The organism is Frigoribacterium sp. Leaf44 (assembly GCF_001421865.1).
Classification (GTDB): Bacteria; Actinomycetota; Actinomycetes; order Actinomycetales; family Microbacteriaceae; genus Frigoribacterium.
Window position 1 is genome coordinate 836,566 of sequence record NZ_LMLG01000001.1, and the last position, 57,015, is coordinate 893,580.

Annotated in this window: 56 protein-coding genes and 1 pseudogene (1 of these 57 only partly in view); 36 read left to right on the forward strand and 21 right to left on the reverse strand. The window is 71.1% G+C overall.

The features are described from left to right. The first annotated feature begins 9 nt into the window (after positions 1–9). The 20 genes from ASE87_RS03845 (at position 10) to rbfA (ending at position 21,194) form a co-directional block, all read left to right on the forward strand. Positions 10–501: an OsmC family protein gene (locus ASE87_RS03845; RefSeq protein ID WP_056226848.1), complete on the forward strand. Its 492-nt coding sequence runs from the start codon at positions 10–12 to the stop codon at positions 499–501. Between the two features lie 74 nt (positions 502–575). After that, a complete protein-coding gene (locus ASE87_RS03850; protein WP_052505196.1) occupies positions 576–1,136 on the forward strand; it encodes an FKBP-type peptidyl-prolyl cis-trans isomerase in 561 nt (186 codons plus the stop codon). Positions 1,137–1,172: 36 nt separating this feature from the next. After that, complete coding sequence (locus tag ASE87_RS03855) at positions 1,173–2,186, forward strand: FKBP-type peptidyl-prolyl cis-trans isomerase (RefSeq protein WP_056226052.1); 1,014 nt, start codon at positions 1,173–1,175, stop codon at positions 2,184–2,186. Between the two features lie 88 nt (positions 2,187–2,274). After that, the gene (dxr, locus tag ASE87_RS03860; RefSeq protein ID WP_056226055.1) at positions 2,275–3,351 is read left to right on the forward strand and encodes a 1-deoxy-D-xylulose-5-phosphate reductoisomerase; all 1,077 of its coding nucleotides are present in this window, start codon (positions 2,275–2,277) and stop codon (positions 3,349–3,351) included. An 84-nt stretch (positions 3,352–3,435) separates the two neighbouring features. Continuing rightward, positions 3,436–4,767, forward strand: coding sequence for an RIP metalloprotease (locus ASE87_RS03865; RefSeq protein WP_235472187.1), 1,332 nt, complete (start codon positions 3,436–3,438; stop codon positions 4,765–4,767). An 80-nt stretch (positions 4,768–4,847) separates the two neighbouring features. Continuing rightward, complete coding sequence (gene ispG, locus ASE87_RS03870; protein ID WP_171007237.1) at positions 4,848–5,996, forward strand: flavodoxin-dependent (E)-4-hydroxy-3-methylbut-2-enyl-diphosphate synthase; 1,149 nt, start codon at positions 4,848–4,850, stop codon at positions 5,994–5,996. A gap of 231 nt (positions 5,997–6,227) precedes the next feature. Next, complete coding sequence (locus ASE87_RS03875; RefSeq protein ID WP_056226058.1) at positions 6,228–7,151, forward strand: MetQ/NlpA family ABC transporter substrate-binding protein; 924 nt, start codon at positions 6,228–6,230, stop codon at positions 7,149–7,151. Positions 7,152–7,235: 84 nt separating this feature from the next. Next, on the forward strand, positions 7,236–8,297 hold the full coding sequence (locus tag ASE87_RS03880) for a methionine ABC transporter ATP-binding protein (protein WP_056226061.1): 1,062 nt from the start codon (positions 7,236–7,238) through the stop codon (positions 8,295–8,297). Position 8,298: 1 nt separating this feature from the next. Beyond that, positions 8,299–8,958, forward strand: a complete 660-nt coding sequence (locus tag ASE87_RS03885) for a methionine ABC transporter permease (RefSeq protein WP_056226064.1) — start codon at positions 8,299–8,301, stop codon at positions 8,956–8,958. Between the two features lie 55 nt (positions 8,959–9,013). Continuing rightward, entirely contained in the window at positions 9,014–10,045 is a 1,032-nt protein-coding gene (locus ASE87_RS03890) for a MoxR family ATPase (RefSeq protein ID WP_082452280.1), read from the forward strand. Positions 10,046–10,050: 5 nt separating this feature from the next. Next, positions 10,051–10,938 (forward strand): DUF58 domain-containing protein, encoded by an 888-nt coding sequence (locus tag ASE87_RS03895; RefSeq protein ID WP_056226068.1) that lies wholly within the window; start codon positions 10,051–10,053, stop codon positions 10,936–10,938. After that, positions 10,925–11,407, forward strand: coding sequence for a hypothetical protein (locus tag ASE87_RS03900; RefSeq protein ID WP_056226071.1), 483 nt, complete (start codon positions 10,925–10,927; stop codon positions 11,405–11,407). Before ASE87_RS03895 ends, ASE87_RS03900 begins: the two co-directional genes overlap by 14 nt. Further along, a complete protein-coding gene (locus ASE87_RS03905; protein WP_043596114.1) occupies positions 11,398–12,396 on the forward strand; it encodes a VWA domain-containing protein in 999 nt (332 codons plus the stop codon). Before ASE87_RS03900 ends, ASE87_RS03905 begins: the two co-directional genes overlap by 10 nt. After that, complete coding sequence (locus ASE87_RS03910; RefSeq protein ID WP_056226074.1) at positions 12,393–13,499, forward strand: VWA domain-containing protein; 1,107 nt, start codon at positions 12,393–12,395, stop codon at positions 13,497–13,499. Before ASE87_RS03905 ends, ASE87_RS03910 begins: the two co-directional genes overlap by 4 nt. Continuing rightward, positions 13,496–14,332 (forward strand): hypothetical protein, encoded by an 837-nt coding sequence (locus ASE87_RS03915; protein ID WP_056226077.1) that lies wholly within the window; start codon positions 13,496–13,498, stop codon positions 14,330–14,332. The genes ASE87_RS03910 and ASE87_RS03915 overlap by 4 nt, the downstream gene beginning before the upstream one ends. Positions 14,333–14,358: 26 nt before the next feature. Then, positions 14,359–16,119 carry a proline--tRNA ligase gene (locus ASE87_RS03920; protein ID WP_056226080.1) on the forward strand — a complete coding sequence of 587 codons (1,761 nt, stop codon included), beginning with the start codon at positions 14,359–14,361 and terminating at the stop codon, positions 16,117–16,119. A 164-nt stretch (positions 16,120–16,283) separates the two neighbouring features. Then, entirely contained in the window at positions 16,284–17,273 is a 990-nt protein-coding gene (nusA, locus tag ASE87_RS03925) for a transcription termination factor NusA (RefSeq protein WP_043596117.1), read from the forward strand. 92 nt (positions 17,274–17,365) lie between these two features. Next, positions 17,366–17,668: a YlxR family protein gene (locus ASE87_RS03930; protein WP_043596118.1), complete on the forward strand. Its 303-nt coding sequence runs from the start codon at positions 17,366–17,368 to the stop codon at positions 17,666–17,668. A gap of 89 nt (positions 17,669–17,757) precedes the next feature. Continuing rightward, the gene (infB, locus tag ASE87_RS03935; protein ID WP_056226083.1) at positions 17,758–20,550 is read left to right on the forward strand and encodes a translation initiation factor IF-2; all 2,793 of its coding nucleotides are present in this window, start codon (positions 17,758–17,760) and stop codon (positions 20,548–20,550) included. 101 nt (positions 20,551–20,651) lie between these two features. Next, positions 20,652–21,194 carry a 30S ribosome-binding factor RbfA gene (gene rbfA / locus ASE87_RS03940; RefSeq protein WP_056226086.1) on the forward strand — a complete coding sequence of 181 codons (543 nt, stop codon included), beginning with the start codon at positions 20,652–20,654 and terminating at the stop codon, positions 21,192–21,194. A 30-nt stretch (positions 21,195–21,224) separates the two neighbouring features. Here the strand turns inward: rbfA and ASE87_RS03945 are convergent, their stop codons facing one another. Next, entirely contained in the window at positions 21,225–22,094 is an 870-nt protein-coding gene (locus ASE87_RS03945) for an A/G-specific adenine glycosylase (protein WP_056226089.1), read from the reverse strand. A gap of 68 nt (positions 22,095–22,162) precedes the next feature. On the opposite strand from ASE87_RS03945, the gene ASE87_RS03950 reads away from it, so the two are divergent. From ASE87_RS03950 to ASE87_RS03970, 5 genes are read left to right on the forward strand one after another with little or no spacing between them, the layout of a single operon-like run. Next, positions 22,163–22,717 (forward strand): hypothetical protein, encoded by a 555-nt coding sequence (locus tag ASE87_RS03950; RefSeq protein WP_052505358.1) that lies wholly within the window; start codon positions 22,163–22,165, stop codon positions 22,715–22,717. 46 nt (positions 22,718–22,763) lie between these two features. Further along, the gene (gene truB, locus ASE87_RS03955) at positions 22,764–23,663 is read left to right on the forward strand and encodes a tRNA pseudouridine(55) synthase TruB (RefSeq protein ID WP_056226091.1); all 900 of its coding nucleotides are present in this window, start codon (positions 22,764–22,766) and stop codon (positions 23,661–23,663) included. Beyond that, a complete protein-coding gene (locus ASE87_RS03960; RefSeq protein ID WP_043596125.1) occupies positions 23,660–24,028 on the forward strand; it encodes a hypothetical protein in 369 nt (122 codons plus the stop codon). The genes truB and ASE87_RS03960 overlap by 4 nt, the downstream gene beginning before the upstream one ends. A 46-nt stretch (positions 24,029–24,074) precedes the next feature. Next, positions 24,075–24,551 carry a hypothetical protein gene (locus tag ASE87_RS03965; protein ID WP_235472188.1) on the forward strand — a complete coding sequence of 159 codons (477 nt, stop codon included), beginning with the start codon at positions 24,075–24,077 and terminating at the stop codon, positions 24,549–24,551. Positions 24,552–24,556: 5 nt separating this feature from the next. Further along, positions 24,557–25,498, forward strand: a complete 942-nt coding sequence (locus tag ASE87_RS03970) for a bifunctional riboflavin kinase/FAD synthetase (protein ID WP_056226094.1) — start codon at positions 24,557–24,559, stop codon at positions 25,496–25,498. Positions 25,499–25,574: 76 nt separating this feature from the next. Here ASE87_RS03970 and deoC read toward each other — a convergent pair whose 3' ends face one another. Then, the gene (gene deoC, locus ASE87_RS03975) at positions 25,575–26,303 is read right to left on the reverse strand and encodes a deoxyribose-phosphate aldolase (RefSeq protein ID WP_056226096.1); all 729 of its coding nucleotides are present in this window, start codon (positions 26,301–26,303) and stop codon (positions 25,575–25,577) included. Between the two features lie 26 nt (positions 26,304–26,329). On the opposite strand from deoC, the gene ASE87_RS03980 reads away from it, so the two are divergent. The 5 genes from ASE87_RS03980 to ASE87_RS04000 all read left to right on the forward strand — a co-directional run bounded on the left by ASE87_RS03980 (position 26,330) and on the right by ASE87_RS04000 (position 30,975). After that, positions 26,330–27,940 carry an SDR family oxidoreductase gene (locus ASE87_RS03980; protein WP_082452281.1) on the forward strand — a complete coding sequence of 537 codons (1,611 nt, stop codon included), beginning with the start codon at positions 26,330–26,332 and terminating at the stop codon, positions 27,938–27,940. Further along, entirely contained in the window at positions 27,937–28,143 is a 207-nt protein-coding gene (locus tag ASE87_RS03985; RefSeq protein ID WP_056226098.1) for a hypothetical protein, read from the forward strand. Before ASE87_RS03980 ends, ASE87_RS03985 begins: the two co-directional genes overlap by 4 nt. Positions 28,144–28,232: 89 nt before the next feature. Continuing rightward, positions 28,233–28,817, forward strand: a complete 585-nt coding sequence (locus tag ASE87_RS03990; RefSeq protein WP_056226101.1) for a GDSL-type esterase/lipase family protein — start codon at positions 28,233–28,235, stop codon at positions 28,815–28,817. Positions 28,818–28,820: 3 nt separating this feature from the next. Then, a complete protein-coding gene (locus tag ASE87_RS03995) occupies positions 28,821–29,192 on the forward strand; it encodes a DUF6804 family protein (protein ID WP_043596134.1) in 372 nt (123 codons plus the stop codon). Between the two features lie 127 nt (positions 29,193–29,319). Further along, positions 29,320–30,975 (forward strand): stealth family protein, encoded by a 1,656-nt coding sequence (locus ASE87_RS04000; protein ID WP_235472218.1) that lies wholly within the window; start codon positions 29,320–29,322, stop codon positions 30,973–30,975. A gap of 95 nt (positions 30,976–31,070) precedes the next feature. Here ASE87_RS04000 and ASE87_RS04005 read toward each other — a convergent pair whose 3' ends face one another. Then, entirely contained in the window at positions 31,071–31,547 is a 477-nt protein-coding gene (locus ASE87_RS04005) for an NUDIX domain-containing protein (RefSeq protein WP_056226104.1), read from the reverse strand. A 38-nt stretch (positions 31,548–31,585) separates the two neighbouring features. On the opposite strand from ASE87_RS04005, the gene ASE87_RS04010 reads away from it, so the two are divergent. Then, positions 31,586–32,419 (forward strand): oxygenase MpaB family protein, encoded by an 834-nt coding sequence (locus ASE87_RS04010; protein ID WP_056226106.1) that lies wholly within the window; start codon positions 31,586–31,588, stop codon positions 32,417–32,419. A gap of 448 nt (positions 32,420–32,867) precedes the next feature. Here the strand turns inward: ASE87_RS04010 and ASE87_RS04015 are convergent, their stop codons facing one another. The 4 genes from ASE87_RS04015 to rplU form a co-directional block, all read right to left on the reverse strand. Further along, positions 32,868–33,836, reverse strand: coding sequence for a phosphodiesterase (locus ASE87_RS04015; protein WP_043596140.1), 969 nt, complete (start codon positions 33,834–33,836; stop codon positions 32,868–32,870). A gap of 231 nt (positions 33,837–34,067) precedes the next feature. Beyond that, the gene (locus ASE87_RS04020) at positions 34,068–35,243 is read right to left on the reverse strand and encodes an alcohol dehydrogenase catalytic domain-containing protein (protein WP_056226109.1); all 1,176 of its coding nucleotides are present in this window, start codon (positions 35,241–35,243) and stop codon (positions 34,068–34,070) included. Between the two features lie 124 nt (positions 35,244–35,367). Further along, on the reverse strand, positions 35,368–35,634 hold the full coding sequence (rpmA, locus tag ASE87_RS04025) for a 50S ribosomal protein L27 (protein ID WP_043596143.1): 267 nt from the start codon (positions 35,632–35,634) through the stop codon (positions 35,368–35,370). Positions 35,635–35,648: 14 nt separating this feature from the next. Then, positions 35,649–35,960 carry a 50S ribosomal protein L21 gene (gene rplU, locus ASE87_RS04030; RefSeq protein WP_054144935.1) on the reverse strand — a complete coding sequence of 104 codons (312 nt, stop codon included), beginning with the start codon at positions 35,958–35,960 and terminating at the stop codon, positions 35,649–35,651. Between the two features lie 88 nt (positions 35,961–36,048). On the opposite strand from rplU, the gene ASE87_RS04035 reads away from it, so the two are divergent. Next, positions 36,049–36,690 carry a hypothetical protein gene (locus ASE87_RS04035; RefSeq protein WP_056226112.1) on the forward strand — a complete coding sequence of 214 codons (642 nt, stop codon included), beginning with the start codon at positions 36,049–36,051 and terminating at the stop codon, positions 36,688–36,690. Between the two features lie 20 nt (positions 36,691–36,710). Here the strand turns inward: ASE87_RS04035 and ASE87_RS04040 are convergent, their stop codons facing one another. From ASE87_RS04040 to ASE87_RS04055, 4 genes are all read right to left on the reverse strand, one after another. Continuing rightward, complete coding sequence (locus ASE87_RS04040) at positions 36,711–37,232, reverse strand: DUF779 domain-containing protein (protein ID WP_082452283.1); 522 nt, start codon at positions 37,230–37,232, stop codon at positions 36,711–36,713. Further along, the gene (locus ASE87_RS04045) at positions 37,232–38,773 is read right to left on the reverse strand and encodes an aldehyde dehydrogenase family protein (RefSeq protein ID WP_056226117.1); all 1,542 of its coding nucleotides are present in this window, start codon (positions 38,771–38,773) and stop codon (positions 37,232–37,234) included. The genes ASE87_RS04040 and ASE87_RS04045 overlap by 1 nt, the downstream gene beginning before the upstream one ends. 197 nt (positions 38,774–38,970) lie before the next feature. Then, positions 38,971–40,221: a GAF domain-containing protein gene (locus ASE87_RS04050; protein ID WP_056226120.1), complete on the reverse strand. Its 1,251-nt coding sequence runs from the start codon at positions 40,219–40,221 to the stop codon at positions 38,971–38,973. A 123-nt stretch (positions 40,222–40,344) separates the two neighbouring features. Then, positions 40,345–41,271 carry an NAD-dependent epimerase/dehydratase family protein gene (locus ASE87_RS04055; protein WP_043596150.1) on the reverse strand — a complete coding sequence of 309 codons (927 nt, stop codon included), beginning with the start codon at positions 41,269–41,271 and terminating at the stop codon, positions 40,345–40,347. A gap of 124 nt (positions 41,272–41,395) precedes the next feature. Between ASE87_RS04055 and ASE87_RS04060 the strand changes: the two genes are divergently transcribed. Beyond that, on the forward strand, positions 41,396–42,112 hold the full coding sequence (locus tag ASE87_RS04060) for a TetR/AcrR family transcriptional regulator (protein WP_056226123.1): 717 nt from the start codon (positions 41,396–41,398) through the stop codon (positions 42,110–42,112). A 64-nt stretch (positions 42,113–42,176) separates the two neighbouring features. Here ASE87_RS04060 and ASE87_RS04065 read toward each other — a convergent pair whose 3' ends face one another. From ASE87_RS04065 to ASE87_RS04075, 3 genes are all read right to left on the reverse strand, one after another. After that, complete coding sequence (locus tag ASE87_RS04065) at positions 42,177–42,512, reverse strand: TraR/DksA C4-type zinc finger protein (RefSeq protein WP_052505360.1); 336 nt, start codon at positions 42,510–42,512, stop codon at positions 42,177–42,179. 11 nt (positions 42,513–42,523) lie between these two features. After that, complete coding sequence (locus tag ASE87_RS04070; RefSeq protein WP_056226126.1) at positions 42,524–43,546, reverse strand: glutathione S-transferase family protein; 1,023 nt, start codon at positions 43,544–43,546, stop codon at positions 42,524–42,526. Positions 43,547–43,639: 93 nt separating this feature from the next. Beyond that, on the reverse strand, positions 43,640–47,098 hold the full coding sequence (locus ASE87_RS04075) for a DNA polymerase III subunit alpha (RefSeq protein WP_056226129.1): 3,459 nt from the start codon (positions 47,096–47,098) through the stop codon (positions 43,640–43,642). A gap of 128 nt (positions 47,099–47,226) precedes the next feature. Between ASE87_RS04075 and ASE87_RS04080 the strand changes: the two genes are divergently transcribed. Together ASE87_RS04080 and ASE87_RS04085 are read left to right on the forward strand one after the other, a co-directional pair. Next, positions 47,227–48,546, forward strand: a complete 1,320-nt coding sequence (locus ASE87_RS04080; protein WP_056226132.1) for an aromatic acid exporter family protein — start codon at positions 47,227–47,229, stop codon at positions 48,544–48,546. 200 nt (positions 48,547–48,746) lie between these two features. Then, positions 48,747–50,111 carry a glucose-6-phosphate dehydrogenase gene (locus ASE87_RS04085; RefSeq protein WP_043596156.1) on the forward strand — a complete coding sequence of 455 codons (1,365 nt, stop codon included), beginning with the start codon at positions 48,747–48,749 and terminating at the stop codon, positions 50,109–50,111. 102 nt (positions 50,112–50,213) lie between these two features. On the opposite strand, the pseudogene ASE87_RS04090 reads toward ASE87_RS04085, so the two are convergent. From ASE87_RS04090 to ASE87_RS04120, 7 genes and pseudogenes are all read right to left on the reverse strand, one after another. Then, positions 50,214–52,007, reverse strand: a pseudogene (locus tag ASE87_RS04090) (glycoside hydrolase family 15 protein); the annotation flags it as partial. Between the two features lie 36 nt (positions 52,008–52,043). Then, the gene (pnuC, locus tag ASE87_RS04095; protein WP_056226138.1) at positions 52,044–52,727 is read right to left on the reverse strand and encodes a nicotinamide riboside transporter PnuC; all 684 of its coding nucleotides are present in this window, start codon (positions 52,725–52,727) and stop codon (positions 52,044–52,046) included. A gap of 151 nt (positions 52,728–52,878) precedes the next feature. Beyond that, entirely contained in the window at positions 52,879–53,205 is a 327-nt protein-coding gene (locus tag ASE87_RS04100) for a DUF6504 family protein (protein WP_055972315.1), read from the reverse strand. A 109-nt stretch (positions 53,206–53,314) separates the two neighbouring features. Further along, on the reverse strand, positions 53,315–54,598 hold the full coding sequence (locus tag ASE87_RS04105; RefSeq protein ID WP_056226141.1) for a type II toxin-antitoxin system HipA family toxin: 1,284 nt from the start codon (positions 54,596–54,598) through the stop codon (positions 53,315–53,317). Next, positions 54,595–54,957: a helix-turn-helix domain-containing protein gene (locus ASE87_RS04110; RefSeq protein ID WP_043596164.1), complete on the reverse strand. Its 363-nt coding sequence runs from the start codon at positions 54,955–54,957 to the stop codon at positions 54,595–54,597. Before ASE87_RS04110 ends, ASE87_RS04105 begins: the two co-directional genes overlap by 4 nt. Positions 54,958–55,052: 95 nt before the next feature. Further along, positions 55,053–56,093 (reverse strand): App1 family protein, encoded by a 1,041-nt coding sequence (locus ASE87_RS04115; RefSeq protein ID WP_054144876.1) that lies wholly within the window; start codon positions 56,091–56,093, stop codon positions 55,053–55,055. Between the two features lie 38 nt (positions 56,094–56,131). After that, entirely contained in the window at positions 56,132–56,926 is a 795-nt protein-coding gene (locus ASE87_RS04120) for an SOS response-associated peptidase (RefSeq protein ID WP_082060105.1), read from the reverse strand. 75 nt (positions 56,927–57,001) lie between these two features. On the opposite strand from ASE87_RS04120, the gene ASE87_RS04125 reads away from it, so the two are divergent. After that, positions 57,002–57,015 carry the start of a TetR/AcrR family transcriptional regulator gene (locus ASE87_RS04125; protein WP_235472189.1) on the forward strand. The gene runs 607 nt beyond the window's last position, so 14 of the gene's 621 nt are visible here — the first part of the coding sequence; it begins with the start codon at positions 57,002–57,004; its stop codon lies beyond the right edge, outside the window.

Genomic DNA, 57,015 nt, shown 5'->3' on the forward strand with positions numbered 1-57,015 from the left:
GGAGGCAGCATGCTCGACCACGACTACGCCGTCGACGTCCAGTGGACGGGCGACCGGGGCGAGGGCACCACCTCGTACCGTTCGTACGGCCGGGACAACACGATCGTCGCCCCCGGCAAGCAGCACGACATCCTGGCCTCGGCCGACCGCACCTTCCACGGCGACGCCGACCGGTGGAACCCCGAGGAGCTGCTGCTGGCCGCACTGGCGCAGTGCCACCTGCTCAGCTACCTGCACGTGGCCGCCACCGCGGGCGTGGTCGTGGTCGCCTACGAGGACGCCGCCGTGGGGCGCATGACGCAGACGCAGGACGGCGGCGGACGGTTCACGTCGGTCACCCTGCGGCCCCGGGTGACCGTCGCCGACGACGGCATGGTCGAGCGCGCCCTCGAGCTGCACGCCGAGGCGAGCCGCAAGTGCTTCATCGCGGCGTCCGTCGCCTTCCCCGTCGGGCACGAGCCGACCGTGGTGGCGGCGTCCAGAGAAGCCGACCGGGCGTGAGGCAGAATGGCACGGCACCTTCGCCGCGCCGAGTCCCACGGCGCGAGCCCCGTCACTCCGACCGAGAGATCCCCATGCGCCGCTCCCTCGCCCTCCTGGCCGTCCCCGCTCTCCTCCTGTCGTTGGCGGCCTGTGCCGGCGACGCCGGTGGATCGTCCGACACCGCCACGTCGACCAGCTCGGCGTCGTCGACCTCGGACGTCCCGCTGCGGGCCTCGGGCGAGCCCCAGGCCCCGCAGGCCGGCTTCCCGACCGTCGAGCTCGACGCCGACGGCCGTCCGACGGTGACCGTCCCCGAGGCCGACGCGCCGACCGAGCTCGGCGTCGAGACCCTGATCAAGGGCGACGGTCCCACGGTCCAGGCCGGCGACACCGTCACGGTCCAGTACCAGGGCGTCATCTGGAACACCGGCGAGATCTTCGACGAGAGCTGGTCGCGCGGTGCGCCGGCCACCTTCTCGACCGACCAGGTCATCACCGGCTTCGCGGACGGCATGGTCGGGCAGACCGTCGGGTCGCAGACCGTCGTCGTCATCCCGCCGGCCGACGGCTACGGTGAGGCCGGCGCCCCGCAGGCGGGCATCTCGGGCACCGACACGCTCGTCTTCGTCATCGACATCCTCGCCGTCTCCTAGTCGGCCGTCGCCGTCGACCCCCGAGACGACTCTTCGATGACCCGCACCGCTCCTCCTCGTCCGTCCACCCGTGTCCGTCGAGGACGGCTCGTCGCCCTGGCGGCCGTTCCGCTCGTCGCCATCGTGCTGAGCGGTTGCACGGGTGGTTCCGACCAGCCGTCTCCCACGGCGAGCGGCGCGACCGGCGACTGCAAGGCGCCGACGTCGGGGGCGCTGTCCGACGGCGTCGACGTCACGGGCGAGGTCGAGAGCAAGCCCGAGGTCGTCTTCGACACCCCACTCGAGGTCCCGTCGACCCAGCGCACCACCTTGGTCGAGGGTAGTGGCGAGGTCGCCGGGCCGGGCGCGGTGGCGAACGTCCGCATCGCCGTCTACGACGCGACGACCGGGGCCGAGGTCACGTCGGCCGGTTTCGACGAGGGCCAGCAGCCCACGCAGCTCACGGTGAGCACCGACTACTACGTGCCGGGCATCGTCGACGCGATCGCCTGCGTGCCCTCGGGTAGCCGCACGGTGACCGTCGCCTCGGCGGCCGACATGACGACCGCGACCGCGGGGGAGCAGGCCGCCACGCCCACGCCCGTGGTGATCGTCGCCGACGTCGTGTCGATCGTGCCGACCAAGGCGACGGGCGAGGCCCGGCCTCCCGTGGACGGCTTCCCGACGGTCGAGCTCGCCGACGACGGTCAGCCGACCGTGACGATCCCGCCCGGCACCGAACCGCCGTCCGACCTGCAGATCGAGGTCCTCAAGAAGGGCGACGGCCCTGTCGTCCCCGACCCCGCGAACGTCACCGTCCAGTACCAGGGCGTCAACTGGACCACCGGCGAGGTCTTCGACCAGAGCTGGGGCAAGGGCACGCCGACGCCGTTCTCGACCGACCAGGTCGTGCCCGGGTTCGCCAAGGCCATGATCGGTCAGACGATCGGCTCGCAGGTGGTCGTGATCATCCCGCCCGCCGAGGGCTACGGCGAGGCCGGTCAACCGTCGGCCGGCATCGGGGGCACCGACACACTCGTCTTCGTGATCGACATCCTCGCCGTCGCCTAGGCGCTGGTCGCCCAGGGGCGGGTCGCCGAACCACGGGTCGTCTCGCGGCGGCGGACGGCCCCGGAGGTGGTCGCCCTAGGCTGGCCCCATGCGACGCATCACGATCCTCGGCTCCACCGGTTCGATCGGGGTCCAGGCCCTCGACGTCGTCCGGGCCCATCCCGACCTCTTCGAGGTCGTCGGCCTCTCCGCCGGCTCCGACCGTCAGGGTGTGGCGGCCCAGGCGGCCGAGTTCGGTGTCGAGCACACGGCCCTCGGCACCGACGAATCGGTGCAACTCGTCCGCGACGTCCGCGCCGACGTCGTCCTGAACGGCATCACGGGGTCGGTCGGCCTCGCGCCGACCCTCGCCGCCCTCGACTCGGGTGCGTCGCTCGCCCTGGCGAACAAAGAGAGCTTGATCGTCGGCGGCGACCTCGTGAAGGAGCGAGCCGCTCCCGGCCAGATCGTGCCGGTCGACTCCGAGCACTCGGCCATCGCGCAGGCCCTGAGGTCGGGCTCCGATCGCGAGGTGCGCCGGCTCGTCCTGACGGCGTCGGGCGGTCCGTTCCGCGGCCGCACGCGGGACTCGTTGGCCGACGTCACGCCGCGCGAGGCGCTCGCGCATCCCACCTGGGACATGGGCCTGGTCGTCACGACGAACTCGTCGACCCTCGTCAACAAGGGGCTCGAGGTCATCGAGGCGCACCTGCTGTTCGACGTCGACTACGACCACATCGACGTCACGGTGCACCCGCAGTCGATCGTCCACTCCATGGTCGAGTTCGTCGACGGCTCGACCATCGCCCAGGCCTCGCCCCCCGACATGCGCCTGCCGATCTCGCTCGGACTCGCCTGGCCCGACCGCGTCGAGGGCGTGGGCGTCCCGCTCGACTGGACCCGCGCCTCCACCTGGACCTTCGAGCCCCTCGACGAGCAGGCCTTCCCGGCCGTCCGGCTGGCGAAGCAGGTCGGGCGGGCCGGGGGCACCCATCCGGCCGTCTTCAACGCGGCGAACGAGCAGGCCGTCCTGGCGTTCCACGCGGGACGCGTCGGGTATCTCGACATCCTCGACGTGGTCGAGGCGGTCGTCGACCGGCACACCGCGGGCGAGAACAGCCTCGAGGGCGTGCTCGACGCCGAGCGCTGGGCGCGTGCCGAGGCGGACGCGCTGCTGGCCCGCTGAGCCCGCCGCCCCAGTTCGGGGCTCCCAGCGTCGTCATGGCGTCGGCGCGGTGGACGTCCGGCCGCGGGCGGCTACCCTTGCCCGGTGCAGACGATCCTCCTCTTCGTGCTCGGCGTCCTGGTCATGGTCGTCGGGTTGGCCGTGTCGATCGCCCTGCACGAGGTGGGCCACCTCGTGCCGGCGAAGAAGTTCGGCGTGAAGGTCGGCCAGTACATGATCGGTTTCGGGCCGACCGTCTTCTCGCGCAAGAAGGGCGAGACCGAGTACGGCGTCAAGGCGTTGCCGCTCGGCGGCTACATCTCGATGTCGGGGATGTTCCCTCCCGGAAAGACCGGGGGAGGCGCGCGCCAGTCGAGCACCGGCTTCTTCAACACCCTCGTGCAGGACGCCCGGACCGCCAGTGCCGAGACGATCGACGAGGGCGACGAGTCGCGGACCTTCTACCGCCTGCCCGTGTACAAGCGCGTGATCATCATGCTCGGCGGCCCGTTCATGAACCTGCTCATCGCGATCGTGCTGTTCGCCGTGCTGCTCTGCGGCTTCGGCGTCCAGCAGGCGAGCACCACGGTCGGCAGCGTCAGCACCTGCGTCCTGCCCGCCGGGTCGACCGAGACGAGCTGCCCGTCCGACGCACCCGAGGCTCCCGCCTACGCCGCGGGCATGCTGAACGGCGACCGCATCGTGTCGATCGACGGCACGACCGTCTCCGACGGCGACCAGATCACGGGCATCCTGCAGCGTTCTCCCGGCGAGACCCTGGCCGTCGTGGTCGACCGCGACGGCACCGAGCGCACGCTCCAGGTGACGCCGGCCCTGTCCGAGCGGTACGTGACCACGTCGAGCGGGGCCGTCGCGACGAACCCCGACGGCAGCTCGCAGACGCAGGAGGTCGGCTTCGTCGGCATCGGCTTCGCCTACGAGAAGGTGCGTGAACCCGTGACGGCCGTGCTGCCGGCCGTGGGCGACAACATCGCACACGTGGTCGGCGTCATCGTCACGCTGCCCCAGCGTCTCGTCGGGGTGGCGCAGGCCGCCTTCGGCGGGGCCGAGCGCGACCCGAACGGCCCCGTCAGCGTCGTCGGCGTCGGGCGCATGGCGGGCGAGATCGCGAGCCTCGACACCATCCCGGTGGTCGACCGCATCAGCACCCTCGTCGGTCTGCTCGCGAGCCTCAACGTCGCGCTGTTCGTGTTCAACCTGGTGCCGCTGATGCCGCTCGACGGCGGACACGTGGCCGGCGCCTTGATCGAGGCGATCCGCCGCGGCTTCGCCAAGCTCTTCCGCCGACCCGACCCGGGCCCCGTCGACACGGCCAAGGCCATCCCCGTCACCTTCGCGATCGTCATCCTCCTCGGCGGCATGACGGTTCTGTTGACCTATGCCGACATCGTGAACCCGATCGACCTCTTCGGCTGACGTCAGGTCACGGACGTCGCGTGACCGGACGGTCACCCGCCCGTCACGCGGCGTCCAGCGCCGAGGTTTACGATGACACCGTGCCAGCAGTCAATCTCGGAATGCCGAAGGTCCCCGAAGTCCTCGCCCCGCGTCGCAAGACGCGGCAGATCAAGGTCGGCAAGGTGCTCGTGGGTGGCGACGCCCCCGTCAGCGTGCAGTCGATGACCACGACTCCGACCCCCAACATCAACGCCACCCTGCAGCAGATCGCCGAGCTCACGGCCAGCGGCTGCGACATCGTGCGCGTCGCCGTGCCGAGCCGCGACGACGCCGAGGCCCTTCCGATCATCGCGAAGAAGAGCCAGATCCCGGTCATCGCCGACATCCACTTCCAGCCCAACTACGTCTACCAGGCGATCGACGCCGGCTGCGCGGCCGTCCGGGTCAACCCCGGCAACATCCGCAAGTTCGACGACCAGGTGGGCAAGATCGCCGCCGCGGCGAAGGCCGCGGGCGTCTCCATCCGCATCGGCGTCAACGCCGGCTCGCTCGAGCCCAGCATCCTGCAGAAGTACGGCAAGGCGACGCCCGAGGCGCTCGTCGAGTCCGCCGTGTGGGAGGCCTCGCTGTTCGAAGAGCACGACTTCCACGACTTCAAGATCTCGGTCAAGCACAACGACCCGATCGTCATGGTCAAGGCCTACCGTCAGCTCGCCGAGCGCGGTGACTGGCCGCTGCACCTCGGCGTCACCGAGGCCGGTCCCGAGTTCCAGGGCACGATCAAGTCGGCCACGGCGTTCGGCATCCTGCTGAGCGAGGGCATCGGCGACACCATCCGCGTCAGCCTCAGTGCCCCGCCTGCCCAAGAGGTCAAGGTCGGTCTGCAGATCTTGCAGTCGCTCAACCTGCGGGAGCGCAAGCTCGAGATCGTCAGCTGCCCCAGCTGCGGCCGCGCTCAGGTCGACGTCTACAAGCTCGCCAACGACGTCACCGACGGGCTCGAGGGCATGACCGTCCCTCTGCGCGTCGCCGTCATGGGCTGTGTCGTCAACGGCCCGGGCGAGGCCCGCGAGGCCGACCTCGGCGTCGCGTCCGGCAACGGCAAGGGGCAGATCTTCGTCAAGGGCGAGGTCATCAAGACCGTCCCCGAGTCCGAGATCGTCCAGACGCTCATCGACGAGGCCAACCGCCTCGCCGCCGAGATGCCCCCCGGCGAGCTCGGCTCGCCCGAGGTCGTCACCGTCTGATCCGGCACGCCCCGCGGGCGACGCGACCCCCTTCAGGAGGCGCGGTGCGAGAATCCTCGCACCGCGCCTCCTGTCTGCGGTCGCGTCCCTGCCCGGGGCCGCCCTGACCGTGTGTCGTCGTGTGACGCCCCGATGTGACGCGCCCCGGGGCGTCGGCCAGCATGGAGGGCGCACCGCGACAGCCTCGGCCCACCCCCGAGCGGTGCTCCCGCAGCGCCCCGAGAGGAACCCATGACCAGCAGCGCCCCCCTGATCGACGCCCCCAAGAAGGGCCCCGGTCGACTGATCGCCATCATCGTCGCGGTCGTCGTCGTGCTCGCCGCCGTCGGCATCGCGATCGGAGTCAGCCGTGGCGGTGGCGACGACGAGACCGTCCGCATCGGCGTCGTCGGCGCGAGCGACCCGTACTGGGCCGACTTCGTCCAGGCCGCGGCCGACGAGGGCATCACGGTCGACCTCGTGGACTACTCGGACTACGAGCAGCCGAACCCGGCCCTCGCCGACGGCGAGATCGACCTGAACCAGTTCCAGCACATCGTCTACCTCGCGCAGTACGACGTGGCCTCGGGCAACGACATCGTGCCGATCGGTTCGACGGCGATCTACCCTCTGCCGCTGTACTCGTCGAAGTACACCGACCTGAGCGACTTCCAGCAGGGCGACACCATCGCGATCCCCGACGACTCGAGCAACCTGGCTCGCGCCCTGCTCGTGCTGCAGTCGAACGGCCTGATCTCGCTGAAGGACGGCGGGACGATCTTCTCGGGCGTCAACGACGTCGACGAGTCGAAGTCGAAGGTCAAGGTCGCCACGGTGAGCGCCGACCTCGCCGCCACGTCGCTGCCCGACTACGCCGGTGCGATCATCAACAACGACTTCGCGACCAAGGCCGGCCTGTCGACCGACGACGTCATCGCCCAGGACGACCCCGAGGACCCCTCGTCGGTGCCCTACGCCAACGTCTTCGCCGCCCGCGCCGAGGACAAGGACAACGCCACCTACCAGAAGCTCGTCCAGATCTACCAGGACACCAAGGCCGTCACCGACGGCGTGGTCGACAACTCGGGCGGCACGGCGATCATCACGAAGATCCCCGTGGGCGACCTCGAGAAGTCGCTGACCGAGACCGAGAAGCTCGTCGAGCAGAACGGCTGACCCCACCAGGTCGCAACCCCCGGCCCGGACCGCGCGCAGGCACCCGCTCGCGGTCCGGGCCTCCGCCCGTGCCGAGGAGAACGCGTGCCCGCCATCACCCTGACCGACGTCGTCAAGACCTACCCGCCCCGCGAGAAGGGCGCCCAACCGCTGACCGCGGTCGACGGCGTCAGCCTCGAGATCGCCGAGGGCGAGATCTTCGGCATCATCGGCTACTCGGGCGCGGGGAAGAGCACCCTGGTACGCCTCGTCAACGCCCTCGAGCCCACGACGAGCGGGAGCATCCGCGTCGACGGTCGCGAGATCACGGGCCTTCGTGAGCGTGACCTGCGGGGGGTCCGGGCCGGCATCGGCATGATCTTCCAGCAGTTCAACCTCTTCTCGTCGAAGACGGTCTGGGGCAACGTCGAGTTCCCGCTCAAGGCGGCGGGCGTGCCGAAGTCCGAGCACCAACGGCGGATCAGCGACCTGCTGCACTTCGTCGGCCTCGGTGACAAGGCCCACGCGCGGCCGGACCAGCTCTCGGGTGGTCAGAAGCAGCGCGTCGGCATCGCCCGCGCGCTCGCGACGAACCCCCGCATCCTGCTCGCCGACGAGGCGACGAGTGCCCTCGACCCCGAGACGACGAGCGAGGTGCTCGCGCTGCTCAAGCGCGTCAACGCCGAGCTCGGAATCACCATCGTCGTGATCACCCACGAGATGGACGTCATCAAGTCGATCGCCGACCGGGTGGCCGTGATGGACTCCGGACGCGTCGTCGAGACCGGCCCCACCTTCGAGGTGTTCTCCGACCCGCAGCAGGCGTCGACCAAACGGTTCGTCTCGACCGTCATCGCGGGCACGCCGCACGGCGACGAGCTCGAGGCGTTGCGGGCCCGGCACGACGGCACCCTCGTGTCGGTGCGCATCGCCGAGGGCGGCGTCGACCAGCGCGACGTCTTCGCGCTGCTCGCCCGTCACGGCCTCTCTTTCGAGATCGTCTTCGGGGGCGTGAACGACATCCAGGGGCGCACCTTCGGCACCCTGACCCTCGCCGTGACCGGTGACGACGCGGCCGTCCGGGCGGCCGTCGCCGAGTTGGGCGACAACGCGACCGAACTGCCCCCCTCGCCGACGACCTCGGCCGCGCCCACGGAAGGACGCTGACATGGACTCCCTGATCGAACTGCAGCCGATGCTGTGGCAAGCCGCCGTCGAGACCGTCTACATCGTCGCCCTGACGCTGCTCTTCGGCGGCATCGGTGGGCTCGTGCTCGGCCTGGCGCTCTACCTGACGCGGGGCGGGGCGTTGTTCGCGAACCGCGTCGTCTACGGTGTGCTGAACGTGGTCGTCAACGTCTTCCGACCGATCCCGTTCATCATCTTCCTGGCCGCGGCCCAGCCGTTGGCGAGGTTCGTCATCGGTTCGGGCAGCGGCAACCCGGCCATCATCTTCACCCTGTCGCTCGCCGCGTCGTTCGCGATCTCGCGCATCGTCGAGCAGAACCTGCTCACCGTGCAGCCGGGCGTCATCGAGGCCGCACGAGCGGCGGGGGCCGGCCCGGCCCGCATCATCGGAACGGTGCTGCTGCCCGAGGCGCTCGGACCGCTCGTCCTCGGGTACACGTTCGTCTTCGTGGCACTGGTCGACATGTCGGCGGTGGCCGGGTACATCGGCGGCGGCGGGCTCGGCAACTTCGCCCTGCTCTACGGCTACCGGCAGTTCGACCCGGTCGTCACGTGGGCCGCGGTCCTGCTCATCATCGTGCTGGTGCAGCTCGTCCAGTTCCTCGGCAACTGGCTGGCGAGGCGCGCGCTGCGGCGGTGAGGCACGGCGACCCTGGGCAACGGCGCTGTCGGGGTACTGGTTTACAGTGGGGCGCGTGACCGACACCGCCACCGCCAGCCAGACCCCGCCGCCGGCCTCGGCCCCCGTGACGCCCGCCGAGCTCGAGCGGGCCCGGCAGATCGTCGGGGCCGTGTCGCAGGCGTTCGGCCGCAAGGTCGTGGGTCAGACCGCCCTCCGTGACACCCTGCTCGTCGCCCTGATCACCGGCGGGCACGTCCTGCTCGAGAGCGTCCCGGGGCTTGCCAAGACGACCGCCGCCCAGACCATCGCGCAGTCGATCGACGCCAGTTTCCGGCGCATCCAGTGCACGCCCGACCTGCTGCCGAGCGACATCACGGGCACGCAGATCTACGACGCCCAGAAGTCCACGTTCGTCACCCAGCTCGGGCCCGTCCACTCGAACTTCGTCCTGCTCGACGAGATCAACCGGTCGAGCGCCAAGACCCAGAGCGCCATGCTCGAGGCGATGCAAGAGCGGCAGACCACCATCGGTGGCACGGTGTACCGGCTGCCGTCGCCTTTCCTCGTCCTGGCCACGCAGAACCCGATCGAGCAAGAGGGCACCTACCAGTTGCCCGAGGCGCAGCTCGACCGCTTCCTGTTGAAAGAGATCCTCGACTATCCGACCCCGGCCGAAGAGGCAGAGATCATCCGGCGGATCGAGAGCGGCGTCTACGACGAGGCCGCGTCGCCCTCGACCGGCGTCGGCCTGGCCGACGTCGTCTACCTGCAAGACCTGGCCAAGCGCGTCTACGTCGACGCGTCGATCGTCAACTACATCGTGCAGCTCATCTACGTCACCCGGCACCCGCAGCAGTACATCGCGGCCACCCTCGCCGACTACGTCGAGTTCGGGGCCAGCCCGCGGGCGAGCATCGCCTTCATGCAGGCGGCCCGTGCTCTCGCCCTGCTGCACGGTCGCGACTACGTCATCCCCGAGGACGTCAAGCACCTGCGGCACTCCGTGCTGCGCCATCGCATGATCCTCAACTACGAGGCCACGGCCGACGAGGTCGCGCCCGAGACGATCATCGACGCCGTGTTCGGCGCCGTCCAGACCCCCTGACCCCGGTGGCCAGCCTGCTGCTGCGCGTGCGCACGAAGATGGGGCTCTTCGCCCACCGACGCACCATCGACCTGCTCGAGGGCGGGTACGCCTCGGTGCACCACGGGCGCAGCCACGACTTCGACGACCTCAGGGCGTACGTCCCGGGCGACGAGGTGAAGGACATCGACTGGAAGGCCACGGCCCGTCACGGCGAGCCGTTGGTCAAGCGGTACATCGCGAGCCGCCGGCAGAACCTCGTCCTGGTGATGGACACCGGTCGCAACATGGCGGCGACGGCCACGAGCGGCGAGTCCAAGAAAGACATCGCGCTGATGGCGGCGGGCGCCCTCGCCTACATCGCCGCCAAGCACGGCGACGTCGTGTCCCTGGTGGCGGGTGACTCGTCGGGGACCCGCGCGCACCCTGCCGGCGCGACCGAGGCCCACCTCGAGACCCTCCTGCGTCAGGTCGACCGGCGGGTCGACCTCGACGCCCCGACGAGCGACCTGGCCTCGGTTCTCGAGTGGGTCGCGCGAGGCATCCGGCGTCGCTCGATGCTGTTGGTGGTCACCGACGACGTCGCGATCGACGAGCGCATCACACGATTGCTCCGCCGTCTGCGCGCCCAGCACGAGGTGGTCTGGCTGACGATCGGCGACGCCGACCTGATGACGCGAACGGGGCATGCCGGCGAGGTCTTCGACGTCCGAGAGATGTCCGGGCTGCCGGCCTACCTCCGCGAGAACGCGCAGCTCCGACGCGAGTTCGACGACTCGTCCGTCCGACGCGTGGGCGACACCGAGCGCGAGCTCCTCGCCCTCGGCGTCAGCAGCCAGCGACTCGGCAGCCAGGCCGAGGTCGTGCCGGGCCTCTTCGCCCTGATCGAGAAGCACCGTCGTGTCGGGCGCTGACGACTTCTTCGGGCCCTACCAGTACCCGCTCTGGGTGCTCTGGCTCGTGCTCGGCCTGGTCGGGCTGGCCCTCGTGGTCGCCTGGTACGTCTTCGTGTTCCGCTTCTCGGCACGGCGACTTCCCCCGGCCCGGCGAGCGGCCCAGGCGGCGTCCCGACCGGCCGCCCTCGCCGACACCAAGGCGAAGTACCTCGCTCTCATCGACGAGGTCGAGACGGCCGCGAGTTCGGGGCGGCTGAACGACCGCGGGGTGCACTCCCGGCTCAGCCTGCTGTTGCGGTTCTTCGCGCACGAGACGAACGGCGTCGACACGCACGTGATGACCCTCGCCGACCTGCGCGAGTCGAACCTGCCCCGGCTCGCGGGGGCGGTCGAGCAGTACTACCCGCCGGCCTTCCGGCTCGAAGAGCCCGGCGACCCCGCCCGTGCCGTCGCCACCGCGAGAGACGTGGTGACGTCATGGGGCTGATCTTCTGGTGGTTGCCGCTGGTCGCCCTGGCGGTCGTGGCGGTGGCGGCGTGGCTCTACGTGCGCTGGAGGCGCCGAGACAGGGCGCGCCTCCGTCGTCTCGGCGTCCCGGTCGCGCACGGCGAGCGACTGACCGCTCTGCCCGCCTACCAGCGCGTCGTCCGGCGCTATCGTGCCGCCCTCGCGGTCGTGCTCGTCGCCATGGTGGCCCTGACCGGCATCAGCGTCCTGCTCGCCGCCCGGGTCTCGAGCACCGACGTCGTCGAACCCCAGTCGTACAAGCGCGACATCATGCTCTGCCTCGACGTGTCGGGCTCCATGACCGAGGTCGACTCCCAGATCGTCGACACGTTCTCGACCCTCTCGCAGGGGCTCGACGGCGAACGCATCGGGCTCTACCTCTTCGACAGTTCGGCCGTGCAGGCGTTCCCGCTCACCGACGACTACGACTTCGTCCGCACGCAACTCGAGCAGTACCGCGACTCGTTCGACACCATGGGCGAGAACGGGACCCGCTACTGGACGGGCACCGACCTCGGTGACGGCGCCTCGTTGATCGGTGACGGCCTGGCCTCGTGCGTCCTCGGCTTCGGCGACGACGACAGCACACGACCCAAGTCGGTCGTGCTCGCCACCGACAACTACGTCAACGGCAAGGCCCTGCTCACGCTCACCGAGGCTGCCGACCTGGCGGCCGAGCGCGACGTCCGGGTGTACGCCGTGAACCCCGCCGACCACGCCACGGACGCCGTGGCCGACCAGGTCGCCGCCGAACTGCGCACCGCGGCCGAGTCGACCGACGGTGGCTACTACGCCCTCGACGATTCGACGACCGTGCCGCAGATCGTCGACGAGATCGACGCCCGCGAGGCGGGGCTCTTCACGGGGGCTCGACGACTCGTGGTGACCGACCACCCGCAGGCTCTGGCGATCGCCGCCTTGCTCGTCGCGATGGGCGGACTCGTGATGCTCTGGCGGGTGCGGCTGTGATCGCGGGGGCGCTGGTCTTCCAGCCCGTGCTGCCCTGGTGGCTCCTCGGCGTGGCCGCCGTCGCCCTGCTCGGGTTCACCGGCTGGCGCGTGGTGGCCGAGCGGGGCCGGCGGCGGGTTCTGCTCACCTGGGTGCGACGTCTCGTGATCGTCGCCTTGTTGCTCGTCGTCGCGGTACGACCGAGCCTCCCCGGTGGATCGGCCCAGGCGTCGGTCGCCCAGCTCAACGTCTTCTTCGTGGTCGACACGACCTCGAGCATCGCGGCCGAGGACTGGGGTGACGGCCAGCGTCGTCTCGACGGGGTGCGGTCCGACATCGCCGAGGTGACCTCGCAGCTGGCGGGCGCACGGTTCTCGTTGCTGTCCTTCGACAGCACGGCCGTCCTGCGGACGCCGCTGACCGACGACGCCTCCGCCGTGGTGGCCGCCGCGGACGCCATGAACCAAGAGGTCACCTACTACTCGAGCGGCAGTTCCGTGAGCGAGGCGAACGACCTGCTGGCCGAGCGGCTGACCGAGGCTCGGCAGAGCGCCCCGGAGCGGGCCAACGTCGTCTACTACCTCGGCGACGGCGAGCAGACCAGCGGCACCGAGCCCGAGAGCTTCGCGGCCTCGGCCGGCGACGTCGACGGCGGTGCCGTCTTCGGCTACGGCACCGAGCAAGGGGGCAAGATGCGCGTCTTCGACGGCTACGGCGACGAGTACTCGACCGAGGAGTACATCCAGGACCGCACGCAGGCCGGTGATCCCGACGCCGTCTCGAGGATCGACGAGGACGCCCTGCGGCGCATCGCCGATCAGCTCGGCGTGCCGTACGTTCACCGCACGGCCGACACGTCCGTGGACGCTGCCGTCGCCGACGCCCGCGACGGGGCCGTCGCCTCCGACGAGGGACGAGCCGACAGCCTGATCGACCTCTACTGGCTCGCCGCGATCCCGGCGTTCCTCCTGCTGTTGATCGACGTCGCCCTCGTGGCCAGGGCCCTGGGCGAGGTCCGTCCGACACGAGCCCTCCGCGACGAGCGTGGGCCGGGCCGCGGGCGTGACCGTGCTGCGGCGTCGGCCGTCGACGCCGCCCGACCCGAGGGGGGAGCACGTCCGTGACCGACACCCTCGTCCCACCGCCCGTCGACGAGATCCGCCGCGCCCACGAGGCCGAGGCCGGGCCCACCGTCGAGCAGTACCGCAAGCGCCTCCGGCGTCGGCTGCTGCTCTGGTCGGCCCCGGTCGTCCTCGTGGTCCTGCTCGTCGCGCTCAAGCTGCTCAGCCTGCCCACGTTCGCCGCCCTGACGCAGTGGTCGTACGGTGACCAGCAGTTCGAACGCAGCGCCTCCCTGTCCGAGCCGCTCGGCGTCGCCAACGTGGTCGAGCCGTGGGTGCACCACTTCGACCGGGGCACCGCCTACGCACAGATCGGCGTGCTCGACGTGGCACGGCAAGAGTTCGTCACGGCGCTCGACCTCGCCCCCGACGACGCGACGATCTCGTGCGTCATCCGGGTCAACCTGGTGTTGACGATCGAGGCGCAGGGCGACGCGGCCCTGCTCGAACTGCGCTACGCCGACGCCGAGGCGCTGTACGAACTCGGGCAGAAGACCGTCGACGAGGCGCCCGAGGGTTGCTTCCAGCCGCCGGAGGACCCCCAGCAGCCCGACACCTCCCAGCCGCTCGACGACGCCCAGCAACGCCTCGATGAGAAGGGGCAGCAGGCCCAGGGGGGCCAGGGCGACGAGCAGCAGCCCGGTGGCGGCGACGGCAGCGATCCCGGGGCCGGGGGAGACGAACCCGGCGAAGGCGAGGGGCAGGCCGAGTCCGACGACCCCCTCGACCAGCTGCAGCAGCAGGGCGAGCAGAGCCAGCAGCAGCAACAACAAGACACCGACCGCGACCGCTACTACGAGCAGAACCCGGGCGACTACGACGGCAAGCCGTGGTGACCCGGGCCCGCCCCTAAGCTGGACGGGTGTCCACACGTCTCTCCCAGCTCTTCGTCCGCACCCTCCGAGAAGACCCCTCCGACGCCGAGGTGACCAGCCACCGGCTGCTCGTCCGCGCCGGGTACATCCGACGTCAGGCGCCGGGCGTCTTCGCCTGGCTGCCGCTCGGCCTGCGCGTCAAGGCCAGGATCGAGGCGGTCATCCGCGACGAGATGCAGGCGGCCGGTGCCCAAGAGGTGCACTTCCCCGCCTTGCTGCCGCGTGAGCCCTACGAGGCCACCGGCCGCTGGACCGAGTACGGCGACGGCATGTTCCGGCTGAAGGACCGCAAGGACGCCGACTACCTGCTGGCCCCCACGCACGAGGAGGCCTTCACCCTGCTGGTGAAAGACCTCTACTCGTCGTACAAGGACCTTCCCCTGACGCTGTTCCAGATCCAGGACAAGTACCGCGACGAAGCGCGGCCCCGGGCCGGCCTGCTGCGCGGTCGCGAGTTCACCATGAAGGACGCCTACTCGTTCGACGCGTCCGACGCCGGGCTCGACGAGAGCTACCAGAAGCAGCGCGACGCCTACGAGCGCATCTTCACCCGTCTCGGTCTCGAGTACGTCATCGTCAAGGCGGACGCCGGGGCCATGGGCGGTTCGCGGAGCGAGGAGTTCCTGCACCCGACCGTCATCGGCGAGGACACGTTCGTCCGCTCGGCCGGCGGCTACACCGCGAACGTCGAGGCCTTCACGACGATCGTCCCCGACACGGTCCCGCTCGAGGGTCTCGCCCCCGCCCGCCGCCTGGCACCGGCCGACACGCCGACCATCGACTCGCTGGTCGCGCAGCTCAACGAAGACGAGGCGCGCGACTCCGGGCCCTGGACGGCCGCCGACACCCTGAAGAACGTCGTCGTCGCGCTCAGTCATCTCGACGGAACCCGCGAACTCGTCGTCGTCGGCCTGCCCGGTGACCGCGAGGTCGACATGAAGCGGCTCGAGGTCGCCTTCGCGCCGGCCGAGGTCGAGGCCGCCGGCGACGCCGACTTCGTGAAGAACCCCGTCCTGGTCCGCGGATACCTCGGCCCCCAGGTGCTCGGCGGCGAGTCCGACTCCGGCATCCGCTACTTCGTCGACCCCCGCGTGGTCGAGGGATCGGCCTGGGTCACCGGGGCGAACGAGAAGGGCGTGCACGTCGCCGACCTGGTCATGGGTCGCGACTTCACCGCCGACGGCACCATCGAGGCCGCTCAGGTCCGCGAGGGCGACCCCGCTCCCGACGGCTCCGGCCCCATCGAGACCGCCCGCGGCATGGAGATCGGCCACGTCTTCCAGCTCGGTCGCAAGTACGCCGAGGCGCTCGGCCTCAAGGTGCTCGACGAGAACGGCAAGCAGGTCACGGTCACGATGGGGTCGTACGGCATCGGCGTCACGCGCATCCTCGCGGTGATCGCCGAGGCGAACAACGACGCCAAGGGCCTGATCTGGCCGGCGAACGTCGCTCCCTTCGACGTGCACGTCGTGGCGACGGGCAAGGACCCCGTGGTCTACGAGGTCGCCGAGAAGCTCACCGCCGACCTCGAGGCCCACCGTCTCGACGTCCTCTACGACGACCGTCCCAAGGTTTCGCCCGGCGTCAAGTTCGGCGACGCCGAACTGCTCGGCGTGCCGCAGATCGTCGTCGTCGGCCGCTCGGCCGGCGAGGGCGTCGTCGAACTCTGGGACCGCCGCACGGGTGAGCGCACCCCGGTCCCCGTGGCCGAGGCCGTCGCGAGCCTCACGGCCCCGCGGGCGTCCTGAGCGCCGGCACCGCGCCTCCTCGTCCCGGTCGGGACGACCCCGAGGAGGCGCGGTGCCGACCCCGGCGAACGGTCCGCCGGGCGCCCCGCTCTCGGGTACCGTAGAGCCATGCTGTGCGCGCCATCGTGTGTGCAGCTTGCAGATCTGAATAGTGGAGGCCCTCAGTGGACATCGACCTGAGCGTGCTGCGTCTCATGGAGCGCGAGCGTGAAATCCCCTTCGACGAACTCGTGCGCATCATCGAGCAGGCCATCCTGACGGCCTACCTCAAGCACACGAACCAGCCCGAGAGCCGCATCCCGGCTGCTCGCGTCGAACTCGACCGCAAGACCGGACACGTCTCGGTCTTCGCCATCGAACGAGACGACGAGGGCGAGGTCGTCGGCGAGTCCGTCGACAGCCCCAGCGACTTCGGCCGGATCGCCGCCTTCGCGGCCAAGCAGGTCATCAACCAGCGCCTGCGCGACATCGGCGACGACAAGGTGCTCGGCCAGTTCAAGGGCCGTGAGGGCGACATCGTCGCCGGCGTGATCCAGCAGGGGCCGAACCCGCGCATGATCCACGTCGACCTCGGCACGGTCGAGGCGATCCTGCCGCCCGAAGAGCAGGTGCCGGGTGAGAAGTACGCCCACGGGTCGCGCATCCGCGTGTACGTCACGGGCGTCAGCAAGGGCACGAAGGGGCCGCAGATCACGGTCTCGCGCACCCACCCGTCGCTCGTGCGCAAGCTCTTCGCCCTCGAGGTGCCCGAGATCGCCAGCGGTGTCGTCGAGATCGTCTCGCTGGCTCGCGAGGCCGGTCACCGCACCAAGATGGCCGTCCGCGCGACCGAGCCCGGCGTCAACGCCAAGGGGGCCTGCATCGGCGAGATGGGGCAGCGCGTCCGGGCCGTCACCACCGAGCTCAACGACGAGAAGATCGACATCGTCGACTACTCGAGCGACCTGCCGACCTTCGTCGCCAGCGCGCTGTCGCCGGCCAAGGTCTCGTCGGCCTTCGTGATCGACGCGTCCACCAAGGCCGTGCGGGCTCTCGTGCCCGACTACCAGCTGTCGCTCGCGATCGGCAAAGAGGGTCAGAACGCCCGCCTCGCCGCGAAGCTGACGGGCGCGCGGATCGACATCCAGCCGGACAGCATCCTCGAAGACGACTGATCTCTCCGACACGACCACGACACGACGAGGGCGACCGGCGCACCACGCCGTTCGCCGTCGGCGTCTCCCGTCCGACGACCCGAGGGGGTAGGGTGGAACCCGTCAGAACGTGCATCGGTACTCGAGCGCGCGCTCCACGATCCGCACTCGTGCGGGTCGTCGCCCGAAACGGACGTCTCGTGGTCGATCCGACCGCGACCCTTCCCGGGCGGGGTGCGTGGTTGACGCCGTCGATCGACGCGTTCGAGTCGGCAGTGAAGCGCAGGGCTTTCCGCCGTGCACTCCGCCTCGACTCCGAACCCGACGTCGACGAGCTCCGCGACCACCTCACGCGGATCACCACGTCACGACCCATCGCCACGACAGAACAGGCTGAACGGCACATGGACAACTAATGAGCAACCACCAATGAGCGGCTCGAAATGAGACCCGTCCAGAACTGAAGGCTCTTCCCGTCTCGGGAAGGGCCCGAGACAGGAGAACTGTGGCTAAACCACGCGTACACGAGATCGCCAGCGAGCTGGGGATCGACAGCAAGACCGCACTAGAGAAGCTCAAAGAGATGGGCGAGTTCGTCAAGGGACCGTCGTCCAGCGTCGAGCCTCCCGTCGCCCGCAAGCTGCGCCAGGCCTTCGCCGGTGCCGCGAAGCCTGCGACCCCCGCTGCCAAGGCTCCTTCGACCGGTGCCGCCGCGCAGCCCGCGAGTTCGGCACCCAAGCCCGGCGGCCCTCGTCCGGCTGCTCCCAAGCCTCCCGTCGCCGAGCCGACGCCCGCCCCCGTGGCGGCGGCCGAGCCCGACGTCGACGCGGCGCCCGCACCCGTCGCCCCGTTGACGGTCGCCGAGCGACAGGCCCAGGCCGAGGCGCAGCGCGCCGCAGCGGCGTCAGCCGCCAAGGACGGCGCGGCGGCTCCGGCCGACGACGCCGCGAACCCCGGCGCCGCCGGTCCCAAGCCCGGCGGCCCCCGCCCCGGTGCCCCGCGTCCCGGCAACAACCCCTTCGCCAGCAACCAGGGCATGGGACGCCCCAGTGCGCCCCGTCCCGGCGGCTCCGGTGCGGCCAGCAGCATGCCGCGCCCCGGTGGTGCCGCAGGCCCCCGCCCGATGGCCCCGCGTCCCGGTGCTCCCCGTCCGGGCGCCCCGCGTCCCGGTGTGGGTGCAGGCCCCCGTCCCAACGGGTTCGGTCAGCGTCCCGCCGGTGGCGGCGCAGGTCGTCCCGGCGGTGCCGGTGGTGGCTTCCAGCGTCCCGGTGCCGGTGCTCCCGGCGCGGCCGGCGGTTTCCGTCCGGGCTTCAGCGGACCCCGTCCCTCCGGTGGTGGCGGTCGCGGCCGTGGCCCCGGTGGCGGTACGGCCGGTGCGTTCGGTCGCGGTGGCGGCAAGAGCAAGGCCCGCAAGTCGAAGCGGACGAAGAGGGCCGAGTTCGAGATGCGTTCGGCTCCGTCGCTGGGTGGCGTCAGCGTCCCCCGTGGCGACGGCAGCACCATCGTCCGTCTCCGTCGCGGTGCGTCGATCAGCGATTTCGCCGACAAGATCGACGCGAGCCCCGGCAACCTGGTGACCGTCCTCTTCCACCTCGGTGAGATGGCGACGGCGACCGAGTCGCTCGACGAGGCGACCTTCCAGGTCCTCGGCGAGGAGCTCGGCTACAACATCCAGGTCGTCTCGCCCGAGGACGAGGACAAAGAGCTGCTCGAGGGCTTCGACATCGACCTCGAGCAGGAGCTCGAAGACGAAGACGAGTCCGTCCTGCAGATTCGTCCTCCCGTCGTCACCGTCATGGGTCACGTCGACCACGGCAAGACGCGTCTCCTCGACGCGATCCGCAACGCCAACGTGGTCGCCGGCGAAGCCGGTGGCATCACGCAGCACATCGGCGCCTACCAGGTGTGGGCTCCGCACGAGGGCGTCGAGCGCGCCATCACCTTCATCGACACCCCTGGTCACGAGGCGTTCACCGCCATGCGTGCTCGTGGTGCCCAGGTGACCGACATCGCGATCCTCGTGGTCGCGGCCGACGACGGCATCATGCCGCAGACGGTCGAGGCGCTGAACCACGCCCAGGCGGCCGGCGTGCCGATCGTGGTCGCGGTCAACAAGATCGACAAAGAGGGTGCGAACCCGGCGAAGGTGCGTCAGCAGCTCACCGAGTACGGCCTCGTCGCCGAGGAGTACGGCGGAGACGTCATGTTCGTCGACGTGTCGGCCCGTGACAACAAGAACATCGACGCCCTTCTCGAGGCCGTCCTGCTCACGGCCGACGCCGGTCTCGACCTGCGTGCCAACCCCGACAAGGACGCCCGCGGTGTCGCCATCGAGGCCCGCCTCGACAAGGGCCGCGGTGCCGTCGCGACGGTGCTGATCCAGTCCGGCACGCTGCGCGTCGGTGACGCCATCGTCGCCGGCACGGCGTACGGACGCGTCCGCGCCATGGTCGACGAGAACGGCGACTCGGTCGACGAGGCCTACCCGAGCCGGCCCGTGCTGGTCCAGGGTCTGTCGAGCGTCCCCCGAGCCGGTGACACCTTCCTCGTCACCGAGGAGGACCGCACGGCTCGTCAGATCGCCGAGAAGCGAGAGGCCGTCGAGCGCAACGCGTCGCTGGCCAAGGCCCGCAAGCGCATCTCGCTCGAGGACTTCACCCGTGCTCTCGAAGAGGGCAAGGTCGAGGCTCTTAACATCATCATCAAGGGTGACGTGTCCGGTGCCGTCGAGGCGCTCGAAGAGTCCCTGCTCAAGATCGAGGTGGACGACAGCGTGCAGCTGCGCATCATCCACCGCGGTGTGGGTGCGGTCACCGAGAGCGACGTCAACCTGGCGACGGTCGACAACGCGGTCATCATCGGGTTCAACGTGCGTCCCGACACGAAGGCTCGTGAGCGTGCTGCTCGCGAGGGTGTCGACGTGCGCTTCTACTCGGTCATCTACGCGGCGCTCGAGGACATCGAGAACTCGCTCAAGGGCATGCTCAAGCCCGAGTTCGAGGAGAAGCAGTCCGGTGTCGCCGAGATCCGCGAGATCTTCCGCTCGTCGAAGGTCGGCAACATCGCCGGTGTCATCGTGCGGTCGGGAACGATCACCCGCAACGCTCGTGCCCGCGTCATCCGCGAGGGCGTCGTCGTCGGCGACAACCTCGCGATCGACTCGCTGCGTCGCTTCAAGGACGACGTCACCGAGGTGCGGACGGACTTCGAGGCCGGCATCGGTCTCGGCAAGTTCAACGACATCCAAATCGGCGACGAGATCGAGACCATCGAGATGGTCGAGAAGCCCCGGGGCTGACCCGGCGTGATCGCAGTACACGAGGCCCCGCTCCGACTACGGTCGGGGCGGGGCCTCACCCCTCTCGCCACGGCGGCGAGCAGCACGAACAGGAGTGAACAATGGTTGACGCCCAACGCGCCCGCAAGATGGCCGACCGCATCCACGAGATCATCGCTCGGCGTCTCGAGCGCGGCATCAAGGACCCCCGCCTCGGGTTCGTCACGATCACCGACGTCAAGGTGACCGGCGACCTGCAGCACGCCTCGGTCTTCTACACGGTCTACGGCACCGACGAGGAGCGTCGTGACACCGGTGCGGCCCTCAAGTCGGCGACCGGCATGCTGCGCAGCGAGGTGGGCAAGAACATCACCGCACGCCTCACGCCGAGCCTCGAGTTCATCCTCGACGCACTGCCCGAGAACGCGGCCTCGATCGACCGCCTGCTGCAGGAGGCCCGTCAGCGCGACCACGAGAGCCAGTCCATGGCCTCGTCGGCCGAGTACGCCGGCGACGCCGACCCGTACGTCAAGCCGCGCGACCTCGACGCGGACGACGACCTTGACGACGCCGAGGACGACCTCGACGACGACCTGGCGATGGACGACGAGCTCGAGGCCCCGGCCGCAGGCGCCTCGACCGAGCCCGACGGCTCCACCCGCTGACCGCAGCGTCCCTCCGGACGCCCGCCCGCCTCAGTCGGGCAGGCGATAGCCCTCGTCGGGCGACCCCGTGGCCAGGCCGTCACGGAGCAACCCGGCGAGGGCTCTCGCGCGTTGCCCGTCGTCCGTCCAGACCGTCTCGATCTCGGCCGAGCTCACGGGCACGTCGCTGGCCCGCAACTCGGCCATGATCAGCCCCCGCACCTGGCGGTCCGATCCCTCGAAGCGGGCCTGGGTCCGGAGGCGCGGCCCGGTGTGCGCAGGACGACCCGCCAGCACCCACGCGCACTGCTCGACCAGCGGGCAGACGTCGCACTTCGGCGACCGCGCCGTGCAGACCAGCGCACCCAACTCCATGACGCCCGCGTTCGTGACCTGCGCCTCCTCGAGGTCGTCGGGCAGCTGCGACTCCATCAGGGGCAGGTCGCGCGAGGCCTTGGGGGCCCACGGTTCGGCGAGACCCTCGACGGCACGGGCCAGGACGCGGCGGACGTTCGTGTCGACGACCGGGTGACGGTGACCGTAGGCGAAGACCGCGACGGCACGTGCGGTGTAGTCGCCGATGCCGGGCAGTGCCAGGAGAGACGGGACGTCCTCGGGCACGACGCCGCCGTGCCTCTCGGTGATCGCCACGGCGGCGGCGTGGAGGGCCAGGGCCCGACGCGGGTAACCGAGGCGCTCCCAGGCCCGCACGGCCTCGGAGGCAGGCGACGCCGCCAGGTCGCCCGGCGTCGGCCAGCGTTCGAGCCACTGCTCGAGGCGCGGGACGACGCGGGCCACGGGGGTCTGCTGCAGCATGATCTCGCTGACGAGCGTGCCCCAGGCCGTGAATCCGGGACGCCGCCACGGGAGGTCGCGACCGTTCTCGCGGAACCAGGCGTTGACGGCGGGGGAGATGCTCACCGTAGGAGCCTACGGCTCGCCCTCGACCTCCCCGGCGCGGTGTCGGCGATCGGGCGTACGGTGTCGACATGACCACCCGATGGGCCCCTGCCAAGAAAGACACGCTGCGCGAACTGGCGACCGAGATCGTCCACAACTACGGGCGAGGCCGCGTGCTCGTCGCGATCGACAGCGACGGAGGCGCGGGTGCGGCCGGTCTCGCCGACGACCTCCTCGAGGCCTTCCGCGAGCTGGGGCACGCGGCGTTCCGCGCCTCGCTCGACGGCTTCGAGAAACGTCCCGACGCGGCGCCGCGCGACTCCGCTCCCGTGCTGGACGAGAGCCTGTTCCGCCGGGTCCTGGTCGAGCCGTTCCGGCTCGGCGGCAGTGCGGGCTGGGTCGAGCGGGCCTGGGACGCCGACGCGGACCGTTCCGTCGAGTCCGCCTGGGTCACCGGTCCGGCCGACGCGGTCCTGCTCGTCGACGGCACCGACCTCGCGCGCCCCGGCCTCGCGGGGCTGTGGCACTACCGCGTCTGGGTCACCGCCGACGATTCGCGACTCGACGCCCGGGCCAAGGCCTCGGCCGTCGTGGACAACTCCGACCGCGAGCACCCTCGTCGACGCTTCGACGACGCGTGCTGAGCGCGTCCCCGGCCCCGTCGCGGTCCGGCTGCGCTAACGTCGTCGGGTGAACAGCGGCCTCCTCCTCGTCGACAAGCCGCAGGGCATCACCAGCCACGACGTCGTCTCGCGCGTGCGCAAGGCCGCGGGCACGCGCAAGGTCGGCCACGCCGGCACGCTCGACCCGCTGGCCACGGGACTGCTCGTGCTCGGCCTGAACTCGTCGACGCGCCTCCTGACGTTCCTGGTCGGCCTCGACAAGGGCTACGACGCCACCATCCGTCTCGGCGTCTCGACCACCAGCGACGACAGCGACGGCGAGGTCGTCTCGACGACCTCGGCCGGCGGCGTCACCGACGACGCGATCGACGCCGGCGTGGCACGACTGACCGGGCCGATCAGCCAGGTGCCCACCACGGTGAGCGCGATCAAGGTCGACGGCCGTCGCGCCTACGACCTCGCCCGTGCCGGGGTCGAGGTCGAGCTGAAGGCCCGCGACGTGACGATCACCGAGTTCACCGTGCTCGACCGACGCGACGCCGTCGTCGACGGGGTGCCCGTGCGCGACCTCGACGTGCGGGTCTCGTGCTCGTCCGGCACCTACGTCCGGGCTCTGGCCCGCGACCTCGGAGCCGACCTCGGCGTCGGGGGACACCTGACCGCGCTGCGTCGGACGCGGGTGGGGCCGTTCGACGTGACCCGCGCCTCCGTCCTCGAGGGCATCGACGTCGCTCCGGCGCTGCTGCCTCCCGTCGACGTCGCCCGGACCCTCTTCCCGGAGTGGTCCATGACCGCGGCCGAGGCCGTCGACCTCGGGCACGGCAAGCGCGTGGCCGTCGATCTCGACGACACCCCCGGGCCGGTCGCCGCCGTCACGCCCACGGGCAGGCTCGCGGGCCTGGTCTCGGTGCGGGCCGGCGCCGCGAAGCCCATCGTGAACTTCCCGACCGACGAGGTGCAGGCATGATCGAGTGGTTCACCTGGGTGCAGGTCGTGGTGGCCGTCGTCGCGGGAATCGTCTGCGTGGTCGCCTGCTTCGCGAAGCGTCAGCCCGACGACATCACCGTCGGCACCGGGGCCGTCGTGCTGCTGCTCCTGCTCGTGCAGCTCGTCGTCGCGATCGTGGCCCCGTTCGTCGGCAACGCGCCGACGGGCAACCTCGTCGAGTTCTACATCTACCTCGTCTCGGCCATCCTGCTGCCGCCGCTCGCGACCGTCTGGGCGCTCGTCGACCGCACCCGCTGGAGCAACCTCGTGCTGGCCACCTCGTCGTTCGCGATCGCCGTGATGGTCTACCGCATGTTCCAGATATGGACCGTCCAGGGCCTCTGACGCACCCGGTCGGCGGCGGGCCCGCCGGAGTCCTATCCTTGACGGGATGGTCACTCAGAAGTCAACGCGCGCGGTCGGCCTCGGCCGGGTCCTCATCGCCGTGTACGCCCTCCTCGCCCTCGCCGCCACCGGTCGGTCGGTCTTCCAGATCACGACCCAGTTCTCCGAGGCGCCGCTGGCCTACACCTTGAGCGCGTTGTCGGCCGTCGTCTACATCGTCGCCACCGTGGCCCTGATCGCGCCCGGCCAGGGCTGGTACGCCGTGGCCTGGGCGACCATCAGCTTCGAGCTCGTCGGCGTCCTGATCATCGGTCTCGTGACCGTGCTCGACCCCGAACTCTTCCCGCACGACACCGTGTGGTCGTTCTTCGGGCGCGGGTACGGCTTCGTGCCGCTCGTCCTGCCCGTGCTCGGCATCCTGTGGCTGCGTCGGCAGGGGCGCGCGACGCAGGCGGCGGGTGGCACCGGTGCCGAGGGCGCGGGGGCCGGCGGGTCTCCTCGCGACCCGGGCACGACGAGGTAGCGCGCGTGCAGTTCTACGACCTGGTCGGCGACGTGCCGCCCGACTTCGGGCCGAGCGCCGTCACCATCGGCAAGTTCGACGGAGTCCACGTCGGCCACCGCGCCGTGATCGACATGCTCGAGGGGGTGGCGCGCGACGAGGGTCTCGTGTCCACCGTGGTCACCTTCGACCGGCACCCGTTGGCGGTCCTGCGACCCGACGACGTGCCGACGGCCCTCGTCAGCAACCGGCAGAAGCGCGAGCTGCTCGACGAGGCCGGGGTCGCCGCCACCCTCATGCTCACCTTCGACGCCGAGCTGCGGGCGCTGACGCCCGACGAGTTCGTCGACCGCATCCTGGTCGGGGCCCTGCACGCCCGCGTCGTGTTCGTCGGTGACGACTTCCGCTTCGGCGTGCGCGGCAGCGGCACCGTCGACACCCTGCGCGAGCTCGGTGCCTCCCGCGGGTTCCGGGTCGTGTCGATCGACGACGTGCGACCGAGCGGTGGCCGTCGGGCGTCCTCGACCTGGATCCGTGAACTGATGGACGCCGGTGACGTCCGCCAGGCCGGCGTCCTGCTCGGGCGCGAGCCGTCGGTGCGCGGCATCGTCGTGCACGGAGAACAGCGCGGCCGAGAGCTCGGCTTCCCGACGGCCAACCTGGCCCGCGACAGCGAGGGGTTCGTCCCGGCCGACGGCGTCTACGCCGCTCGCGTGGTGGTCGGCGACACGCTCTATCCGGCGGCGGTCTCGGTCGGCAACAACCCGACCTTCGAGGGGGTGCCGGCCAAGCAGGTCGAGGCGCACCTGCTCGACGTCTCACTCGACCTCTACGGGCTCGAGGTCACCGTCCACTTCGTCGACTGGGTACGGGGCAACGTGCGCTTCGACGGGCTCGAGGCCCTGATCGCGCACATCCGGGCCGACGTGGTCCGCACGCGCGAGATCCTGGGGCTGCCGACCGCCTGAGGCCCCGTGGGCCCGACGGTCGTCACCATGTCGAGGAGGCACGGGTCGTCGACGCGACCCGTGCCTCCTCGGCTCGTCAGTACGACGTCGTGTCGTCACCCGCGCCCGAGGCGCGGCCCGTCTCGAGGCGGTGCGCCAGGTCGGCGAGGATCGTGCCGCTGGCGCTCGTGCCGAAGCGCGTGACGCCGAGGTCGAGCATCTCGAGCACCGTGTCGAGGCCGCGCACGCCGCCCGAGGCCTTGACCTGCACCGAGTCGGAGACGGCGGCGCGCATGAGGCGCAGGTGCGGGAGCGTCGCCCCGCCACCCGCGAAGCCGGTGGACGTCTTGACGAAGGCGGCCCCGGCGCGCTCGGCGGCCTTCGAACCCGCGACGATCTGGTCGTCGTCGAGGTGGGCCGTCTCGAGGATGACCTTGACGAGCGTGTCGCCGGCCGCCTCGACCACGCCGCGCACGTCGGCCTCGACCTCGTCGGTCATGCCGCTGCGCAGCCAGCCGATGTTGACGACCATGTCGAGCTCGGAGGCGCCGTCGGCGATCGCCTGCCGCGACTCGGCGGCCTTCGCGGCCGTCGAGGTCGTGCCGTGGGGGAAGCCGATGACGGTGCCGACGAGCACGCCGGTGCCCTCGAGGCGCTCGACGGCGTGCGCGATGTCGGAGGGGCGGACGCAGACGCTGAAGACGTGGTTCGCGGCGGCGTCGTCGAGGGCGGCGTCGACCTCGGCGCGGGTGAGTTCGGGCTTGAGGATCGCGTGGTCGATCATGCCGGCGACGGCGGAGACGGTGGGGAGCTGCTGGGTAGTCATGATGGGGTCCAGCGTAGCTTGGGCCCATGTCTGCGAACACTCCCGACGGCGTGCCGTCGAGCACCCCCGTCACCAGCGACACCGACCACGCCGTGGCCTCCCGCCGGGTGCTGGTGACCGGGGCGACCGGGTACATCGGCGGGCGGTTGACGCCGCGCCTCGTGGCCGCCGGGGCGGACGTGCGGGTGCTCGTGCGTTCGCCCGAGAAGCTGCGCGACGTGCCCTGGTCCGGCGACGTCGAGGTCGTCCAGGGCGACCTGACCGACCCCGAGACGGTGCGTCCCGCCATGGAGGGCGTCGACGTCGTCTACTACCTCGCCCACGCGATGGGTGGCAAGGGCGACTTCGAGCGCGCCGAGGCCGATGCGGCGCACACCGTCGCCGACGCCGCGCGCGACGCGGGCGTCCGGCGCATCGTCTACCTCGGCGGACTGCACCCCGAGGGCGACCTGTCCAAGCACCTGCAGTCGCGCAAGGACGTCGGCGACGTGTTGCTCGCGAGCGGCGTCCCGACCGTCGCCCTGCAGGCCGGCGTCGTCATCGGCTCGGGCAGCGCCTCGTTCGAGATGGTGCGCCACCTGACGGACGTCCTGCCCTACATGCCGGCACCGAAGTGGGTCCGCAACTTCATCCAGCCGATCGCCGTCCGTGACGTGCTCCACTACTTGCTCGGCGCGGCCGACGTGCCCGACGACGTCAACCGCACCTTCGACATCGGCGGCCCCGACGTGCTCCGCTACGGGCAGATGATGAACGGGTACGCCCTCGAGGCCGGCCTCAAGCAGCGGCCGATCGCGTCCCTTCCCGTCTTCACGCCGTGGCTCGCCTCGCAGTGGGTCAACCTCGTCACGCCCGTGCCCCGCGCCCTCGCCGTCCCGATCATCGCGTCGCTCCAGTACGACTGCGTCGTCCGCGAGCACGACATCGACACCGTCGTGCCCCCGCCCGCCGAGGGGTTGCTGCCCTACCGTCGCGCCGTCCGCCTCGCCCTGCAGCGTGAGCAGGACGGCGACGTCGAGACCAGCTGGCAGGACTCGTCGGTCGCCGGCGCACCGAGCGACCTGCTGCCGAGCGATCCCGACTGGTCCGGGCACATCGTCTACACCGACGACCGGCAGACGGACACCTCTGCTCCGGCCGCCGAGCTCTGGAAGGTGCTCGAGAGCATCGGCGGCGAGAACGGGTGGTACTCGTTCCCGCTGGCGTGGTCGGCCCGCGGCTGGATGGACCGACTGGTCGGGGGAGTGGGCCTCCGGCGAGGCCGTCGCAGTGCGACCACCCTGCGGGTCGGCGACGCCCTCGACTGGTGGCGGGTCGAGAAGCTCGAGCGCGGCCACCTCCTGCGGCTCCGGGCCGAGATGAAGGTCCCCGGAGGCGCGTGGCTGGAACTCACGGTCGAGCCGCGTCCCGACGGTGGTTCCCACTACCGCCAGCGCGCGGTGTTCTTCCCGCAGGGGCTCGGCGGGCGCCTCTACTGGTTCGCGATCCTGCCGTTCCACGGCGTCATCTTCTCGGGCATGCTGCGGCGCATCACGGCGACGGCCGAGCGGGAGGCGGCCGCCCGGGCGACCGGTGGCCGGGTGGCCGGTGCCGCGGCCGCGGCCGGGGCCGCGACCGACGCGACGGCCGTGGCGTGACCGACCCGCGCCTCCTCGTCCTGGCGTCGTCGCCCGGGCCGCTGTACCCGGCGGGCGACGAGGCCATGTCGCCGGTGCCGTTGTGGCTCGGGGTCCTCTTCGGGGTGCTCGTCGTCGTGTCGTCGTTCGTCGTGCTGCTGCCCCGCGTCCGCCACGCGCTCGACCGCGTGTGGTCGAAGAGGCCGCGACGCTTCCGACAGTGAGGACCGGGCTGCGCCGCGCGCGCCGGTTCGCGGCTCCCAGCGGGTGATGGCACGATGGGGGCACTTCAGCAGACCACCAGGAGGTCGTGATGACACACCGAGAGACCGTCGCCTTCGTCGGCGACAGCTTGACCGAGAACGGCGACTGGGCGGCGTGGTTGCCCGACGAGCAGGTCGTCAACCTGGGCGTCGGGGGCGACACGGTCGCCGGCCTGACGGAACGGCTCCACGACGTCGTGGCAGCGAACCCCGACTCCGTCGTGCTCATGATCGGCACCAACGACTTCACCGCGCGACGCTCGGTCGAACAAGTGGTCCGCGGCATCGAGAACCTCATGGTGGCGATGCGTCGTGAACTGCCCGGGACGCGACTGCTGCTGCAGTCGATCGCGCCGCGGGGGGCGGAGTTCGCACCCCGCCTGAAGGACGCCAACCGCCACCTCCGCCAGTTCTCGTCGACCGTCCGGGCGCAGTGGCTCGACCTCTGGCCCGCGCTCGTCGACGAGTCGGGCGACGCCCTGCGACCCGAGTTCGCGGCCGACCACGTCCACCTCACCGACGCCGGCTACCAGGCCTGGCTGGGCGAGTTGCAGCCCGCCCTCGAGCGCCTGCGCGACGAGCCTCCGATGAGCCGTCCGATCAGCGTGCTCGACGTCGCCTACGACATCGAGTAGGCGGTGCCCACCCCCACTGCCCCCGCGTTCACGCGTCCGGCCCTGGCGCCCGGCTTGATCGCGGCCATCGCGCTCCTCGCGGGGACCGCGTTGCTCGACTCCGACGTCTTCACCGTGTTCCGGTACGTCGTGTCGATCTTCGCCCTGATCGTGCTCGTGTTCGCCTACCGGGGGCGGCTCTGGTGGGCGCTGCCCTTGCTCGCCGCCGTGGCCGTCCTCTGGAACCCGGTGTTCGTGGTGCCCGTCCAGCCCGAGCTCTGGCAAGGCCTGCAGTTCGTCGCCGCCGCGCTCATGATCGCGGTCGGGGTGCTCGTGAAGGTGCCGACCGAGGCCGCGACGACCACGAAGTCCGCCCCGGTCCGGGGGCGCCGCTGACCGTCAGGGGCAGCGGATCCTCCGGGGTGCCTCCGACCCCGTAAAATGCCGAGGGTGCGTCCGCCCGCCCGAGGCCCGCACGGAAGGTTGAGTCTGCATGGCCACGGAGATCCCCGGTACGTCAGAGATGGTCGGCACGTCCGAGAGTCCTCTGCTGACCCCTCGTCACCGAGCCGGTGGTCTCGACCGAGAGGACGTCGTGGTCCGCAAGGGGCAGTTCACGCTCCTGAACGGTCACCTCACGCCCCAGCAGTCGATGATCGAGGACCTCCTCTACATCCGTCGGGTGCTCGACGCCGCCCAGGTGCCCTTCCTGCTCGTGCGCGGCAACGACGTCCGCCCCGTGATCGCCGTCGACACGGTGCACCGCGACCGCTTCACCGCCGCCATGATCGCGGCCTCGGCCACCGAGCCCTTCTACGCCAAGCCCCGCAAGGGTCAGGCGTCCCTGGTCGTCGAGGGTGGGCTCGAGCTCGAGACCGAGCGCGTCTTCCGCGTCTACCGGCCCCGGGTCGAACCCATCGGCCGCCTCCGCTACGGTGCGGGCACCGCCGTGCAGGTCGAGTTCTGGATCATCACCGACGACGAGATCCTCGCCCCGACCGAGAACGCGCTGATGCGCACCGAACTCCCTCGTGCCGAGGCCGTCGAAGAGACCGTCGAACGGTACGGCATCGAGTGGCCCACCCTCGAGCACATGTTCGACGACCACGCCACCGACATCACCTTCGACATCGACATCGTCTTCTCGTGGGTCGACGGCAACTCGATCGAGTACCAGCGTGCCCGCGCCGCGCAGGCCAAGCGCCACGTGGTCGGTGAGGGTGACGACTCGGCGGCCCGGTTCCGCCAGATCGACGAGCTCAAGTACGCCCTGCGGTCGGTCTACATGTTCGCGCCGTGGGTCCGCAACATCTACATCGCGACCGACTCGCCCGTGCCCGAGTGGTTGGGCGAGCACCCCCGTGTGCGCGTCGTGCGCAGCGAAGAGTTCTTCAGCGACCTCTCGATGCTGCCGACGCACAACTCGCAGGCCGTCGAGTCGCAGCTGCACCACATCGAGGGGCTCAGCGAGCACTTCCTCTACTCGAACGACGACATGTTCTTCGGGCGACCCGTCGCGCCGAGCATGTTCTTCTCGCCGGGATCCGTCACGAAGTTCATCGAGGCCGACACGCGCATCGGGCTCGGGCACAACAACATCGACCGCAGCGGGTTCGAGAACGCCGCGCGGGTCAACCGGCGCCTCCTGCAGCAGCGCTTCGGGCGCGTCCTCACCCGCCATCTCGAGCACACCGCCGCACCGCTGCGCCGCAGCGTCCTGTTCGAGATGGAGCACGAGTTCGCCGACGAGTTCACCGCCACGGCCGGCAGCCCCTTCCGAGCGAAGGAGAACATCTCGGTCACCAACTCGCTCTACCACTACTATTCGCTGATGACGGGCCGCGCGATCGTGCAGGAGAACGCCAAGGTCAGCTACATCGACACCACGATGGTGTCGGGGCTGGCGTCGTTGTCCGAGGTGCTGAAGAAACGTGCGTTCGACTTCTTCTGCCTCAACGACGGCAGCTTCCCCGAGGTCACCGACGAAGAACGGACCGCCACGGTCACGGACTTCCTCGAGCGCTACTACCCGTTCCCCGCACCGTGGGAGAAGGACGAGATGCAGCGCGTCGCCCTCGAGAACGCCGAGCAGGACAGACGGGCACTCGGTGCCGAGGCGGCTCAGTCGGGCGAGGCGACGGGATCGTCGTCGCACCGGGGGCTCGAAGGATCGGACTGACGCCGGTCTCGCCCACGGGCGAAGCCCGTGCGACCCGGGGGCGGGGTGCCCGCAGGGCGTCGTCGCCGTGGAGTCGGAACGGTTCGTGCGGTCCGTCAGGCCGTCGAGGTGCCGAAGCGGGCCGCTTGCTCCCCTGAGAGGGCTGCGTCGAGACGCGCGAGCATGTCGGCACCCATCGTGGGCAGGTCGTCCAGCCGGAACCACCGGGCCTCGGTGTTCTCGCCGTCCGCGGGGGAGGGGTCGCCCGAGACGTAGCGCATGACGAAGGTGTGGTCGAGGTACTGCGCGCGGTCACCGTTCGGGTAGACGACCTCGTCGGTCACCCCGATCGACGCCAGCCGCTCGGGGACGACGTGCAGGTCGGCTTCCTCGAGGGTCTCGCGGACGGCGGCGTCGGCAGGGTGCTCGCCCGGGTCGACGATGCCCGTCACCGGCGTCCAGGCACCGGTGTCGGATCGGCGGACCAGCAGCGTCTCGTCGCCGCGGATGACCACCGCGGTCACGCCGGCCAGCCACAGCGGTGCCGTGCCGATCTTCTCGCGCAGGGACAGGACGAAGTCTGGGGTGGCCATGTCAGCACCCTACCGACGGCCCGCCGTAGGCTGACGACATGCGACTGCCCTGGACCCTTCACGGCTCGGACGTGCGGCGGATCTCCGACATGGCGGGCGAGTCGCTGCTGTTGGCGGGTGGGGGCAGGGCGATCCTGCTGCAACTGGCGAACCCCGGGGTGGGGCACGGTGTCGCCGAGCACAGCGACTTCGTCGAGCGTCCGTTGTCGCGGCTGCACGGCACCATGACGTATCTCTACGCCATCGTCTTCGGCACCCCGTCCGAGGTGGCCCACGTCCGCCGGGTCGTCGGGCGGGCGCACCGTCCGGTGCACGACGGAGGGTCCTCGTCGGTGCGGTACGACGCGTTCGACCCCGGGCTGCAGCTCTGGGTGGCGGCGACCCTCTACGACTCGGCCGTGCAGCTCTTCGAGCGGGTGCACGGGCCGATCGACCCGGCCCACGCCGAGACCGTCTACCAGGACTACGCCCTCGTGGGCACGTCGCTGCAGATGCCACGCGAGCTGTGGCCGGCCGACGTGGCATCGTTCCGGCGGTACTGGGACGACGTCGTCGATCATCTCGTCGTGGACGACGTCACGCGTCGGGTCGCGCACGAGCTGTTGCACCCGACGACGGGACCGTGGTGGCTGAGAGCGGTGATGCCGATCGCCCGGCTCGTCACCGCGGGGTCGCTGCCGAGCAGCGTCCGCGACGACTTCGGGCTGCCGTGGTCGACCGGCGCCCAGCGTCGCTACGACCGGGTGATGCGCGTCACGGCTGCTGTCGTCCCGCATCTGCCCCCGCGCCTCCGGCACGTGCTCCGCGACGGGTACCTGCGGCGGCTGCGCTCGGCGATGGTGGCCGAGGCTCGGACGCGCACCCCCAGCTGACCCGACCCGTCGCCGGCGTCCCGGTCTGCGGCCCCCGCCTCCTGGCACGGCGTCTTTGCCCCTGACGGCAACTCCTGCCTCCTGTCACGGCGATCGCACGCCGGGGCATGTCGGCGTCGTTCGAGCGACGTGAGGCAGGAATTGCCGACGCGAGCGGGCGGTGGTCGGGGTGGTCGGTCTTCGTCGGCAAGGCTGCCCCGGGTCGGGTGGGATCGACTGCGCCGCGCCGGTCGGCAACTCCTGCTCCGTGCCGCACGTCGGGCCAGGGAAGGGGGCGTCGGCGGTCTCGCGGAGCAGGAGGCAGGAATTACCGACGGTTCGTGAGGCCCGCCACAGTGGGCGGGACCTCCTCGGCAGGCGGGTTCCACGCAGCGGCGCGGGGGCTGCGCTGCAGGATCGGGGCGGTGACGGGAGGACCAACCCCGTCAGAGGGTGTTGATCGGCCTCGTCACAGCGTGTCGATCGGCCCCGTCAGCGTCAGGTCGCGCGGCACGACGGGCACCGGGGCCGTGTCGGTCGCCCGGTGGCGGGGGGCTGCCGGGGCGATGCGCACGCCCGCGACGGCGAGCCGTTCGGCCACCACGTCGGCCGGGACGTACTCGCCGACGGTCTCGTAGGTGCCGATCGGCACGACCGAGTGCACGACCGTGCCCTCGTAGACGTGCACCAGGTTGAACGCCTGGGCACCGTCGCGGCCCCGGGTGCCGCCGCCGGCGACGTTGAGGTCTTGTGTGTAGCAGGTGGCCGACGCGACCGACACGGGCACGCCCGCGAAGGTGGCGTTGGTCGAGTAGTGCAGGTGTCCGGCGATGATGGACCGGACGTCGCTGCCCTCGATCACCTCGGCCAGGGCCGCCTGGTCGCGCAGCTCGACGAGCGCCGTGAGGTCTTGAACGCTCGGGACCGGCGGGTGGTGCATGGCGATGATGGTGCCGTCGGGGGCGTCGGTCGAGAGCTCTTCGGCCAGCCAGTCGAGCTGGTCACCGGACAGTCGGCCGAAGTGGTGGCCCGGCACGGTCGTGTCGAGGGTGATGACGCGCAGGCCGTTGACGTCGTACACGAGGTCGACGGGTCGCTGCGAGGGCAGCTGCCCGAAGAGCTCGGACCGGAACGCGCTGCGGTCGTCGTGGTTGCCCATGGCCCAGATGACCTGGGCGCCGAGTCGCTCGGCGACGGGCTCGATCAGGGCGCGGAGCTTGCGGTAGGCGTCGGGCTCGCCCTTGTCGGCGAGGTCGCCCGTGAAGACGATGGCCTCGGGCCGCCCGTCGGACGCCTCGATCTCGTCCATGATCTGACGGAGCCGGGCCTCGCTGTCGACTGCGCCGTAGAGGTCGCGGTCACCGCCGACGAGGTGCGTGTCGCTGAGGTGCAGGATGAAGTGGTTCGGCCTGGGGTGTTCGGCCGTCCGGAGATCCATGGTTCTCTCAATCGATGTCGCCGACGCGGGCTCGGGACGAGACCCTCGTTGTTGATTCGTCACCAGTCCATCACCCGTTTGCCATGAGTGGGGTGAACGTGCGCGCGCGTTTCGGTGAACGGTCGTCGAACAGGCCGCATTCCCGAGCGACGACGCTAGCCCGGCACACGGGACGACGCGACCCCCAGGAGGCGGGGGTCGCGTCGTCGGCGCAGCGAACGGTCCGAGGCGTCAGGGCTTGAGGACGACCTTGATGCAGCCGTCCTCCTTGTTCTTGAAGACGTCGTACATGGCCGCGGCCTCGGAAAGCGGCACCGGGTGGGTGACGAGGTCCTCGGTGCCGAGCGGGTCGGTGGGGTCCTCGACGAGCGGCATCAGCGTGTCCATCCACTTCTGGACGTTGCACTGGCCCATCTTGATGGTGATCTGCTTGTCGAACAGCGTGAGGAAGGGCGTGGGGTCGGCGGTGCCGCCGTAGACCCCGCTGAGCGAGACGGTGCCACCGCGGCGGACGATCTCGAAGGCGAGGTGCATGGCGCCGAGGCTGTCGATGCCGGCCTTCTGCATGACGGCCTGGCCGATCGTGTCGGGCAGGGCTGCGGCGAACTTCTGCACGAGGCCGATGCCGGCGTGCTCGTGGGCCTCCATGCCGACGGCGTCGACCACGGAGTCGGGGCCTCGGTCGTCGGTCATGCGCTTGACGACGTCGGCGACGTCCTTCGTCAGGTCGAGGACCTCGACGCCGTGGCGCTCGGCCATGGCACGACGCTCGGGCACCGGGTCGATGCCGATGACGCGGTAGCCGCGGTACTTGCCGATGCGCGACGCGAACTGGCCGACCGGGCCGAGGCCCAGCACGACCAGGGTGCCACCCTCGGGAACCTGGGCGTACTCGACGCCCTGCCACGCGGTCGGAAGGATGTCGCTGAGGAAGAGGTAGCGCTCGTCGGGCAGGTCGGCGCCGACCGTGACGAGGTTGGCGTCGGCACGGGCGATGCGCAGCTGCTCGGCCTGGCCACCGGGGACCTGGCCGTAGAGCTTGCTGAAACCGTAGAGCGTGGCGCCCGAGTCGTACTCGGTTACCTGCGTGGTCTCGCACTGCGAGAAGAGTCCGCGGTCGCACATGAAGCAGTGGCCGCAGGCGATGACGAAGGGGACGACGACGCGGTCGCCGACCTTGATGCGGCTGACCTCGGAACCGACCTGGGTGACGACGCCCATGGTCTCGTGGCCGAGCACGTCGCCCTTGTCCAGGAACGCGCCGAGTGCGTCGTAGAGGTGCAGATCGCTTCCGCAGATCGCGGCCGACGTGACCCTGATGACCGCGTCGCTCGGGTCGATGATCGTGGGATCGGGGACGTCCTCGACGGAGACGTTGGTGACGGACTGGTACGTGAGTGCCTTCATCGATCCCGTCTACGCGCCCTCGCCCGGTGCCTCCTGGACGAGGGGTACAGCGGGTACGGAAAAGCCTCGGGGCCGCCGGGCCTGGGCCCGACCGCCCCGAGGCGGATGTCGCGTGTGGTGTCGCCTAGGCGACGGCCGTCGCGGAAGCGACGATGTTGACGACCTTGCGGCCGCCCTTGTTGCCGAACTCGACCGAGCCGGGGGCGAGGGCGAAGAGGGTGTCGTCGCCGCCGCGGCCGACGTTGACGCCGGGGTGGAAGTGGGTGCCGCGCTGGCGGACGATGATCTCGCCGGCGAGGACGACCTGGCCGCCGAAGCGCTTCACGCCGAGGCGCTGTGCGTTCGAGTCACGACCGTTGCGGGTGGACGATGCGCCCTTTTTGTGTGCCATGTGGTGTCAGCCCCTTAGTTGGTGGTGATCGAGGTGATCTTGACGCGGGTCAGGTCGGCACGGAAGCCCATGCGACGCTTGTAACCGGTCTTGTTCTTGTAGTTCTGGATGACGATCTTCGGACCGCGCAGGTCGTTCAGGACCTCGCCCTCGACCGTGACCTTGGCCAGGTCGTCGCCCGACAGGATGGTGTCGCCGTCGACGTGCAGGACGGGGACGAACGAGACGGTGTCGGCGGTCGCGGCCTTGAGGCGGTCGACGGTCAGGATCGTGCCGACCTCGACCTTCTCCTGACGGCCACCGGCGCGCACGATTGCGAAAGCCATGGGAACTCCAAAAAAGTGGGGGATGTGACGCCCGGACTGCCGGACGACGTCGTGGTGCCACGAAGGCAACTTGGATAGTCTTTCACAAATGTCACGACCGATCAAACTTCGCCGCCCGCCGCAGTTCACGGCCGAGATCGTCGACGACGCCCGCGAACGCCTGCTCGACCTGCTCGACGACCTGAGGACGCTCACCACCGACCACGCCGACGACATCGAGGTCTGGGGCTCGGCCGTCACGGCCGCCGGCTGGGAGATCGCGAGCCTCGGCCAGTGGCTCGGCCTCGAGGGCGAGGCGGTGTTGCTGCTCGGCGGCGCGTCGTACCCCGAGATCGCCGAGCACCAGGGCACCAGCGCGTCGGCCGTGTACGCCCGCGTCGGCCGGTCGCTCACCCTCGCGCCCTACGCGCACGCCTCCGGCGCCGACGGGGCGACCACCCGCGTCTCGGCCGAGGGCCTCGACCAGGCCCGAGCCGAGTACGACCAGGAGGCGCGGGCCGGCGACCCGACGGACGTCGCCCCGGCGGCCGCGCCCGTCGGCGACTCCTTGGCCGAGCGCGTGCCCGAGGTGCTGCGGGACGGCGCCCGGCGCACCACCGAGATCGTCGCCGCCCTGCCCGACTACCGGCGCAGCAGCGTGCTGTCCACTCTGAGCGTCCTGGCCCGACAGGGAGTGGTCGAACGGGTGGGGCACGGCGTCTACGCCCTGCCCCACCCGCCGACCGACTGACCCCTCGGGCGGTCGCCCGATCAAGCCGGTGCGACGGCCCCGGCCCCGGCCACGGCCTCGTCGAGTCCGAACGCCCGCAGCTCGTCGTCGGTGAGCATCCGCGACCGGATCAGGAAGCGCCTCCCTTCAGGGCTCTCGACCGAGAACCCGGCCCCGCGACCCGGCACGACGTCGATGGTGAGGTGCGTGTACTTCCAGTACTCGAACTGGCTGCGCGACATGTAGACCTCGATGGGGTCGATCCCGTCGACGTGCAGGTCGCCGAGGTGGACGTCGACGGCTCCCACCCGGAAGAACCCGACGGGGTAGCACATGGGCGACGAGCCGTCGCAGCAACCGCCCGACTGGTGGAACATCAGCGGGCCGTGCTGCGCCGTCAGGGACACGAGGAACGCCGCCGCCTCGGGGGAGACGTCGACCCGGGAGGGGGTGGAGGCGACCGGCCCGGAGGCGGGGGCCGGCGTGACCACGCCGCCCCGCGCCTCCTCGGCTGACGCTGCTGACGCTGTCGGCGGCGCAGCGGCCGTCTGCTCGGGCGTCATCAGAAGAAGCCCATCGGACCGTCCGCGTAGCTGACCAGCAGGTTCTTGGTCTGCTGGTAGTGGTCGAGCATCATCTTGTGGTTCTCGCGACCGATGCCGGACTGCTTGTAGCCGCCGAACGCCGCCCCGGCGGGGTACTGGTGGTACGTGTTCGACCAGACGCGACCGGCCTGGATGTCGCGGCCCGCCCGGTAGAGCTGGGCGCCGTTGCGGCTCCACACGCCGGCGCCGAGGCCGTAGAGGGTGTCGTTGGCGATCTTGATGGCGTCGTCGTAGTCGCTGAAGCTCGTCAGAGACAGGACGGGGCCGAAGATCTCCTCCTGGAAGATCCGCATCGAGTTGCGGCCCTCGAAGATCGTCGGGTTGACGTAGTAGCCCTCGGTCAGGTCGCCGCCCAGGTCGGCACGGTCGCCGCCGAGCAGCAGCGTCGCGCCTTCCTGCTTGCCGATGTCCATGTAGCTGAGGATCTTCTCGAGCTGGTCGTTCGACGCCTGGGCGCCGATCATCGTGTCCATCGAGAGTGGGTTGCCCTGCTTCACCTTCTTCACTCGCTCGACGCCGTCGGCGGTGAACTGGTCGTAGATCGACTGCTGCACGAGCGCCCGGCTCGGGCAGGTGCACACCTCGCCCGAGTTGAGGTTGAAGAACGAGAAGCCCTCGAGCGCCTTGTCGTAGAAGTCGTCGCGTTCGTCGGCGACGTCGGCGAAGAAGACGTTCGGGCTCTTGCCGCCGAGCTCGAGCGTGACCGGGATGAGGTTCTCGCTCGCCATCTGCATGATGAGGCGCCCGGTGGTGGTCTCGCCGGTGAACGCGATCTTGCGGATGTTCGGGTGGCTCGCCAGGGGCGCGCCGGCCTCGACGCCAAAGCCGTTGACGATGTTGAGGACGCCGGCGGGCAGGAGGTCCTTGACGAGGTCCATGAAGACGTGGATCGACGCGGGCGTCTGCTCGGCCGGCTTGAGGACGACGCAGTTGCCGGCCGCGAGGGCGGGCGCGAGCTTCCACACGGCCATCAGCAGCGGGAAGTTCCACGGGATGATCTGCCCGACCACGCCGAGCGGCTCGTGGAAGTGGTAGGCGACGGTGTCGGCGTCGATCTCGCCGGTGGAACCCTCTTGTGCCCGGATGGCTCCGGCGAAGTAGCGGAAGTGGTCGATCGCGAGCGGAACGTCGGCGGCGAGGGCCTCCCGGATGGGCTTGCCGTTGTCCCAGGTCTCGGCGACGGCGAGCATCTCGAGGTTCGCCTCCATGACGTCGGCGATCCTGTTGAGGATCAGCGCGCGCTGGGCGATCGTCGTCTTCTTCCACGAATCGAACGCGCGCCAGGCGGCCTCGACCGCCTTGTCGACGTCGGCGGCGTTGCCCCGGGCGACCTCGGTGAAGACCTTGCCGTTCACCGGGCTCGGGTTCTCGAAGTACTGCCCGCTCGCCGGGGCGACGTACTCGCCGCCGATGAAGTGGTCGTAGCGGGGCTTGAAGGCCACCTTCGCGTCGGGCCGTCCCGGCGCGGCGTAGGTGTTCGGGGGAGTGGTGACGGTCATGACGGTCCCTTTCGACGACGGTGTCGGGTCGGCGGCGGGGGTCGCCCGCCGGTGGCGGCAGGCTACGTCGGGGGAGGTTGCATCGGGTTGCGCGTCACGGCCCGCGAGCGGGCGGGCGCGGTCGCCGGGTTCCGGGGTCGCGGGGCTCCGGAGGCGCGGGGTCGCGTGGTTCCGGAGGCGCGGGGCGCGAGGGCGCGTCAGCCCCGGTTCTCGAGCGCCTCGAGGTGCGCGACGAGGTGGGTCCGGCGGGGCGATCCCGGAGGCAATCGACGCAACAGCTCGAGCAGGACGCGGACGTCGTCGCGGCCCGCGGTCGACTCGGAGTACGACAGCAGGGTGTCGATCGAGCCCCCCGTGAGGAGCGCGTCCCGGACGGTCGCGGCGACCTCGGCCCGCAGCTCGACGACGCCGGGTGCCGTGGACGAGGGAAGGGCCGGGCCGGTGTCGGCCCGCACGGCCGCGCGGTGGGCCCCACGATCGACGAGACCGACGAGCGTGTCGAGGTCGAGCGTCACCGGGCGAGGCAACCGGTACGGGCGCGACAGCGGGACCAACGTCGGGTCGAGGGCCTCGACGACGTGGCGGAGGCGGACCATCTCGGGCCGAAGGGTGGAGACCGCGTCGACGTCGCCGTAGACCGCGTCGGCCAACTCGTGGGCCGTGTAGCCGGCAGGACGGTGGGCGAGCAGGGCCATGATCTCGGAGTGCCGGGCACCCAGCGCGATCCGGCCCTCCCCGACCGTGAGCACCGCCTCGTCCCGACCGAGGGTCGTCAGGCCGGCGGGGGCGTCGGGCCCAGGGTGGACCGGGTGGACCGGGTGCCGCGGGGCGCGGGTCGGGGCGCGACCGGCCGCGTCGAACCCCAGGAGCGCGAGATGCGCCTCCACGGCCGCGACCGTCGCCGTGACCAGGGGCAGCGTCAGCGAGCCGGCCGCCCGCTCGTCGCCCGTGATGTCGACGACGCCGATCAGGTGCCCGTCGACGGGGTCGTGGACCGGCACGGCCGTGCAGCTCCAGGCCCGCACGCGGTGGTTCCAGTGTTCGTCGCCGCGGATCTGCACGCCCCGGTCGAGCACGAGGGCCGTGCCCGGGGCCGAGGTGCCGACCCGCGCCTCCGACCATCCGGCGCCGGCGACGAACAGCATGTCCTCGGCCCGGCGGCGGGCCGCGGGGTCGCCCTCGACCCAGAGCAGGCGGCCGTGCTCGTCGCCAACGGCCACGAGCAGGCCCGAGCCCGCGACGTCGTCGACCAGGAGGCGGCGGACGACGGGGAGCGCGAGTGCGAGCGGGTGGTCGCGGCGCCAGTCGTCGAGGTCGTCCTCGGGCAGCTCGAGCCGGGGCAGGCCGTCGGGATCGAGCCGGTGCCGTGAGGCGCGGTCCCACGAGTCGCGCACCACCCGGCGCTGCGGCCCGACGTCGCGGGGCGGACGGCTCGCGGTCAGCGTCATGGAGCACCAATCGTCGTCGATCGGGGCGAGTCGGCCGTCGTGCGGCGTCGTCGCCGGGGTGTTGTCAGCGTACGGCGGCGTGCGGCCGCGGGGAAGGTCGCCGCGTGGGGGTCTGCTGTGACCTCAGGGTCGACGCACCGCGTCGCGGGTGGCCGTGATCGTCGCGTCCAACGCCTCGGGCCACGGGGTCGGTCCGATGCCGAGCAGGCGTTCGCTCTCGGACGAGTCCACGACGAAGGGCGAATCGAACTGGTACTGCATCGCCCGCACCTCGCGGAGGAACGGCACCGTGCGGGTCAGGCCGGCCCACAGCAGCGGATTCCACGGTCGGACGCGACCGGTCAGGCCGTACCGGCGCCGCGCCTCCTCGGCGATCTCGACCCGGGAGGCGTGGGTGGCGTGCGGTGTGAGCCAGGCCCGACCCCACTCGTCGCGATCGATCGCCGCCACGAGGGTCGAGACGACGTCGGGCAGGTACGCCCAGGCGTGCGGCTGGGTCACGTCGCCGACCGCGTGGGCGGTGCGGCCCGCGACGAGCGGCCCGAAGAAGTCGCTGCCGAGGTGGGCGTTCCGCCCGGCGCCCGGCCCGAAGTAGTCGCTCGCGCGCACCTCGACGGCCCGGACGCCCCGGTCGGCCGCGGCGAGGAGGCGCGTCCAGCTGTCGGCGCGCACCCTGCCCTTCCCCTCGGCGGAGGCGAGGGGCGTGTGCTCGGTCATCGGCTCGGTCACCGGCCCGTGGCCGTAGAGGTTGCCCATCAGCACGATGCCCGCCCCCGTGGTGGCGGCCGTCTCGATCAGGGCCGTGGTGATGGCCGGCCACTCGACGCCCCAGGCGGGGTAGGGCGGGTTCGAGCAGACGACGATCGTGTCGGCACCGTGGGCCGCGCTCGTCAGGGCGGCGGCGTCCTTGGCGTCGAGCGTGAACGGGGCGGCCCCGGAGATCACCGTGCCGCGGCGGGTGGCGACGCGTACGGTGTCGCCCCGCTCGGCGAGGCGGCGGACGAGGGGGGTGCCGATGGCTCCGGCTCCGACGACGAGATGGGTGGGCATGGGGTCCTCCTGGGGTGATGAGCGAGAGCGGTGCTCTCGGATCTGACCCTAGGGTCGGGCGGCTCGACATGCAAGAGCGGTGCTCTCGTTTGTGTCCCGTGCTCTCGGAGGACAGGATCGGGGCATGACCACGAACGCAGGGGACGACGACGGCGCCCGGACCACCGGAGGCGTCCGCGAGCGGGCACGGATCGAGATCGTCGAACGCGCCCTCGCCTCCGCCCACCGGCAGCTGGCCGAGGTGGGCGCGGCCGCCCTCTCGGTGCGAGCCGTGGCCCGCGACCTGGGCATGGCCTCGTCGGCGATCTACCGGTACTTCCCGAGCCGCGACGCCCTGCTGACCCGCCTCATCACCGACGCCTACGTCGACCTCGCCGGCGCTGCCCGGAAGGCCGAACAGGCGGTCGACCGCGCCGACCACCAGGAGCGGTTCCGTGCCACGGCCCGCGCGACCCGCCGCTGGGCGATCGCCGACCCGCACCGCTACGCCCTGCTCTACGGATCGCCCGTCCCCGGGTACGCGGCCCCGGTCGACACCGTGGAACCGGCGATCGCGGTGGGTCTGCTGTTGCTCGGGGCGGTCGACGACGCGGCGGCGAGCGGAGCCTCGCTGCGGGCGATGCCGGTATGGGCCGGCCTGTCCGACGAGTTCGCGCAGCTCGCCCAGGGCCTGGGAGCATCGGTCGCCCCCGGCGTGCTGGCCTCGGGCATCACCGCCTGGACCTCCCTCTACGGTCACCTCAGCTTCGAGCTCTTCGGTCACCTCACCAACGTCGTCGTCGATCGCGACGCCTGGTTCGAGACCTTCCTCGACGAGCAGATCGCGCGGATCTGGGGCTGACGTGACGCGCGCGGTAGGACGCGCCCCGACGGCAGGAGGCGCCGGTCCCGGCAGGAGGCGCGGGTCAGCTCGCGCAGTCGATGCAGAGTCGGGCGGTGGGTCGCGCCTCGAGCCGGGCCTCGCCGATCCGGGCCGAGCAGCGCTCGCAGCGGCCGAAGGTGCCGTCAGCGAGCCGGGCCAGGGCGGCCTCGGCGTCGCCGGCACGGTCGAGGGCCGAGCGTCGGACGGCGTCGAGCTGCGACCGCTCGTAGGCGATCGTGGACCCCTCGGGGTCGTGCTCGTCGTCGACGTTGGCTCCCTCGCGGGCCGCGGCCACCGCCTCCATGTCCCCGAGCAGTCGCGCGGCCAGCGCCTGCGCCTCGTCGCGCGTGACGCGCAACCGGTCGGAGGGGTCGATCACGAGGCGGCGCCTCAGGCCCCGACGAGCGACGGCACCTCTTCGCCCGGGCGAGGCGGTGCCGGGGGAGTCCCGTCGCCGAACGGACGGCCGCCGAGCTGCTCGCGACCGTGCTCGGTGAGCCACCCCGAGGCGTCCGGCCCGACCGGGACGATGCCCGTCGGATTGATGTCGGAGTGCACGACGTAGTAGTGCGCCTTGATCTGGTCGAAGTCGATCGTGTCGCCGAACCCGGGGGTCTGGAACAGGTCGCGGGCGTAGGCCCAGAGCACCGGCATCTCGGTCAGTTTGTTCCGGTTGCACTTGAAGTGGCCGTGGTAGACCGCGTCGAACCGGGCGAGCGTCGTGAACAGGCGGATGTCGGCCTCGGTGATGGTGTCGCCCACCAGGTAGCGCTGACCGGAGAGCCGCTCGGACAACCAGTCGAGGCGCTCGAACAGGGTGCGGTAGGCCCGCTCGTAGCTCTTCTGCGATCCGGCGAAACCGGCGCGGTAGACCCCGTTGTTGACGTCGCGGAAGACCACGGCGTTCACCTCGTCGATCTCACCGCGCAGGGCCTCGGGGTAGAGGTCGGGGGCGCCCTCGCGGTGGAAGGCGGCCCACTCGGTCGCGAAGTCGAGCGTGATCTGCGGGAAGTCGTTCGTGACGACCTTGCCGCTCGGCACGTCGACGATCGCCGGCACGGTGATGCCGCGCGGGTAGTCGGGAGTGCGGGCGAAGAACGCCTCCTGCAGGCGCTCGATGCCGAGCACGGGGTCGCGACCGTCGGGGTCGAGGTCGAAGGTCCAGCTGCGGGCGTCGTGCGTGGGGCCGGGCAGACCGAGCGAGATCGCGTCCTCGAGCCCGAGCAGGCGTCGCGAGATGACGCTGCGGTTCGCCCACGGGCACGCCCGGGCGGCCACGAGTCGGTAGCGCCCGGCCTCGACCGGCCAGCCGTCGACGGCGTCGCGCGTGATGCGGTCCTCGATGTAGTTGGTGTCGCGGGTGTACTCCTGGCCCGGCTCGACGTAGCTTCCCTTGGCCTGCTGATCGCTCATGGAGCCACCCTACGCACGGGGCGTCGGCAATTCCTGGCCGCTGCGACGCGCGCGGACGAGCTGCGGCACCGGCGGGCGGGGTGGCGACAGGGGTCAGGAATTGCCGACGGCCAGGGACGAGGAGGCGCGGGTCGCGTTCCAGTCCCGCCACATCGCCTTGAGGTCCCACGCGTTCTCGGCCTCGAGCGAGATGCCACGCTCGCCGGTGCGACGCGTGCGCCCCTGGATCACCATCAGCTGCGTGCCGAACAGCAGGGAGCCGGCGCGGGCCTGCGCCTCTTCGAAGAAGGTGGAGTCGGAGCAGCCGCTCCCGTCGTCGAGGCTGATGAAGACCACGCGCTTGCCGCTGCGCATCGGCGGGGTCTGGGTCGCGATGCGGATGCCCGCCACGAGCACGGTCGTGCCGTTCCAGTGGTCGCGCAGGTCGGCGGCGCGCACCACGCCCAGGTCGTCGAGCATGGGCCGGTAGCTCTCGATCACGTGTTCGCTGACCTCCATCGACAGGATGTCGAGCTCGTCGGCGACCCGCTGCCGGCCGTCGACGTCGGGCGTGCCGGTCGGCACCGTGTCGGAGTCGTCGATCGAGAAGTCGAGCTGGTTCTCGACGTCGATCGCCTTGGGGCGCGACGACCGACCGGTGAGCGCCCGCACCCGGGCCAGGACGTCGCCGCGGGTGCGGCCGGGCCCGGCGACCGAGTCGAGCGCACCGACCTGCGCCAGACGCTCGAACAGCGACCGGGACGGCGTCGCCCGTTGCCAGAAGTCGGTGATCGAGTCGTAGGGACGGTTCACGACCACCCGTGCCAGCTCGGCGTCGCTGATGCCGTGCACGTCGGCCAGTGACAGCCGCAGCCCGAGGTCGCCCACCCGGGTCGGCGCGATCGGGGTCGCCGGCGGTCGGAGGCGCTCGACCCGGTAGACGTCGGTCGAGGCGTTGACGTCGAGCGGCAGCACGGGGACGCCCATGCGTCGCGCCTCGGTCAGCAGCAGCCGTTTCGGGTACATGCCGGGGTCGTGGGTGAGGACGCCGGCCAGGAACTCGGCCGGGTAGTGGGTCTTCAGCCAGGCGCTCTGGTAGGTCGGCAGGGCGAACGCTGCCCCGTGCGCCTTGCAGAAGCCGAACGACCCGAAGCCCTTGAGTGCGGCCCAGATCCGGTCGACCGCGGCGTCGTCGAAGCGTCGTCGCCCGGTCGCGGGGTCGAGGTTGCCCCGGGTGCGCTCGCGGAAGGTGGCCTCGAGCGCGTCGTCGTCGCCCTTGCCCATGTGCCTCCGGATCTCGTCGGCCTCGGCGAGCGACACCTGCATCGTCGCCTCGAGGATGCGCAGCACGTGCTCGTGGTAGATGACCACCCCGTAGCTGTCGTCGAGGAACGACGCGAAGCTCGGGTGCAGGTAGTCGGGCTGCTGGAACCCGTGCTTGGTGTCGAGGAACGGCGCGATCATGTTGCCCTTCATCGGGCCGGGACGGAACAGCGAGATGTCGGCGATCAGGTCTTCGTAGCGGTCGGGCTGCATCTTGCCGATCAGCTCGCGCTGCCCGGGGCTCTCGATCTGGAACATGCCGAGGGTGTGCGTGGTGCGGATCGCCTCGAAGGTGGGTTCGTCGTCGTGGGGGATCTCGTCGAGCTCGATGCGGCCCTGACGGTTCACGTAGGGCACGTCGACCGGCAGGGCGCCGGCCAGGGCGGCACGCGGGCCGTTGACGCGCTCGATCTCGTCGAGGGCGTAGGCGAGCGAGCTCTGCATGCGGACGCCGAGGACGTCGAGCTTGAGCAGGCCGGCGTCGTTCATGTCGTACTTGTCGAACTGGCTCATCGGCAGGCCGATGCCGCTCGGCTGGACGGGGGTCGTGCTGAGCAGGTCGGAGTCGCCGAGGATCACCCCGCACGGGTGCATCGAGATGTGCCGGGGCAGACGGTCGAGCCGTTCGCTGAGGTCGACGAGCAGGTCGATCTGGTCGTTGCTGCGGGCCAGTTCGGCGATCTCGCGCAGTTCGGGTTTCTCGGCCATCGCGGTGCGCAGGTCGCGGGCGTTCGACCGCCAGACGTTCTTGGCCACGAGGTCGATCTGCTCGTCGTCGAGCCCCAGCGCGAGACCGGCGTCGCGCACCGCACCGCGCCCTCGGTAGGTGGACTGCATCGACATGAGCGTGACCCGGTTGCTGCCGTACCGGTCGAAGATCGCCCGGTAGACCTCGTGCCGCCGGGCCGCCTCGACGTCGATGTCGATGTCGGGCAGGGTCTCGCGCTTGTTGCCGAGGAACCGTTCGAACAGCAGGTCGTGCTCGATCGGGTCGACGTTCGAGATGCGCAGCAGGTAGGTGACGAGGCTGCCGGCACCGGAACCCCGCGCCGCGTTGCGCACCCGCAGGTCGCGCATCAGCGCCGAGACGTCGGCCACGGTGAGGAAGTACCCGGCGAAGCCGAACCCGCTGATGATGCCGAGTTCGTAGCGCATGCGGTCCTCGACCTTGTCGCGCAGGGCCCGGTCGGCGTCGCCGAAACGTTCGGTGACACCGGCCTGGGCCTGCCGGAACAGCGCCTGGTCGGGGTCGCCGTCGACGCCGATCGCGCTGAGCTCGGGCACTTTCGGGCGGCCCCAGCCGAGGTCGGCGACGGGGTCGAGCCGGCACCGGTCGGCCAGGCGCTCGGTCGCGGCGAGCATCTCGTCGCCGGCGCTGCGGGGCAACGACGAGGCGTCGCTCACCAGACGGGCCAGCCGGCGCATGTCGGCCGGGCCCTTGAGGTACGCCTGGGCGTTCGGCTGCGGCCGGAACGAGCCGAGCGCGGCCAGGTGGCCGGCCGAGTCGAGCACGTCGGCCGTGACGGCCTCGTCGGGATCGAGGTACCGCACGGCGTTGGTGAGCACGGCCGGCACCCCGACGTGGTCCGCGAGCTCGAGCATGCGTGCCGCGTGCCGGATGCTGCGGCTCTCGCCCGGCTCGGTCAGATGGCAGACCACCTCGACCACCACGCCGCCCGGCAGCGTCGTCGCCCAGTCGGCGAGTGACGCCGCGGCCTCGCCGTGTCGCCCCGCCTGGACCAGCCGACCCACGTCGGAGTCGGGCCCCAGCAGCACGGTCGCCGCCGGCTCGGTCTCGCCCTGGACGAAGCCCCGCACCCGGGACCGGGCGATGGTCGCCACGCTGTTGGCGCTGCCGCTGGCGCGCCGGGTGGCCCGACCGTGCGACGCGCTGATCAGCCGGCACAGCGCCGCCCACCCCGCCTTCGCCGGCCCGCCGCCCCGCGCCCCGTGCGCCAGCACCACGATGCGGTCCACCCCGCCGGCCCCGCCACCGCCTCCGTCGAGATCCCCGCCGCCCACGAACCCCTCACGGTCGTCCCGGCAGCCCAGCTCGACCCCGACGATCGGGTCGATGCCCGCCGTCCGGCAGGCCCCGACGTGACGGATCGCCCCGTACAGCCCGTCCCGGTCGGTGATCGCCGCCGCGTCGGCACCCGCCGCGACGGCGGCGTCGACGAGCGCCTTCGGGTGCGCCGTGCCGTGGTGGGCACTGAACGCCGACGCGACGCGCAGGTGGGTGAAGCTCATGGTCGGTACCTCGGGCTGCAGAACCCCCGGCCGGGTCGTTCGAACAGGTGTTCGACCAGTGTACGTCGCTCCGATCGAGCGTCGCACCCCCCTGGTCCGTCCCTCCCACGGCCTGTCATCATCGGGGCATGCCCGATCGACGCCCCACCCCGACCGATCGACGGGCCACCTCGCCCGATCGACGGGCAGCCCTGCGTCGCGACGCCCACACCGCGACCCACTGGACCCGCGTCCTGCTGGCCCAACCGCGCCTCCTCCTCGCCGTGAAGACCGCGCTCGCCGCGGCCCTCGCCTACTGGATCGCGCCGCAGGTGCCCGGCGTCGCGGCGGACTACCCGTACTACGCGCCGCTCGGGGCCGTGATCGCGATGTACCCGACCATCAAGAGCTCGCTGCGTCAGGGGTTCCAGGTGCTGGTCGGCGTGATCGTGGGCATCGCCCTCGCCACGGCGGTCTTCTCGCTGCAGGACGGTCAGCCCGGCGTGTTGGCGGTGGCGCTCGTCGTCGGGGTCGGCGTGCTCGTGGCGGGCATCCGCTGGCTCGGCGCCGGTCGCGACTGGGTGCTCACGGCCGGGCTCTTCGTCCTGCTGCTCGGCGGCGCGAACGCCGAGGCCTACTCGCTCGGCTACATCGTGCAGATCGGGGTCGGCGTCGTCGTCGGCGTCGTGGTCAACCTGGTGCTCGTGCCGCCGCTCTACGCCTCGCGCGCCGAGGAGCGCCTCCTCCGGGTGAAGGACTCGCTCGCCGACCGGGCCGACGAGGTGGCCGGCGTGTTCGAGACCCCCTGGCCCCTCGAGGACGACGAATGGGAGCGTCGCGTGGGCGTCCTGCCGAGCACCCTCCGCCGCGTCCGCGACACCGTCGCGTACGCGGACGAGTCCCGTCGCATGAACCCGCGGTGGTTGCTCCGCCGCCGCGACCTCGGCCAGGAGTACGCGGATCTCGCCACGTACGAGCGCGTCTCGTTCCACCTCCAGGACGTCGCCGAGGTCTCGGGCATCCTCGGTCGCCGGATCGGCCGCCAGATCGGCATGCCCGACGACCTCGCGCCCGACGTCGCCCACGCCGTGCACGGCGTCGCCACCGTCATCCGGCGCCACGGGGCCGAGGACGTCGACGCGTTCACCGACGCCCGGCGACGCGTCGCCGACCTCTGGGACGCCGTCGACCGCCACCGCCACCGCGACCGCCCGACCACGGACACGAGCGGCGGCGTCTCGATCGCCGTCTCGCTCGGGCGCATCATCGCCGCGCTCGACCCCGACGACACCACCGCGCCCCGCCCCGAGGACGACGCCGCCGAGGAGGCGCGCACGGCCGACGACGACGGCACCGGCGGCCAGGTGGGCGGCACCGACAGCACGGGGCCGGTCGACGACGACAGCGCGCCCCGCGACACCGCCCCGCACGACACCGTGCAGGACGGGGACGCCGACCCTGCCCGCTGACCCCGATACGGCGCTCACCCCCGGGGAGCAGTACGGTTGACCGGGCACCGGCGCCGAGACGCGACCCGTGCCCTCCGCGGCCGGGGCGGTCGACGGGAATGCCCGTCCCCCCTGTGCGTTGACACCCGTGGCCCCGAGAACCCCCGCCGCCTGATCGACCAGCGACGACACGATCGTCGCCCTCCCATGAAAGCTGCACTGTGACAGACACCACCACCCTCATCATCCTCGGAGCCAGCGGAGACCTCACCGAGCGTCTGCTGCTCCCCGGCCTCGCGAGCCTGCTCAAGAGCGATCGCGGCGTCGACGTCCAGCTCATCGGCACCGGCCGCAGCGAGCGCAGCCCCGAAGAATGGGACGACGTCGTCAAGACCGCCTTCAACGGGGACGCCGGCAGCGACCTCGCCAAGAAGACGCTGGCGTCCAGCCGCTACATCCAGGGCGACCCGACCACGGTCGAGCACCTGAAGGCCCTGTTCGAGGCCAGCGAGGGCACCCCGGTGATGTACTTCGCCCTGCCGCCCGCCATCAGCACCAAGGTGATCCAGGCGCTCGCCGAGATCGACCTGCCCGACGGCCTGCGCCTCGCCCTCGAGAAGCCGTTCGGCTCCGACGAAGAGAGCGCTCGCGAGCTCAACGCCGAGTTGCTCAAGATCGTCCCCGAAGAGCGCATCCACCGCACCGACCACTTCCTCGGTCGCGCGACGGTCCTCAACATGATCGGCCTGCGCTTCGCCAACCGCCTCTTCGAGCCGGTCTGGAACAGCGAGAACATCGAGAAGGTCGAGATCTTCTACGACGAGGTCCTCGGCCTCGAGGGTCGCGCCCAGTACTACGACAAGGCCGGCGCGCTGATCGACATGATCCAGAGCCACCTGCTGCAGGTGCTCGCCGTCATCGCGATGGACGCTCCGTCGAGCATCGACTCGGTCGAGCTGCGCAGCGAGATCGCCCGCGTCCTGCGCGCCACCTGGGTCAAGGACGCCGACCCGGTCGCTTCGAGCCGTCGCGCCCAGTACGCGGCCGGCACGATCGACGGCAAGGACGTCCCCGCCTACGCCGACGAGGACGGCGTCGACGACGAGCGCCAGACCGAGACCCTCGCCGAGGTCGAGTTCGAGGTCAAGACCCGTCGCTGGGCCGGCGTGCCGTTCATCCTGCGTTCGGGCAAGGGCATGACCAAGATCCGCAAAGAGGTGCTCATCACCTTCAAGCCGGTCCCGGCGCTGCCGGAGGGTCTCAACGGCTCGTCGACGCCCGACACGCTGCGCATCGAGATCAGCCCCGAGACGATGGAGCTCGGCGTCACGACGAACGGCTCGGGCAACCCCTTCGACCTCGAGAAGTCGACGATGTCGGTCACCCTGGGCAAGCCCGAGCTCACGCCCTACGGCGAGGTGCTGAGCGGCATCTTCCACGACGACCCGACCCTGTCGATCCGTGGCGACGTGGCCGAGCGTTGCTGGGCGATCGTGGCCCCCGTGATCGAGGCCTGGAAGGCCGACCAGGTGCCGCTCGACACCTACGCCGCCGGGTCGACCGGTCCGTCGGACTGGCCCGCCTGATCCTGGTCGCCCACTCCTGACCGGCAGACCTCGACGGCCGCCCCGCTCTCACGAGCAGGGCGGCCGTCGTCGCGTCCGGCAGCCGAGGAGGCGCGGGTCGGGTCACCCGCGGTCGTGCGCCTTCCCGATCGCGTCCGCCGCGCGCACCAGCGCCAGGTGCGACAGCGCCTGCGGGGTGTTGCCGACGTGGCGTCCCGTCGCGACCTCGATCTCCTCGGAGAGCATCCCGACGTCGTTGCAGTAGCCGACCAGCCGGTCCATCAGGGTGACGGCGTCGTCGACGCGCCCCGAGGCGGCGTACTGCTCGGCCAGCCAGAACGAACAGGTCAAGAACGGGTTCTCCGCCCCGTCCAGGCCGTCGATGCCGCTCTCGGTGCGGTAACGCCTGAGCAGACCGTCCTGCAGCAGGTCGTGCTCGATGGCGGCGACGGTGCCGAGCATCCGGGGGTCGTCGGCGGCGACGAAGCCGACCTGCGGCAGCTGCAGCAGGGACGCGTCGACCTCGGTCGTGCCGTAGTGCTGGGTGAAGGAGGCGCGGTCGGCGTTCCAGCCTCGTGTCTCGATCTCGGTGCGCACCTCGTCACGCAGTCGGCGCCACCGGTCCACGGGGCCGTCGAGGCCGAACTGCTCGATGCCCTTGATGGCCCGGTCGAGGGCGGCCCAGATCATCACCCTCGAGTGGGTGAAGTGCTGCAACTCGCCGCGGATCTCCCAGATGCCGTTGTCGGGCCGGGTCCAGTTGTCCTCGACGTACTGCATGAGGGCACGCTGCAGGGGCCACGAGTACTCGCTCTCCTCGACGCCGAGCAGGCGGGCTTCGTGCAGGGCCACCATCACCTCGCCGAAGATGTCGCCCTGGTACTGCTGGTACGCGGCGTTCCCGATGCGCACCGGTGAGGCCCCGTCGTAACCGGGCAGATGCCCGAGCTCGCTCTCGTGCAGGTACCGCTCGCCGGCCAGGCTGTACATGATCTGCACGTCGGCGGGGTCGCCGGCGATGGCACGCAGCAGCCAGCCGCGCCACCGGTCGGCCTCCTCGGCGTAGCCGTGCAGGATGAGCGCCTGCAGCGTCATCGACGCGTCACGCAGCCACACGTAGCGGTAGTCCCAGTTGCGCGAGCCGCCGAACTGTTCGGGCAGGCTCGTGGTCGCCGCGGCGACGATGCCGCCGGTGTCCTCGTTGGTGAGGGCTCGGAGGATCAGGAGCGACCGGTGCACCTCGGGGGCGTAGGCCTCGGGCGCCGAGCAGCGTGATGCCCACTCCTGCCACCAGGCGACGGTCTCGTCGATGCCGGCCGTCACGTCGAGGGGCGTCGGCGGTTCGCGATGGGACGGGTACCAGGTGAGGCTGAGGTCGACCGTCTCGCCGGGGGATACGTCGAACGTCGCCTCGTGCGTGTGGTCGGTGGCCGTCAGTCGGGGGCCGCGGACAACGACGGCGTCGGGCCCGGCCGTGGCGACGAGTGCCGTCTCGTCGCCCTCGGGGATCTGCCGCACCCAGGGGAGGGCGGTCCCGTAGCCGAAGCGGATCGCGAGGTCGACGTGCATCGAGACGGTGCCCGAGACGCCGGTCACCCGGCGGACGACGTCGGCCCGCCGATCGCCGTAGGGCATGAGGTCGGTGACCTCGACCACGCCGGTGGGCGTCGTCCAGCGGGTGACGAGCACGAAGGTGTCGTCGACGTAGCGGCGGGTCGAGGTGGCGTCGGCGTCGGCGGGGGCCACGAGCCACCGGCCGGCGTCGTGGTCGCCGAGCAGGGCGCCGAACGTCGACGCGGAGTCGAAGCGGGGGAGGCAGAGCCAGTCGATGCTGCCGTCGGAGCCGACGAGGCCTCCGGTGTGCAGGTCGCCGATCAGCGCGTAGTTCTCGATGGGCAGGGGCATGCGCTCATCAAACCAGTGCGGCCTCGGCCGGGGTCGGCGTCGCCGGGGTCAGCGTTGCAGCGTCGGATCGGGCCAGAGCGTCTCGACCTTGGGCTTCTGTCGCCGGGTGCGAGCCCAGACGACGAACCCCGCGAGGGTGAACGCGCCGTAGAAGACGTACATGAACGCCGACGCGTAGTAGCCGGCACTGAACAGCAGGGGAGTGCCGACGAGGTCGACCGCGACCCAGATGAGCCAGAACTCGACCCAGCCCTTGGCCATGCCGTAGGTGGCGAGGAGCGACCCCGTGAAGATCCAGGCGTCGGCCCAGACGGGTTCGTACGACCCCAGCAGGTGGAAGACGGGAGTCAGCAGGGCGGTGCCGCCGACCAGGCCGACGACGATCAGCACCCGGTTCTTCCACCCCGCCCAGCGGGGCTCGACGGCCACTCCGCCGGTGTCGCCGGCGTGCTTCCAGCGGTACCAGCCGTAGATCGACACGACGATGAACATCACCTGGCGTGCGGCCTGCCCGAGCAGGTTCACCGGGTTCGGGGTGTCGAACACCGCGCCGAGGAAGACGGTGAACAGCAGCGCGTTGCCCACGATGCCGATCGGCCAGGCCCAGACCTTGCGTCGCATGCCGCCGAGGGCGCTGAGCAGACCGAAGACGTTGCCCACCACCTCGCGCCAGAGGATCGTCTGGTCGCCGATGTGCAACTGGGCGTCGAACAACCACAGCAACGGATTCATCGAGAGGCTCTCTTCGGTCGGGGAGGCGGGTGGTGCGGGACCACGGCGTCCCCGAGGCGCGGGGCGCCTGGTGCTGCAACGAGTGTGGCACGGGGGGAATTCCCGACGTCACACGGCTCACTGCCGTCGTGGTCCGACGGACGCCCAGGGGTCAGGCGAAGAGCTGCTGCTCGACCCGGTCGTCGAACACCCCGAGCAGCAGCCACGAGTCGCCCCGGCCGTCGAGCGCCAGGTCGAAGGTGCCGTCCACCCGGTGGGCGCCGTCGGTGAGTGGCACCGCGTCGACCCGCCAGACCGTCATCTCGAGCAGGTGGGCGCTCGCCCCACGCGGCGCCCGGGTCGCCGACCGCCACCAGTCGGTGCGCGTGACCCAGAGCTCGGGCGAGCTGACGACGCCGTACACGACCCCCCGCCACTCGAAGCGCAGGGGCGCCCCGTCGGCGGTCGTCTCGACCGGGACCTTCTCGTCCACCCTCATCTGCCGACCTCTCGTTCGAATGTGTGTTCGAACGGAGTCTACGAACCCCCACCGACATCGGCCACCCCCTCTGTGGGCGGAAGCCGAGGTGCCGGGGTCGCACGCGGCCTCACCAGCCGGGCAGCGCCTCCTCGACGTGGGTGACGGCCTCACGGGGCAGTCCCGCCTCGTCCGCGAACGACCGCCACCTCCGCACCGCGTCACGCACCTCGTCGACGATGCCCGACGCGTCCCGCACCAGGAAGCGATCGGCCAGGCGCATCACGTCGGCTCGCGAGACGTCGCGGTAGACGCCGTCCACCCCCATGAGGTGCTGGTACGTCCACCGCCCGGTCGGGTTGTGCGCGAACGTCACGTCGTACGCGGGCGACAGTCCCCACGACGCCTCGGGCCCCGCCAACAGGAACGACGAGTTCTTCGTGTGGTCGTCGTTGTTGGCCGCCAGCACGTTGAAGACCATCCGGCGGAACGCCTGCGCCATCGCCTCGTCGCCCAGTCCCAGGCGACGCACCACGTCGAACAGCTGCCCGTAGTCGTGCGCCTGCTGCTGCCGGAAGTCGAGATGGGCCGCCCCGCACAGCGTCAGGACGTGCGCCTTGCCCTCGACCCGACGGTCGAACCGACGCGTCATGAAGTGCGAACGCCCGTTCTCGTCGAGCAGCCGGCACTCGGCCATGTCGATCCCCGCCGCCCCCGCCATCAGCGAGTACGCGTACTCGACCCGACCGGCGAGGCCGCCCGACCCCAACTCGGAGTCCGGGCCCAACCCGTCCAACTTGATCAACCAGTGCTCGAACCCGTCCGGCGCCGCCAGCTGACCCGACCGGATCTCACCCGTCCCACGGTTCCACGCGACCACCGCCTTCGCCCGCGCCCCACCCGCCGACGTCCCCACCTGGATCAAGGACCGGATGGCCGACTCGGTCCCGTGGTCGTCACTGAAGCTGGCGTCCAGCACGCTGCGTGCCCCCTCGACCAGCGCGCTCAACTCGAGCGCACTCGTCGTCCGTTGACGCGGTCCCCTCGACGGCCGGAACTCCAACGCCCCCATGGCCCGGTCCGCCATGTACGCCAATCGGTCCAGGGGACTCACCTGCTGCCGCGACACCCCCTGCCGCACCAACCAGGCGTCGATCACCGCGTTGCCGAAGTCGTCCGGCATCGCGTCCGCCAGCACGGCAGGAAGCCGGTGGAACGTCGCCTCGGGCAGCTGCGGGAAGACGTGCCGCCGCGTGCGGACCGGCATCGTCAGCGGCGCCAGCTCGATGCCTCGAGCCACCCAGTCCGGGTAGTACTCGAAGACGTACGCCCCGAGCCCCGGGTCGAGCGCCACGGCCCCCACCCGCAGGCCCCATGCCGTCACCTCGACGGCCCGGACCGGGACCCAGCTCACGAGCCGTCGCCCGACGATCGTGCGCCTCGTGGGCGGTACACCCGACGTCGCGGCTCGTCGCCCGACGACCTCAACACGTCGAGCGGGCTGACGGCGCTCGCCGGGGCGATGCTCCCGAGGGCGTCGTCGGCACCCAGAGCCCGCAGGACGCGGACGAGCGAGCGCAAGGTGCTGCCCCTCCCGGCCTCGAGTGATTGCACCGTGCTGGGTGACAGGTCGGCCCGTCGAGCGAGCTCGAGCTGGTCGAGCCCCTGGTCGAGCCTCAGGCGACGGACCTGTTCGCCGACCTGGCGTTCACGCTCGTCGGTCGAGACGAGCGGGGGTGCGCTCGCGGAGGGTGTCTGATCGTCGTCGAACACGATGCTCCAATCACGGGATGAACCACGATAACAGCGATCTCCACCCAGAAGACAGGACTATCCCACTATTCCGAGAACATCACGAACGGCCAGGGTCAGTCGATCACGCCGTTGTCGAGGAGTTGCTCCCACAGGCCGGCGCCGTCGGGTGCCGACACCCAGACCACGTCGCTGCCCTCGGCGTGCTCCGACCGCGACCGGCCTCCGGCCAGCACGGCCTCGCTGGGCGACAGCTGGCGGATGGCCACGGCGGCGACGTTCTCGGGGTGGTCGTGCAGGAACGTCCCGTACAGCTCTTCGTCGTGCTGCCCGTCGTCGCCGACGAGCAGCCACTTGAGCTCGGGGAACTCGTCGGCGAGACGGCGCAGGGACTCCTGTTTGTGCTGGCGTCCGCTGCGGAAGATCCGGTCGTGGGTGGGGCCCCAGTCGGTCAACAGCAGCGCGCCGCTCGGGTACAGGTTTCGGGACAGGAAGCGGGACAACGTCGGCGCCACGTTCCAGGCCCCCGTCGACAGGTAGATGACGGGGCACCCGGGGTTCGCCGCGTTCAGGCGTTCGTAGAGCACGGCCATGCCGGGCACGGGACGCCGGGCGTGCTCGTTGAGCACGAAGGTGTTCCAGGCGGCGAGCAGCGGCCGGGGCAACGAGGTGACCATCACGGTGTCGTCGATGTCCGAGACGATGCCGAACCGCGCCTCCGGATCGATGACGAAGATCGGCGCCTCGACCGGCACCGACCCCTCGGTGGTGAGGGTCGCGACGTGCCAGCCGGGTTCGAGGTCGACGGCGATGCGAGCGTCGAGCACGCCGCCGCGGTCGGCCTGGACGCGCTGGACGCGACCGCCGAGCGAGATCTCGACCAGGGCCTTCTCGACGGGCACGCTCGTGAAGCTGCGCCACCCCCGGACGTTGAGGCGGTCGACGCCCGACAGCGTGCCCGTGCGGGTGAGCAGGACGCGCGACAGCACCCGGGCCCATCCCGGGGCGCCGTAGCCGGTGTACGGCACGACCGTGGGGAGGAGTCCCCGACGCCGAGCCCGCTTCTCACGGAAGCGGTGGACCGAGTTCTCGATGCGGGCCGCTCGGTGCAGGAAGGGCTCGACGGCGGCGGGCGGTGCCTTGCGGGTGTCGGGCATCCGCTCAGTCTCGCACGACGGGTCGTCGAACGGGCGGGTCAGTCGACGGGAGCGAGCAGACCGGGGTGGTCGACCGACGACGAACCGACCTCGGGGCCGACCTCGTGGTGCAGCAGGCGCTCGGCGATCTCATCGCTGAGGCCCGCGATGCCCTGCACCAGGTCGTCGTCGCCCTCGGTCTCGGGGTCGAGCCAGTCGTCCATGACGTCGGTGCCGACGAGCACCGGCATGCGGTCGTGCACCTCGGACACCGGACCCGAGGAGGCGCGGGTCAGCACGGTCGTCGACAGCAGCCATCGAGACGGGGCGCCGACCTCGGCCGACGGGTCGCGCCACCACTCGTAGAGCGCACCGAAGAGGACCACCTCGTCGTCGGGCAGCCGCACGAGGACGGGGCGCTTCGAGCCGTCGGGCAGGGTCTGCCACTCGTACCAGCCCGTGGCCGGGACCAGGCCACGGCGCGAGACCACGGCGTCGCGGAACGAGGGTTTCTCGGCGGCCGACTCGGATCGTGCGTTGAACAGCGGGGGACCGGAGTCGGGGCCCGCCGAGCCACCGGGCACGAGACCCCAGCGGGCCGACGCGAGGCGTCGGACCGGCGGGCCACCGGCGTCGTCACCTCGAGGTGCCGCGTCGACGAGGAGACTCACCGGCCGAGTCGGAGCGATATTCCAGGAAGGCTCTGGGAGAGTGTCTCCTGATACATCGACGTCGAACAGGGCCACCAGGTCGCTCGAGGCGCGTGCCATCACGAATCGTCCGCACATGCGATCCATTCTGGTGGCAGCCGCCGACATCCGGTGACCGACACCTCGGTCCCCTTCCGACGTCATCGCACCGTGCCCGACCCCGTCGAGGCATCGCCACGAAACGGAGAAACGTTGCTCGTCACCGACGTCAATGACGCATTGCCCGGGGGTTC

Coding starts and splice junctions, on each gene's coding strand:
- ASE87_RS03845 (WP_056226848.1), top strand. CDS start 10: ATGCTCGACCACGACTACGCCGTCGACGTCCAGTGGACGGGCGACCGG.
- ASE87_RS03850 (WP_052505196.1), top strand. CDS start 576: ATGCGCCGCTCCCTCGCCCTCCTGGCCGTCCCCGCTCTCCTCCTGTCG.
- ASE87_RS03855 (WP_056226052.1), top strand. CDS start 1,173: ATGACCCGCACCGCTCCTCCTCGTCCGTCCACCCGTGTCCGTCGAGGA.
- dxr (WP_056226055.1), top strand. CDS start 2,275: ATGCGACGCATCACGATCCTCGGCTCCACCGGTTCGATCGGGGTCCAG.
- ASE87_RS03875 (WP_056226058.1), top strand. CDS start 6,228: ATGACCAGCAGCGCCCCCCTGATCGACGCCCCCAAGAAGGGCCCCGGT.
- ASE87_RS03885 (WP_056226064.1), top strand. CDS start 8,299: ATGGACTCCCTGATCGAACTGCAGCCGATGCTGTGGCAAGCCGCCGTC.
- ASE87_RS03905 (WP_043596114.1), top strand. CDS start 11,398: ATGGGGCTGATCTTCTGGTGGTTGCCGCTGGTCGCCCTGGCGGTCGTG.
- rbfA (WP_056226086.1), top strand. CDS start 20,652: ATGGTTGACGCCCAACGCGCCCGCAAGATGGCCGACCGCATCCACGAG.
- ASE87_RS03950 (WP_052505358.1), top strand. CDS start 22,163: ATGACCACCCGATGGGCCCCTGCCAAGAAAGACACGCTGCGCGAACTG.
- ASE87_RS03960 (WP_043596125.1), top strand. CDS start 23,660: ATGATCGAGTGGTTCACCTGGGTGCAGGTCGTGGTGGCCGTCGTCGCG.
- ASE87_RS03965 (WP_235472188.1), top strand. CDS start 24,075: ATGGTCACTCAGAAGTCAACGCGCGCGGTCGGCCTCGGCCGGGTCCTC.
- deoC (WP_056226096.1), bottom strand. CDS start 26,303: ATGACTACCCAGCAGCTCCCCACCGTCTCCGCCGTCGCCGGCATGATC.
- ASE87_RS03980 (WP_082452281.1), top strand. CDS start 26,330: ATGTCTGCGAACACTCCCGACGGCGTGCCGTCGAGCACCCCCGTCACC.
- ASE87_RS03990 (WP_056226101.1), top strand. CDS start 28,233: ATGACACACCGAGAGACCGTCGCCTTCGTCGGCGACAGCTTGACCGAG.
- ASE87_RS04000 (WP_235472218.1), top strand. CDS start 29,320: ATGGTCGGCACGTCCGAGAGTCCTCTGCTGACCCCTCGTCACCGAGCC.
- ASE87_RS04005 (WP_056226104.1), bottom strand. CDS start 31,547: ATGGCCACCCCAGACTTCGTCCTGTCCCTGCGCGAGAAGATCGGCACG.
- ASE87_RS04010 (WP_056226106.1), top strand. CDS start 31,586: ATGCGACTGCCCTGGACCCTTCACGGCTCGGACGTGCGGCGGATCTCC.
- ASE87_RS04015 (WP_043596140.1), bottom strand. CDS start 33,836: ATGGATCTCCGGACGGCCGAACACCCCAGGCCGAACCACTTCATCCTG.
- ASE87_RS04020 (WP_056226109.1), bottom strand. CDS start 35,243: ATGAAGGCACTCACGTACCAGTCCGTCACCAACGTCTCCGTCGAGGAC.
- rpmA (WP_043596143.1), bottom strand. CDS start 35,634: ATGGCACACAAAAAGGGCGCATCGTCCACCCGCAACGGTCGTGACTCG.
- rplU (WP_054144935.1), bottom strand. CDS start 35,960: ATGGCTTTCGCAATCGTGCGCGCCGGTGGCCGTCAGGAGAAGGTCGAG.
- ASE87_RS04035 (WP_056226112.1), top strand. CDS start 36,049: ATGTCACGACCGATCAAACTTCGCCGCCCGCCGCAGTTCACGGCCGAG.
- ASE87_RS04040 (WP_082452283.1), bottom strand. CDS start 37,232: ATGACGCCCGAGCAGACGGCCGCTGCGCCGCCGACAGCGTCAGCAGCG.
- ASE87_RS04045 (WP_056226117.1), bottom strand. CDS start 38,773: ATGACCGTCACCACTCCCCCGAACACCTACGCCGCGCCGGGACGGCCC.
- ASE87_RS04050 (WP_056226120.1), bottom strand. CDS start 40,221: ATGACGCTGACCGCGAGCCGTCCGCCCCGCGACGTCGGGCCGCAGCGC.
- ASE87_RS04055 (WP_043596150.1), bottom strand. CDS start 41,271: ATGCCCACCCATCTCGTCGTCGGAGCCGGAGCCATCGGCACCCCCCTC.
- ASE87_RS04060 (WP_056226123.1), top strand. CDS start 41,396: ATGACCACGAACGCAGGGGACGACGACGGCGCCCGGACCACCGGAGGC.
- ASE87_RS04070 (WP_056226126.1), bottom strand. CDS start 43,546: ATGAGCGATCAGCAGGCCAAGGGAAGCTACGTCGAGCCGGGCCAGGAG.
- ASE87_RS04075 (WP_056226129.1), bottom strand. CDS start 47,098: ATGAGCTTCACCCACCTGCGCGTCGCGTCGGCGTTCAGTGCCCACCAC.
- ASE87_RS04080 (WP_056226132.1), top strand. CDS start 47,227: ATGCCCGATCGACGCCCCACCCCGACCGATCGACGGGCCACCTCGCCC.
- pnuC (WP_056226138.1), bottom strand. CDS start 52,727: ATGAATCCGTTGCTGTGGTTGTTCGACGCCCAGTTGCACATCGGCGAC.
- ASE87_RS04100 (WP_055972315.1), bottom strand. CDS start 53,205: ATGAGGGTGGACGAGAAGGTCCCGGTCGAGACGACCGCCGACGGGGCG.
- ASE87_RS04115 (WP_054144876.1), bottom strand. CDS start 56,093: ATGCCCGACACCCGCAAGGCACCGCCCGCCGCCGTCGAGCCCTTCCTG.
- ASE87_RS04120 (WP_082060105.1), bottom strand. CDS start 56,926: ATGACGTCGGAAGGGGACCGAGGTGTCGGTCACCGGATGTCGGCGGCT.